The following is a 56595-nucleotide window of genomic DNA, read 5'->3' as shown; positions in this document are numbered from 1 at the left end:
AAAGAGTTCTCAAACGCCTTTAAAAAGAGTTGTGAATGGACTAAAAAACTCCCCTTCTCTTCCTCCAAAAGTGCTCCGTTTTCCATGATACTACCATCCATGACGATTTTAGTTTCATTATATCACGTTTTATAAAGAAGATACGCAATGTCTAAAATCACTTTCGTACCACGCCCTTTTTGAGAATCTATCCGCAATTTAATCTTACATTCATCGCAATACGCTTTTACTAAACTAAGCCCTATTCCATACCCCTCATGTGCGGTATCGGCTTGATAATAACGATTAAAAACTAAAAAAAGTTCAGACTCGCTCATTCCAATTCCCTGATCTTCGATGCAAAGCCTTGTATCTTGATAGGTTATGTGAATGGGATGGGTATCCACATTGTACTTAATCGCATTGTGCAGTAAATTTGAAATCACTTTAGCAAAACCATGTTTATCCGCAAAAAGGTTTACATGTAACCCCTGCGTGTATATCTCAACACCTTCATAAAGCTCTTTTTGCTTCTCAATCACCTGCATAACCACTTCATCTAGAAAAAACGATTCACGCACATCTCTTCGAATCTCTTTTTTAATATAATAATCTACTTCTTGATAGAGCTCATACAAATCATGACTTGCCTGTTCAATGCGCAAAAGACGTTTGATTTTTTTACTATCTTCTTCACTGCTTTGTAACATTTGTAAATTGGCTTTGATAACAGAGAGGGGAATGTTCAACTCATGTAGCGTATCTTTCAGTAAAATATCTAAAAAATGGTTGGTTTTAAACAAGGATGATAATGTATAAGAGACAAAAAAATAACCAATAATAACCGCAATAAATCCAAGAAGCGCAAACGAGAGGTATTTGTTTTGAACGTGTTCACACACCCATACACTCAAAAAAGTAAAACACCACATCACGATACTAAAAATCACAATGGTGCGAATAAAAAAGACTCTATCGCTACTTCTCAAAGCGATACCCAATACTTCGAATATTAACAATCGTCTCTTTTCCAAAAATTTTCTTGAGATTGTTAATATAGACTCGAACAGAACCCTCATTAATCTCTTCACAACTGTTCCACAAGTGATTATGAATCATCTCTTTCGTAATCACATGCCCTCTTTCTTTCACTAGCAGATATAACAGCTCAAAATCTTTCAAATTTAAATCAAGTTCAACATTACCTTTAAACAGACGCTTGCGCGCAAGATTGAGTTTATACTCATCATCAATGATTAACCAATCATCCACAAACCCTTTGGTACGTGTTAAAATCGCCTTCATACGTAACAATAATTCTTGTAAATCAAACGGTTTCTTAATATAATCATCCCCACCCAAAAGAAACCCTTTGGTGAGACTCTCTTGATCATTTAATGAAGTAATAAAAATAGCAGGGGTTCTATCTCCTGAGTGGCGTAAGGCGTTTAAAACTTCAAACCCATTAATATCAGGAACTTTCACATCCACCAAGTAAAGATCAAAACTGTTCTGATAACACGCTTCTAACGCCTCTTTACCACTTTTAACCAATGTACAAATAAACGCATGTTCCAATAAAAAATCTTCTAATGTTTGAAGCAATAATGTATTGTCTTCTAAAATCAATACCCGATAAGACACACAACACTCCTCTTTTTTCGTGGATGCTGACTCTTCATCTTTTATAAACCTACTTTATTGTGACGTATCCATGCTTGTACCAAGCTAATAGAGTCTCAAAAAATTTACATGTAAAAAGCCTATTTTAGCTCAATACTCTTAGTCTTTAAGTCTTGATTGAGTAAAATCATCGTATGTTCGCATCAGGCTTTTTATCTTCAGCTCTCTTTTTATTGCAGTGTAATTGCCTGTAAAATAATGACATATTAGTGTTAATTTAATATTAAAACAATAAAGGTTTTAAATGGAATACCGGTACATTGGAAAAAGTGGCTTACGGGTAACACCTATTTGTATGGGCACAATGAGTTTTGGTAGTTGGAGCGATAAAAAAGAGTCTTTTAAAATTTTAGATACTGCGTATGAGAGAGGCATTAACTTTTTTGATACCGCAGAACTCTATCCTGTACCACCCAAAAGTGATTATGCGGGATTAACCGAAGAGATGATAGGCGAATGGCTTCAAAGCAAACCTAGAGAGAGCATTATCTTAGCCTCTAAAATCGCAGGTGCAGCCAATGGCTGGTTTGTTCCACCGATTCGCCACGGATTAACAGCCATTGATGCATTTCATATTCAAAGAGCCGTTGAGGGAAGTTTAAAACGTTTAAAAACGGATTACATTGACCTCTATCAAGTGCATTGGCCAGATACCATTATTCCCAAAGAGGAGTCTATGAGAGCCCTCGATGCTCTTGTTCAAAGCGGGAAAGTACGCTATCTTGGAACATCCAACGACACTGCTTATGGACTTTGCAAATCCAATACCATCGCACATTACGAAAAACTCGCACGTTTTGAGTCCATCCAAAATAACTTTTCACTCCTCAATCCTCGTTTTTTAGATGAACTTTCAACCCTCTGCCGTACAGAAAAAGTTTCACTTTTGCCCTACTCTCCAATGGCAGGAGGGGTGCTCAGTGGTAAATATAATCATTCTTTCATTGACCCCCACACACGCTTTGGCGAATACATGAGCCATCCTGACGCACGACAACGCTTGATGGCCAAACGCTTTGTCAATGAAAAAACCCTCGCTGCGACCACACGCTATCTTGAAATTGCCAAAACGTATGATTTAAGTCCCATCACCCTTGCGGTTGCATGGAGTATGCATTTTGATTTTGTTGCTTCAACGATTATTGGCGCACGCTATGCCTCTCAGCTTGAAGAGAGTTTTAAAGCTTTGGAGATAAGTTTAAGTCCTGAAATTTTAAAAGCATGTGAAACGGTACAAAAAGAGATTTTGTATCCTATGGGTTAAAAACGCATTGAAAAAGTTTTGGTACAATAGCCAAGTAAAGCCGTGGAAAAGGATTGTGTGAATGGATAGGAACCGTCGAATTGTGAACTACTCGCTCATCGCTTTGGCGGGGAGCGGTGTGTACTTTAGTGTGAAAACCATGTTTACCTCTTTAGAACCACCCAAAAAGGCCCGTTTGGATGCGGCTACGTTTATTGATACCACCACCCTTCCCCTCAATGAAGTCTCCTTTTTCACATGGCAGAAAAAACCGCTTTTTATTCTTAAAAAAGATGCCTCTTTACCTTTAGATGAAAAGCGTGATATTCAGATTGGTGACTACTTTTACACAGTGATGATAGGCATTTGCACCCATCTAGGCTGTGTTCCAAAGTATGAAAGTCAAGCAAAAAAATTTATTTGCCCTTGTCACAATGGACAGTTTGATCAAAATGGCATTGCCATTGCTGGACCTGTCAGCAAACCCCTCGTCATTCCTCCCTTTAAAATCGAAGGTGAAACGTTAATTGTCGGGGAAGTGAGTGAAGCCTACCTTCAACTGATGGAGAAAGCAAACGCATGAATCTCAAACTCAGTAATTTCAACATCTTACTCTACACAGGCACCATTATGGTCATTGTGTGCCTTTTGCTTTTGATTTCAGGTATTTTTCTTGCCATGCACTATATCCCTGATGCCAATCAAGCTTTTGAGAGTGTCCACACGACGATTATGCATGAGGTAGACTACGGTTGGCTTTGGCGAAGTATTCACGCTGTGGGTTCGACTTTTTTCTTTTTACTGCTCTACATTCATCTGTTGGGTATGCTCTATTTTGGTTTTTATAAACACGGTAAAACGAAGTATTGGTATAACGGTATGGTGCTCTACTTTTGCTGTATGGTGATAGGTTTTACAGGCTACGTGCTTCCGATGGGGCAGATGAGCTACTGGGCGGCGCAGGTGATTACGAGCTTATTGGAGTATATTCCAGGCGCTGGAGAGGACATTGTGCTCTGGGTGCGAGGTGATTTTAGTGTGAGTGGCATCACCCTACTTCGTTTTTACACGCTGCATATTGTGGTGATGCCCTTTGCCATTGCCTTGATGATTCTTGTGCATACGGACTTTATAAAATGGTACGCTACGACCAAACTTTCATGGAATCGTAAAGGTTTACATGTAAGCAAAGAGGAGCGTTTTAGCAAACATGTTTTACCCGCAAAAGAGCCAAAACCTTTTTTCTCCAATGCCGTTTTAAAACCACTTTTAGCATCTACCCTCTTTTTAGCGTTCTTTTTTTATTGCGTCTTTTTTCAAAGCTCCATTGCCTTTGACGCCCTCAATCTCACCCCCGCCAATCCAGCCGACACACCCTCTCATATCTATCCTGAGTGGTATTTTTTATGGATGCTACAACTGCTAAAGAGCTTCTTCTTTGACATTGGGATGATTAAAGGTTCGTACATTGGCATGATCTCTTTGGTCGTGGTCAATGTGGGCTTGCTCTTGATGCCTCTTTTAGACAGAAACCCTAGACGCATTCCCGCACATCAGCGTCCTTACTTTTGTGCGTGGTTTTGGGCATTGGTACTCTCTTTGGTGGCACTGACGATTTTAGGAAAACTTCCCACAACAGAGCTTACGTTATGGTTGGGATTTATTTTTTCAACCTTAATAATGACCCTTTTTATTTTGTTGCCGTTTTTATCCCAAAAGGAAGCACATGCCAAATCTTAAAATTTTTGCCATCATCCTCTTTTTTATGAGCGTTTTGTATGTGGGTTTAGAGTTCTTACCTTACCATTCTTCCTTTGTGCAAACCACACATGTTGAAGTTCAAGAGGTCATTGAAACAGTTGAACAACAAAAGCGAAATACGATGGGATATACCATCATAGGTTATTTTTTAGTGGTTTCTCTTTTGCTTTACATTAAAATCATTCTGCAACGCACGCATCACAAAGAAGGATAAAGTAGTCTTTACATGTAAAGACTACTTTTTCTCTTTCCCATCCAAAATCATATCCATAATCATCGCTAAAATACCCAACGTAATCAGTGTAAATGCCCATGAAAAGCTTTTAGTGATAACATAGCCTACAATTAAAACGGCTAAAGCAGTTGGAACTTCGTTGTAGGCTCGAAAGAATTTTCCACTTTTCATGCAGGTGCCATTAGCAAGTTCTAAGCGGTATTTCTCGAGCGAAAAAGAGTAGAGAGTAAGAGCGAGTACAACTGCAAATTTGGCGTAAATCCATCCGCCACTGCTAAGCAGTTGGGTATCGAGGATAATCATCAAAAGTCCACTCGCCAGTGTCGCCCAAAAGGCAGGAAGCCCGATATATTTATACATTTTATACTCTTGGATTTTTACCACATCAACAAAGCTTTTTTTTTCAGCATGCTCCACATGATAAACAAAAAGACGAGGCAAATAAAAAAGCATTGCCATCCACGAAAGAAATGCCATCACATGGAAGGCTAAAACCCATTTGTAGTATTCCAAATGCTATCCTTCTTCAATTCTTTTAAGCATTATAACACCCCAAAACTTTGCCTACAATGGCACTGCATCAAAGTAGCATGAAGGAGAGACAATCTCTTCTTGGGCAAAAATAAGTAAAATTTCTCGTGAAGAAGCACATTCAGTTTTTTTCAGCAATCCATAAATAGAAGAAGTGGCATTGCACAGAGCGGTTTTGATACACCGTGTTCGTAAATAGTGAACAAAAAAGAGAGCGGTAATGGTATCGCCCGTGCCACTAAGGGTAATATTGAGTTTTGGGGTACGCACTCTCCAACATTGTCCTTTTTCAGAAACAACCAAATCTAAGGCATCATGAGGGGTATCGTCTAAATGTACTGAGGTAACCAGCACAATGCGAGGACCTTTGGCATGTAAAGCTTCTATGGCACTTTTAAGGCTTTCTTTGGTGTGAACGCTCTGGTGTGTGAGGTACTCAAGCTCAAAATGATTGGGCGTCATAATATCCGCAACACGACACGCATGTTCTGCCATAAATTCAGGAATACCCTGCCTGACAAAAATACCACGTCCCACATCCCCAATAACAGGGTCACAACAATACAGCGCCTTAGGATTGGCTTTTTTCACCTCTCCCACCGCTCCTAAAATGGCATAACCCAAATCAGGAGAGCCCATGTAGCCAGAGACCACGCCATCGCAGGTGTGCAGTATCTCTCGTTGTGCCAGTCCCTCTAGCAGTTCATCAACAAAGAAACCATCAAACACCCGCCCTTTCCATGAACCATAGCCTGTGTGGTTGGAAAATTGTACGGTATGAAGTGGCCAGACTTCAACCCCTAAACGCTGCATAGGAAAAACCGCCGCCGCATTGCCAACATGACCAAAAACAACGTGCGATTGGATGGAGAGAATATTCATTGCAAAAACCTTTTTCACGAATCAATTTTGAGAAACTCAGGGTGTAATGGTCAATCCCATTTTGTATCAAAATTTTAGTGCGAAAGCACTTCACACTTTCTTACATGTAAAGCAAAAAAGTGTGAAGTAAAGTCCTGTTTGGATGGAGGATTTAGCCTTTGCTAAATCCTTTTTACATGTAAAGGTATCAGGTTCTAAATTCGGAGAGTTTGAGGTTGAGCATTTCGGTCATTTTGCTGAGGTGTTCCGCTGCTCCAGCTATCTCTTCCACACTTCTAGCGTTTTGACTGGAGATGTCGTTAATCTGTGCTACGTCATTAATCATCAATTCAATATCTGCACCCGTTTTCAAGTAATTTTCTGCGGTTTTATCGGAGACCTGAGTTGCGTTATTCATCACATTTAACATATGGTTAATTTTACTCTCAACCCCATTGGCGGTTGTAGCTAAAGACTCCACTTTTTGAGAGTTCGCACTCATCTGTTCCGAACTATCCATAATGGCTTGAACAATGACATTGATGGTGGCATTGATTTCTTGAAGACTCTTTTGCGTACGTTCGGCGAGTTTTCGTACCTCATCCGCAACAACGGCAAAACCACGTCCGTGTTCACCCGCCCTTGCGGCTTCGATAGCCGCATTAAGCGCTAAAAGATTGGTTTGGTCTGCAATGTCACCAATGACCACCAAAATATCTTTGACTTGAGAAGCGTCCAAACTTAATTGTTGAATTTTATGAGCAAGTTCAATTTCGGTTGCCGCACTCGTTTGTATCTCTTGTGTCAGCTCTAAGATGGCTCCGTTGGCTTCACTAAGAAACGCATTGGCTTTTAGAAGCTCTTCTTTTCCTACTTTAGCTTCGGTGATACCTGTATTCATCTCTTGTTTTAGAATCTGTGCTCTTGTGGTTGTGTTCCCTACAATGTTCATGGAGGTTTCAACCGCACGCCCTACTTCAAGTGAAGTTGAAGAGAGTTGATGTGAGATAGAGGAGTTTTCATTGGAAAGATTTTTAGCCTCGCTAATGAGCAGACGCACTTTCTCAATAAAACGGTTAATACTCGCACTCGCTTGTGCAATCTCATCACTACCAATCACGTCAAGTTTACGGGTCAAATCACCATCACCGCTGGAGAGATTGTTCGCACGCTCTATAAGGTCATTGAGTGGTCTTGAGATGGTGCGCTGAACGATAAAGAGCGTTGCGCCAAGGCTTAAAAACAGTAAAATAATAGAAATAGCCAAAAACGATTGGATTTCTTCGGTGGTATTTGCATGAATTTGATCTTGAAGTTTTCCTATCTCTGCATCAACATTATCAACATACACTCCTGTGCCAATCATCCAATTATAAGGTTCAAAAGAGATGGCATAGGAAAATTTTGGAAGGGGTTTGCCGTCTTTTATTTTTGGAAAGTGGTATTTGACTAATCCTCCACCCTTTTTTGCTGCTTCAATCAACTCTTTAATCAGTAAAACACCGTTACTGTCTTTAAGTCCGATTAGGTTTTGACCTTGAAGCGCTCTATTGGTGGGGGTTAAAATATTGGTGCCTTCATGGGTATACACGAAGATGTAACCACTTTTATCGTTAAAAAATTGTAACATGTCCAGTTTTGCTAGAATTGCTTTTTTAATCTGCTCATCACTCGAGCCTTTTGCTTTTTGGTCTTTATAAATGGCGTGAACAGTTTGTTGCACAATCTCCATAATGGTTTTTAGTTCATTCTCGTAAAACGTATAGGAACTTTTTTCATAATCAGCAAGAAATGCTTTTGCATTCGATTTTGTATTGTAATAAGAAATACCAATAATACTTAATCCCAAAATGAGCAACGATAACACCAGTAACAGTAGAATTCTTGTCGAGATTTTCATCTTCTTTTACACCTCTATGAAGTAATTTTTATGGCAAGGCGGCTTATTTTATCATAAAAAAATTATTCTTGAAAAAGAAGAAGTACTGCAATGAGAGGTACATTATAAAGGAGAAGAAATGACTCATTATGGTGCATAACGTTGTCACGTAAGTAATATTGTAAAAAGGATTTAGCCTTTGCTAAATCCTTTTACATGTAAACATATCAGGTTCTAAATTCGGAGAGTTTGAGGTTGAGCATTTCGGTCATTTTGCTGAGGTGTTCAGCCGCTCCAGCTATCTCTTCCACACTTCTAGCATTTTGGCTGGAGATATCATTAATTTGAGCGACATTGCCTATCATCACTTCTATATCTGTGCCTGTTTTGAGGTAGTTTTCAGCGGTTTTATCGGAGACGTTGGTAGCGTTATTCATAACAGTAAACATGTTGTTAATCTTACTTTCAACCCCACTGGCGGTAGTGGCTAAAGACTCCACTTTTTTAGAGTTGGCACTCATCTGCTCAGAACTATCGGTAATAGCTTGAACAATGACATTAATGGTGGCATTAATCTCTTGAAGGCTTTTTTGCGTACGCTCGGCGAGTTTTCGTACTTCATCCGCAACGACAGCAAAACCACGCCCATGCTCCCCAGCCCGTGCGGCTTCAATGGCAGCATTCAGAGCTAAAAGGTTCGTTTGATCCGCAATATCCCCAATGACCACCAAAATATCTTTGACTTGAGAAGCATCCAAGCTTAACTGCTGTACTTTATGGGCTAGTTCAATTTCCGTTGCCGCACTGGTTTGAATTTGGTGCGTAAGTTCTAAAATCGCCCTATTCGCCTCATTTAAAAAGGTGTTGGCTTTAAGAAGCTCCTCTTTACCTGCTTTAGCTTCCAACATACCTGAACTCATCTCTGTTTTAAGGGTATTGGCTTTTGCAGTGGTGCTTCCTACAATGTTCATCGAGGTTTCAACCGCACGCCCTACTTCCAAAGAAGTCGAAGAGAGCTCATGAGAGATAGAGGAGTTTTCATTGGAAAGATTTTTGGCTTCGCTAATGAGCAGACGCACTTTCTCAATAAAACGGTTAATACTCGCACTCGCTTGTGCAATCTCATCACTTCCAATCACGTCAAGTTTACGGGTTAAATCACCATCACCGCTGGAGAGATTGTTCGCACGCTCAATGAGGTCATTAAGTGGTTGTGAAATGGTACGCTTAATGATAAAAAGCGTTATGCCAAGACTTAGTAACAGTAAAATGATAGAAATAACCAAAAACGATTGGATTTGTGACGCACTGTTTTCATCAATCACCGCTTGAAGTTTTTGTATCTCTTTTTCGACACTATCCACATAAAGACCCGTACCCAACATCCATTTATACGGCTCAAAAGGAACCGCATACGCATATTTTAAAAGCGGTTCACCATCTTTAACTTTTGGAAAAAAGTACTGCACCAAACCGCCTCCTTTTTTCGCCGCTTCAATCATCTCTTTAACAAAAAAGACACCATTGGAATCTTTAAGATTTCCAAGATTTTTTCCTTCGAGGGATTTATTGGTAGGAAGTAAAACATTGGTAGCATCGTATTCGTACACAAAAATATACCCACTTTTATCATCAAAAAAACGCATCGTGTCAAATTTTGCCAAAATCGCCTTTTTAATCTGCTCATCACTTGAGCCTTTAGCTTTTTGGTCTCTATAAATACCACTTGCCGTTTGTTGCATAACATCCATCAGCGTTTTGAGTTCATTTTGATGAAACGCTAAAGCGCTACGTTCATACTCCTGAATAAACATCCGTGCATTTTGTTTGGTGTTGTAGTACGAAACACCTATGATAGAGCCACCCAAAAGAGCAAGGGAAAGTATTAACGAGATAAGAATACGGGTTGAGATTTTCATGCTAACTCCTCATAAAATTGCTTATTCATTGTAGCACAAAGATTAATGTGCTTTTATAAAAAAAGGGTACAATCTTTTTTTTAAATTTTGGACGGAGCAGATATGAAGCACTATATAGCGCTTTTACAAAATAATGAAACACTCAGACGTTTAAGCGTCATTCAACTGATTTGTTATTTTGGGGCATGGTTTAGCCACATGGGTATTTATACGCTTTTAATTCAACTAGGCGCACCCATCTGGGCACTTAGTACCGCTGCTGCCTTTACCTTTTTACCGTCCATGCTTTTAGCTCCTTTTAGTGGAGCCATCATCGACAAAGTCAATACCAAACGCTTTATGCTCTTTTTAACCGCCATAGAGATTGTCACTGTTTTTTGGCTTATTTTTATCGACTCGTTGGATGCGCTATGGATTTTGTTGGGACTTATTTTTGTGCGTATGGGAACGGGGAGCATTTACTTTCAAACAGAGATGTCTCTTTTGCCAAAACTCCTCAACAATGCTGAGCTCAAACTCGCCAATGAAATTCACTCCATCATTTGGTCAATTTCCTATGCTTTCGGTATGGCAGTGGCGGGATTTTATATTCACTACTTTGGAACAACAAGCGCATTTGTGGCGGATATGATTTTATATTGTATTGGTTTTGCCCTGCTTTTAAGACTCAATATTCCCTCTTTAGCACAAAAACACGCTTTACATGTAAAAGCGATTATGCTCGAGGGATTTACGTATCTCAAGGAGCATCCTAAAATTGTTCATCTTATCTTTTTACATGCGTGTGTGGGACTCACAGCTTATGATGCGCTCATCGCACTCTTAGCGGATCAGCAGTATAAACACCTGCTTTCCGTTCCTCTCATCATAGGGTTTATCAATGCCTCACGTGCCGTCTCTTTGGTACTTGGACAGTTTTTCCTCAGTCGCCACATTAACCCCCAAAGCCTTTTTTATCTTTTTATCGCACAGGGTTTAAGCATTATTTTATGGGGTGTATTGCAGTTTGATTTTTATTTTAGTTTTATAGGTATTCTCTTATGCGGTCTCTTTACCACCACCCTATGGTCATACACCTATACCCTTTTACAGTATGAAACCGATGAAGCCTTTTATGGTAGAGTCATTGCCTATAACGATATGATTTTTATGGGTGTAAGCACCTTTGTCTCTTTTGCCATTGGCGCACTTTTTGAGTGGGGGATGGGATTGTGGTTGATTACTTGTTTATTGGGTAGTGCATTTTTAGGGTTTGCGTTTTACTGGAGATGGATACAAAGACTTCACAACTGATTCACAATTTTCGTTTAGAATGCCACTATTATTTTTAAGGAGTCCCAGATGAAAATCTTAAAAACTGTTTTACTCTTTGTGGCGTTACTTCTCAGTAGCATCACGAGCGCTCATGCAATGGGTGATAGAGAAAAGGGTGCTCTCATAGGTGCAGGAGCTGTTCTCTTGTTGCCATCCTTGCTTGAAGGTGCTGGAAATCTCTTTGGTGGAACGCCACAGCGAAGTTATACGACAACCCATTATGTAGAACAACCTCGTTATATCGAACGACCACACACAACAGTGGTTTACTCAGAACCGTATGTAAGAGAGCGGGTGATTATTATTGACAATGCGCCACGTCATCGTTACGCACCACCACGTCATCATCATCCACATCACTCTTACTACCGTGAGTATGAAAGAGATCGTTACTACCGTTAACCTCCGCACCTTTACCCAGAAGGTAGCATTTTAGGATGCTACCTTCTTAAAAACAATCATTCGTTTTTCATCCGTTTTAATACATCTCAATCCACATTTTTGCGCCATCATTTCGAGTGTTTTAGGCGTATAAAATACAATATGTGTCGGGTCTCTTCGGTACCACCACTGTAAAAAATGAGCGGCATCGTTTGTGTGAAAAAGAGTCATCAGGGCTAAAATTCCATTGGGTTTTAAGTGTTGGCTTAAAAGAGACAAAGTACCCAAAGGGTCATCTAAATGTTCAAACACTTCTGTGGACGTTATGAAATCATACATTTTATTTTCATAGCATTTTTTGGGTTGGTAAAATTTATCATAACACTCTACCCTAACACCTCGTCTTTCAATCAAACTGCTTAAAACAGGGGTAGGACCTGAACCAAAATCAAGCGATAGTGCTTTACATGTAAGCGTATCCCAAAAAAAATCTAAAAAATTCTCAAACATCGCCACATACCCCTCATTTTCTAAAGAGTTTTGATGATGCCCATAAAGGGTATGCTCCTCGTTTGAACTAAGATAATGGTCTGGATCTAAGAAAATAGCTTCACACGAAGGGCAAAAATGGTACAGTTTTTTTAAACTAAAATCGTCAATTTCCTTCGTTAAAGACCCACAAATTTTACAAATCATTATTTTATTCACTTTCTTTTTATTTTAGTCAATATTTTTTTACTAAATTAAGTTTTTTTATAAAAAAATATGGCTATTATAGCTTTAAACTTCAAAAGAGAGTGCATAAAAGATGCGTTACATAGCGGGGGTGCTTTTTTTTCTCTTAACATTACTACTCCTTGATTACTCTATTTCTCACCGAAAATTCGAAGGTGATGTGATTCGGCTGGGGATGAGCGGACCGTTTAGTGGTGGGCTCAACAGTGTTGGAAATCAATTTTTACTCGGAAGTCAAATTTATTTAAAAAATCTCAATGAAGAGGGCGGTATTCACGGTAGAAAAATCGAAATCATTGCCAAAGATGACCGATACGAACCCAAACTTGCCATTGAAAATGCCTATCACCTCATCGAAAATGAAAAAATATTTGCCTTTTTAGGTGTTATTGGAACCCCTTCTGCTGAAGCAATTTTTCCCATTGCGATTGAAAAAAATATCCCCTTTATCGGAGCATATTCGGGCGCTGAATTTTTACGAAAACCCCAAAATCCTATTGTGCTGAATGCTAGAGCCAGTGATTTGGATGAGATTGAAAAACTCGTACATTACTATACGCATATGTTTAATTACAAACGATTTGCCCTTTTTTACCAAAACGATGCCTATGGCATGGCAGCCCTACATGGTGCACAAAGTGCCCTTGCGAGAGAAAATCTTATCTTAATTGGCGAGGGGAGCTACAAACGTAATACCCTCTCTGTTGGCAATGCCCTCTATGAAATCGAACAAACCAACCCTGAAGTTATCTTAATGGCAGGTTCTACCCACGCCGTTGCTGAATTTATTAAACGGGCACGTAAAAGTGGCAAAATACGACACGATGTCAAATTTGGACTTTCCTCCTTTGTAGAACCCAAACCGCTGATCGAACTGCTGCATGGGAAAGGTGAGGGCATCGTCTTTGCGCAAGTTGTTCCTTCCCCCTGGACATCAGAAGTCACTGAAGTGCAAGAGTACCGAAGACTGATGCAAAAATACTATCCCAAAGAAGCACTGAGCCATGTCTCTTTAGAAGGCTATTTTGCGGCACGTATGGTGAGTGAAGTCTTCAAAAGCTTAGGAAAAACTTTTACAAAAAATGACTTTATTGAGGCATTGGGTACTTTTTCAAAAACGTTAGATGAAAATGTCATCTCTAAAAACAGAGATGAACGGTGTAAATGTTTACACAATGTACATCTAAGTGAATATGTTGATGAGGATTTTTATCTGGTAAGAAGCACCAATGAAGAGTAATCCACTGCATGATTTTATGAACAACATTGATGAAATGACCATCGCACGTAAAACCACTCTTTTATTTTTTATTATGCTAAGTGGTATGCTTTTTATTGGTGGTTTTGCCCACATGAGTATCAATCGTATCAAAAATAATTTTGATATTTTATACACCAAACAGATGCTTCCTACGATTCGTTTGGAAAATCTCAAAGATATTTACACCGTCAATATTTTGGACACGATTCGAGATATTGAAAAAGGTTCTATCAATGCGACGGAGGGAAAGGTTGTTATCTCTTTGGCGCAAGAACTCATCCAAATGGAGCTTAACGAATACAAAAAAAGTTTAGGAATTGATGAAAGTGATTGGCTTATTAAACTTGCACGTTCATGGGGCATTTTAAAAGAGACACAAAGCCATTATATCCCGATGGAAAACCGCAGTTTTATCGCTAAAATTGAGCAAAAAAGCTATATGATTGATAGTATTTTATTTAAGATGTTTCGCTACTTTGAATCCAATCAATCCACCAAAGCCTTAGAAATTTTACAAACAGAACTCTACCCAAGCGTTTACTCGATTAATAGCGATTTAACAGGTTTGGTCACCGTCAATTTGCAAAGTGCCAAAGAGGGATTTATGCAAACTACCGTGGTCTATGATAATACCTTTGAATGGATTGTGTTTGCGACGATTGGGACAACCATGTTTGCGGGGTTGTTAGCGATTATCTTGCTGCGCAATATCCGTCTGCTTCATGCACGTCTTGCCACACGCATTGCCGAAAAGACCAAAGAGTTACAACAGCTTAACACGGTTTTGGAAGAAAAAGTGCAACATGAGGTGGAGCAAAGCCGTCAAAAAGACCAGATTATGTTTCGGCAATCACGCCTTGCCGCCATGGGTGAGATGATTGGCAACATTGCCCATCAATGGCGACAACCTCTGAATGCTTTGGTTTTGATTATTCAAAGTTTTCAGATGAAACGCCTTGCGGGGATGGAACTGACGGATGCTTTTATTGATAAACAGGTGAACGAAGGTATTGCCCTTGCTTCTTTGATGTCTCAAACCATTGATGATTTTCGTCACTTTTTCAAACCCAACCAAAGTGAAGAACACTTTAGTCTTAAAGAGACGGTTTTATATAGCATCAAGCTGATTAAGGCGTATTATGCCAAAGCGGGTATCAAAATTTTTCTTACATGTAAAAACGATTCAATGATTTCTGGCTATCCCAATGAGTTCTCACAAGTCATTATGAACCTGCTCTCTAACGCTAAAGATGCCTTTGAAGAGCGAAACATTGAAGAGAAGTACATCGAAATTGTCATCTCCCAAGAGGCTCATCATGCGGTTATTCTCGTGATAGACAACGCTGGAGGCATCAGTGAAGAGGTACAAGATAGAATGTTTGAACCTTATTTTACCACCAAACACAAATCAACAGGAACGGGTATTGGGCTTTATATGTCAAAACAAATTATTGAAAAACAGATGAAAGGGAGTATTTGTGGCACTAACAGTGCCTATACATTTAGTCATGGGAAGTATTATGAAAAATGTACCATGATAACACTTTTGATGCCACTGGATAAAGAGGAGGAACAGGAAAATGGATTTTAACAGTTTAAAAGATTGTGTGGTGTTATACGTTGAGGATGAAAAGGCGGTTCGAGATCAGACCTGTATCATTTTAAAAGATTTTGTCAAAGAGGTTTATCTTGCGAGTAATGGGGAAGAGGGCTTAAATATAGCACTCCAAAAAGATGTGGATATTATTGTCACGGATATTTTAATGCCACATATGAACGGTATTGAGATGCTTAAAAAACTCAAAACAGATTATAATCGTTCTATCCCCGCTATTATTACAACGGCTTTTACAGAGACGAATTATTTGCTTGAGGCGATTACGCTTAAAGTGGATGGGTTTATTATGAAGCCTATCAATATGAAAGATTTAATCAGTGCCATTTACACCGCCATGTTACCCAAACTTCACAACAAAGAGATACAAGGGTGTGCATTTATCATTGAAGGACTTGCCGCACTCATTGGGGGTAAAAAAATTGAGATTTTAAAATATATCATCAACCATTTGGATGAAGATAAAATTTTTAATGGTTCCTATCAGGATATTATTGATAACATTGGCGTGAGTAAACCTACGGTCGTACATATGTTTCAACAACTCATTAAAGTAGGGATTTTAGAAAAAGTCAAAAACAAAGTGTATCGCTTCCGCAATACGAAATTAGTAGGAGATTAGTCGTTATGAAAAAAGTGTTAGCCTTATGTGTGTTGGGATTTTGGAGTGCGTTGTGTTCAGCAGAGGTGGTTTTTGAGACCACTCAGGGAAACATCGTCTTTGCACTTAAGCCAGAGATTGCGCCTAAGGCGTGTGAAAATTTTGAAGGGCTTGTCAAAAAAGGGTACTACAATGGCGTCTCATTTCACCGAGTCATTAAGAATTTTATGATTCAAGGCGGTGATCCAACGGGCACGGGAAGAGGGGGCGAGTCCATTTTTGGAGGGGCGTTTGAAGATGAGTTTAAACCTTTTGTCATGTTTAATAAAGCGGGTATTCTTGCCATGGCAAACGCTGGACGCAATACCAATCGCAGCCAGTTTTTCATTACCACCACGCCTACACCGCACCTAAACGGCAGACATACTATTTTTGGTGAAGTCATTGAGGGAATGGATGTCGTACGCAAACTTGAAAATGTTCCAACGGATAGCAGAGATAAACCACGTGAGCCACAGCTGATTCTCAAAGCGTATTTAAAATAATTTAAGATAAAATGATTCTTATTAAAGTTAAAGCGATAAACATGAGGAGAAAGTCATGAAAAAAATTGAGGCGATTATTAAGCCATTTAAACTTGAAGATGTCAAAGATGCACTCTCAAACATTGAGGTAACAGGTATGACTGTCCATGAAGTCAAAGGATATGGACGTCAGCAAGGACACTCTGAACTTTACAGAGGCGCTGAGTATGTCGTGGATTTTCTCCCTAAAATCAAACTGGATATCGTTGTGGCAGATGAAAATGTCGATAAAGTCATTGCGACCATTATGGAAGCTGCTAAAACAGGAAAAATTGGCGATGGCAAAATTTTTGTCAGTGAAATTGAACGGGTGATTCGTATTCGAACGGGTGAGCAGAACGAAGACGCTATCTAACCTAAAAGGAGACTTCTAGCACACCTCCTTGACTAGAAGTCTTTTTCTCCCCTCTTTCTAAACTTCTTTCATAGACTCCATAAAAATAGTCTCATCCTATGTTACAATCCGAAAAATATTTTTACATGTAAAGGTTTTTGTGAAGGTTTCAGCAGAAGTAAAAAATTACAGTTTTATTGTTTTAGGTTCTTTGTTTTTAGCGTATGGCGTGGTCGCGCTCTTCATCCCAAACGCCCTTGTCACAGGGGGAACAAGCGGTATGGCACTTTTAATGCACTACATTTTTCACTACCCCGTGGGCTTAATGATGATTGCCATCAACGCTCCATTGCTTCTTTTGGGAACCAAATTTTTTGGCAAACATTTTACCTTTCGTAGCATCATCGCCATTGGTTTTACCTCCGTGTGCATTGATAGTATGCGTGCGTGGATGCATATAACCCCACTGAGTCAAGATGTCATCTTAGCCTCCATTTTTGGTGGCATTAGCGTGGGCATCGGGCTAGGATTTATCTTAAGTGGACACGCATCCGCAGGAGGTTCGACCATTATCGCTAAAATTATTGCCTCCAAAAGTAGCATCAAAGCTTCAACGGTCATGCTCGTCATTGATATGCTGATTGTCATAACCATTGCGTTTATTTCTAAGAATGTGGATTTGGCACTGTGGAGTTTAGTGAGCATTTACATCTCCGCTAAAAGTATCGATGTCTTCCTCACCCGTGGACCTTCCAAAAAAGTCGTGCACATTGTCTCAAGCCAAATTGAGAGACTCTGCGAGACCATTGTGCACCATTTAGGACCCTATGGAACCATCGTACAAGGCAGTGGCATTTTTGAACACGAAGAAAAACGCATGATCTTTTTAGTGGTGGAAAACAGCAAAATCCCCAGACTCAAAGAGCTCATTCAAAGCGTGGATGATGAAGCGTTTATGGTGGTCATGGAAGCCTCAGAACTTTTGGGACGTGGGCATTGAGTAGTGGTGTGTTTTCATCTTTACATGTAACGCTTTTTCTCCCACAAAAACTACAAAATTTCACCCTTACTCACCTTATGTTATAATAAAAATCTAACAAATAAAAAACAGGTTGCAAGCGATGAAAAAACAGCCTCCGCTTCTTGTCTCACAAAACTCTGAAGGGTTTAGTGTCATAGTACGGGGCAAGTGGGTCAAAGAGTCAGTTCCGCTGCTTCAAAGCGCTTTTACGAGCCTTACATGTAAACCTCACGCTTCTTATACGTTTGACTTTAGTAGTATTGAAACATTTGATACACATGGCATTATGCTGCTACTGCATCACATTAAAAAACTCGAAAAAGAATACTGCATTGTACAGACTACAGGTGCAAGTGACGCATTTAAAACTCTTTTTTCTATCTGCCAAACACACTATCCCCACGAAGTGCCTCGTCCTAAAAAAGAGAGAATGGTGCTCTCTTTTCTTGAAAATGTGGGCAGAACAATGATGGAAGGCTACAAAACCCTTGCCTCTTTTTTCTCTTTCACAGGAGAGCTTTCACACGCCATCGGTGCTCTTTTTTTCAAACCTGCAAATATCCGTCTTAAAGCCACGCTCTATCACATTGAGCAAAGTGGAGCTGGTGCGATTCCTATTATTTTGCTGACCTCATTTTTAATTGGTGTGGTCATTGCCTATCAAGGTGCATCGCAGTTAGAAAAATTTGGTGCTAATATTTTCATTGTTGAGATGATTACCATCTCAGCGGTGCGAGAACTTGCCCCTTTGCTCACCGCCATTGTTGTTGCGGGGCGTAGTGCTTCTTCGTACACAGCACAAATTGGGGTGATGAAACTGACCGATGAGATTGATGCGATGAGCTCTATGGGCTTTTCACCTTGGAATTTTTTGGTGCTTCCTCGCTTATTTGCGCTGATTATTTCACTGCCTCTCTTAGTCTTTTTTGCTGATGTTGTCTCTACGTTTGGAGGCATGGTTATCGCTTCTACTCGATTAGATGTCAGCTTTGTAGAGTTTATCGACCGTATTAAGGAGACTGTTGCGTTAAAGCACCTTGTTATTGGATTGGTTAAAGCGCCTATTTTTGGGTGTATTATTGCAACCATTGGCTGTTTTCGTGGTTTTCAAATCACGAGCAATACTGAGAGTGTGGGAAAATACACCACCATCAGCGTGGTCAATGCCATCTTTTGGGTGATTGCGATGGATGCGCTTATCTCCGTCTTTTTAACGGAGCTAAAATTATGAAAAATGGTACACTCATTGAAGCCAAAGATGTCATTACACGTTTTGGCAGACACACCATTCACGAAGGAGTGAGTTTTAAAATCTCAAAAGGGGAAATTTTTGGGCTTTTAGGGGGTAGTGGCAGTGGTAAAACGACCCTGCTTCGAGAGATGATTTTGCTTCAAAAAATCAGCGAAGGTTCCATCACTATTTTAGGAACCAATGTTACCACCACTTCTTTTAAAATGGCGGAGCGTTTGCGTAGGCAATGGGGTGTATTGTTTCAGTTTGGTGCACTTTTTACCTCTTTAACCATTTTGGAAAATGTGAGCATTGCCATGAAAGAGTACACGAACCTGCCCGATTGGCTGATTGAAAAATCAGCCCTTATGAAACTCTCTATGGTTGGGCTTCCTTCAAAAGTAGCCACTATGTATCCCTCAGAACTCAGTGGCGGAATGAAAAAAAGAGCCGCCCTTGCACGGGCACTCGCCCTTGATCCGAAGCTTCTTTTTTTAGATGAGCCTACCTCAGGGCTGGATCCACAAAGTGCAAGAGCCTTTGATGAGCTGATTGTTACATTAAGAGATACGTTAGGCATTACGGTGGTGATGGTTACTCACGATAAAGAGACCATTGCCAATGTGTTGGATCGTTTTATTATTTTAGGGGATAAAAAAGTGTTATTTGAAGGTACAATGGCATCATTGAAAGAGACCCACAATGAAGCATTGAAAAATTTTTTAAGTTGAGGCAGAGATGGAAAATCGTTTAAGTTACATTTTAGTTGGAGCCTTTGTTTTTGTTTTGCTCATTGGCAGTGTTGTCTCAATTGTCTGGTTGGGGCGTTACTCGGATGAGGGAAGTTTTAAATTTTACCAAGTGGCAACCAAAGAGTCTGTCTCAGGGCTGAATGAAAAAGCTCCTGTAAAATTGCATGGTGTGCAAATTGGTGAGGTTAGGGATATTAATATCAACCCTAAAAACGCTGAAGAAGTTTTAGTCACCATTCGTGTGCAAGAAGACGCACCCATTAAAGAGAGTACCTATGCTATTATTGAAGCACAGGGCATTACAGGACTCAGCTACATTCAACTTCAAGGAAGCATCAATCACTCCAAAGAGCTTAAAACGGGAGATACAAAAGAGGAGTATGGCATTATCTACTCTCGCCCTTCTACCTTTTCACGTCTGGATAAGACCATCACCTCATTGAGTACCAAAGCTGAACAAATTTTTGAGCGTGCAGAGAATATTATGAGTGATAAAAACCTCAAAAATTTTGAAGCTATTTTAGAAAACAGCGCTAAAGTTTCTGAATCAACCAGCAAAACCATGGCAAATCTTGAAGCACAAAACAAAGAGATTAACCAACTCCTCAAAGAGTCTATTGAAGCAGCAAAAGGCATTCAAGCTATGTCGCACTCTTTTACCTCCGCGATTGATAATACAGGTATTGATACAATGGATAATGTGCGAGAAGCCGCTAAAAGTGTCAATACCGTTATGAATGGGCTCAATCAAAAATTAGAAAAAGGCTCCTTTGACATGGATCTTTTGGTCAAAGAAAACCTCTTACCCCTTCAACAAACGCTTGAAGAGTTACATCTCGTTCTTAATGAAACCAAAGACTTAGTCCGTAACCTCAAAGAGAGTCCTAGTGATCTTCTCTTTAAAGCAGAAACCATAGAACCCGCACCTCATGAATAGACTTTCTTGCAAAATTCATTGTGTAAGAAAGAAAAGCACCAAGGGTGCGTGGGCTTTTAGCCTAAGAAGCCCCCGTTTTAACGTAGCCTTTAGAGCTTTTTGCTTTAAGGCATATCAAGAGTTCTGTAAGAACTCTTATAATAAAAAAGGATGGATAATGAAAAAAGAACTTTTAGGACTCTGTGCGCTTTTTCTTTTAAGTGGATGTAGCTTCAAAGAGACAACACTCAAGCCTTATAACTACTCCCTTGAGCCCATGGTTCAACTCAAACGTTTTACCACACACACCAATGATGTCCTTAAAATCGCACGTATTGATACACCCAGTGGACTCAATTCACGTGCCATTCAGTACAAAAAGGGTGGGGCGATTTTGCCGTACAAATACGGAACATGGAGCGAAACACCTAGCCTAAAACTCCAACACCTCATCACCGAAGCACTGCAAGACCAAAACCATTTTGAATCAGTTATCTCAGGCACATCTATGGCATCGAATAACCTTGTTTTGGAGTCTGTCCTTCAAAATTTTGAAGAAGTGTTTGATGAAAATGAAAAATCGCACGTATATGTGAGCCTTCGAGTACGTCTGGTGGAGCTTAAAAGTGGAGAGGTATTAGGAAGTGTTCGTCTCTCTTCTAAACAACCCGTTACAAATACCAATGGCGCAGCAGGAACCGTAGAAGCATTTAATCTCGCCACGGCTGAGGTCATTCAAGAATTGGCCGTATGGATCAATGAGGTACGCAAGTAACGATGAAAAAAGTGCTCTTCTTCATACTATGTACACTGACACTGATGGCAAAAACAGACTTTAGTGAAATGAGTACCGAAGAGCTCATCGCCCTTTTGGGATACGTTGAACCACAAAAAGAGGAGCGTTTTTTAAAAGAGCTTACCCGTCGTGAAGAGAGCATGAGTGAAGAGCAAAAAGCACTCTATGAAGCATGGAAAAGGCAAAAAAGTGAAGAATAGACTTTTACTTTTAGAGGATGATACAAACCTTAGCGAAACGGTGTGTGAATTTTTAGAATCCAAAGGCTTTGAAGTCACACCGGTGTATGATGGTGAAGAAGCAGAAGAAAAAATCTATGAAAAACATTTTGACCTCTTTTTACTCGATGTCAATGTCCCCACCCAAAATGGCTTTGAACTCTTAAAAAAATGCCGCCTTCAAGGAAACACAACCCCTGCTATTTTTCTCACCTCACTCAATGCCATTGAAGATTTGGAGCATGGGTATGAGAGCGGTTGTGATGATTATTTGCGTAAACCTTTTGCCCTTAAAGAGCTTCTTTTTCGCATTGACACACTTTTAAAACGGGAATTTTTTCACGCACATACACGCCATATTATTCTCAATGATACTTGTACCTACGACCCGCAAAACCATCAGCTTTTTATCAACCATTCGCCTATTCAACTTCAAAACAAAGAGTCTAAACTGCTCAAACTCTTTTTGCAAAAGAAAAATGAAATTATCAGTCATGAGACCTTAATAGCGCATTTATGGGAATATAACGAACAAGGCAGTGACGAAGCACTTCGCACCTACATTAAAAATCTTCGCAAACTCATAGGGAAAGAACAGATTGTTAGCATTAAAAAATTGGGATATAAATTTACGCTCTAGCGAGAAAAAAACGCTCTGGTCGTTTTTAGGGCTTTATGCCTTTTTAACCTTGCTTATTTTGGCGTTTGTAGCATTTTTATACTATGGATTTGAGCGTGATTTGATGCTACAAAACCAAAAAGAGAGTCTCTCAAACTTAACCAATGAGCAAATTGCACGGCTTAAATCTTTACATGTAAACTTTGAAAAAGAGCAAACTTATCCAAGAGATGAACGTTTTAACTCTGCTATTTACGATAGTTCCCTCAGGGAAATTTTCTCGACTCTGCATGCTAAAAAAGTCAATCTTTATGAGGATATTTATCTCAAAGAGGGATTTATTTATTTTATTAAAGAGCTTGAGTCTTACTATTTAGGTGCACGTTATATTGCTCTTGAAGTTCCTGAACCAAAGGGATGGAACCACAAACTTTACCGTAAGCTTTTACTCTATGGTTTACTTTTATTTGCCATTTTAAGCGTTATTGGTTATTTTTTGCTGCATTTACTGTTACGACCTATGCGAGAAACGATTGGCTTGCTGGATCGCTTTATCAAAGATACCACCCATGAACTCAATACCCCTATCAATGCCATTCTCTCAAACATAGAGATGATCGAACTTGAAACACTTGATAGCGCCTTATCGAAAAAAATAAAACGTATGAGCATTGCGGCAAAAACCATCTCTAACCTGTATGATGATTTAACCTATTTAGTCCTTTCGCACCATCTTCTCTCTCATGATGAACCTGTGGAGCTTAAAAGCCTTATTGAAGAACGGCTGGAATACTTTTCACTCCTGTTTGAATCTAAAAAAATCACCCTTAGCACCACACTTCAAGAGGGGATTTTCCTTAGCATTGACCGAAAAAAAATGGCAAAACTACTGGATAATATTCTCTCCAATGCTATCAAATACAATCTTCCAAAAGGCACCATTCATATCAGTTTAAGCGAAGAGGGTATTGGGGTAAGTGATAGTGGCAGAGGCATAGAAGAGGGTAAACTTACTCAAGTGTTTGAGCGTTACAGTCGTTTTGATAAAAGTGTCGGAGGCTTTGGAATAGGGCTGAACATTGTCGCTTCCATCGCCAAAGAGTATGCGTTACATGTAAAGATTGAATCCAAACCCAATGAGGGAACAAAAGTGAGCATATCATGGTAAAAAAGAGTCTATTTTTTTTAGTTCTTGGTACAATTTTATGGGCAAAACCAACAATTTATGAGCGTAACTGTATCCCTTGCCATGAAGATTTAGCTGTTAAAATTGATAAATTTTTCTTCCGTTATCTCTTAAAATACAGTTCAGAAGCCGAAGTAAAAAAAGCCATGATCGCCTATCTTAAAAATCCAAAGGCAGAACATTCTATTTTGCAAGATGGGCTCATTCACCGCTTTGGTGTGAAGAAAAAAAGTACCTTAAAAGAGGATGAACTTAACCTTGCGATTGATGAGTATTGGAAGCGCTATAACGTATTTGAGCGTTTAAAATAGCATTACATGTAAGCTTTTAAAAGCGAAAAAAACCATACCACTACAAAAACAACAATGCTTAAAAAAACCACCGCACTGCCTGCATCTTTAGCACGCCCTGCCATTTCATGGTATTCAAGCGTTACCAAATCGGTCACCCGCTCAATCGCACTGTTCATTGCTTCAGCAATGGGCATTCCCATTAAAGCGATAAACATCAACAGTTTATAACTAAGCTCCAAAGGGATGAAAAAAAGAACAGGGGTTAAAAAAAGCACCAAAATGAGCTCCAAACGAAACGATGTCTCATGAGCAATAATATCTCTAAGCCCTTTAAGTGCATAAGTTGTATTTTTAAAAAAATGATATTTGGGTTGATTTCTCACAGAGTGCCTTTAGTCTAAACAGATATTTTTTGCCACATACCACTTGACAATCGCCATGGTCGAGTAGTTCATTTCACGTTGTTCAAAGGGAATGGAAGCAATGCGCATTTTAGAGCTAAACACACCGCTTACGAGTGTTAAAAAGAGAAAAAACGCAATGCCTGCCCATATATTGTACGCATATCCAATCCACAAACCCACACCCCACGGACTCAGCGCTAAGAGTCCATACAAAACATATTGCGCTACTTTGCACCAAAACCCTTTGATTTTTGGGACAACTTCAATACGTGGAGGAATGGGTTGCATGCGTTATTTTAAATTGGTAAAGTTTACAGGGAAGTCAAATTCACACCCACGAATCGCTGCAATGGCTTCTTGCAAATCATCAATGCTTTTGCCCTCAACTCTGACTACATCACCTCGAATAGAAGCTTGAACTTTCAGTTTCAAATCTTTAATCTCTTTGACGATTTTTTTAGCATCATCACTGGAAATCACATCGACAATACTCACCGTTACTTTTACCTTTGCGCCACCAGCAGGTTCACGTTTGAGCTCTTTGAGCGCTTTACCTGAAATGCCCCGTTTAATCGCCTCAGAGACCAACGCATCAACCATCGCATCGGCTTTTGAATCTGTCGTGGTAATCAAGGTAACAGTTTTGGCTTTCTCATTGTGATCAAACTCACACGTCACCCCTTTAAAATCCCAACGATTGGTAATGACTTTTTTAGCTTGTTCGTACGCATCTTTAAACTTTTGTTTGTCAATCTCCGCACTAATGTCAAAACTATGCTCTTTTGCCATCTTTTCTCCTTATTGTCTTAAAAAATCTTTGATATTTTCACCCACCAAACGAATCAGCTCACGCCTTGCTTCCACACTTGCCCACGCAACATGCGGTGTAATTATCAAGCGTTCAGGATGCTTTACATGTAAAAGCGGATGATTCGCTTCCATGGGCTCTTTTTCTAAAACATCAAGCCCTACAAAAAGCTCTTTGCTATCCATCGCTTCTGCCAAATCACCCTCATGCACAATGCCTCCACGCCCCACGTTAATCAGGATGGCACCTTTTTTCATCATAAGTAATTGCTCTTTGCTCACCAAATAGCGTGTTTTCTCATTCAAGGGGGCATGAATGGAGACAATCTCGCACGTTTGCATCATCTCATCTAAAGAAACCTGTCGATACGTGCCATTATGATTGGCGCCACTGGTCGAATAATAGAGCACTTCCGCCCCAAACGCTGTGGCAATGTTAGCGACTTCTTTACCAATATTTCCTAACCCAATGATGCCCCAACGTTTCCCTTTGATTTCAGAAAAAGGCTGAGCTAAATGGGTAAAAATAGGGCTTTTAACCCATTCGCCCGATTTTACATACGCATCGTAATAGGCAAGTTTTCCTAACAAATTAAGCGCTAACATCAGTGTTGTTTGTGCCACGGACGCCGTAGAATACCCCGCAACATTTTTAACCATAATTCCTTTATGCTTTGCATACTCCAAATCAACATTGTTCATGCCCGTAGCAGTAATGCAAATGAGTCCTAAATTGGGACATGCATCCATCACCTCTTTGTCAATCAACACTTTATTGGTGAGCACAATTTTTGCATCACCGATGTGTTCGATGCGCTCTTCAAGAGAAGTTGTATCAAAGGCTTCAAACACGCCAAACTGTGAGAAGAGCGTTAAATCCGCATCATCACCCAATGTTTTTGCATCCAAACAGACTATTTTCATCACTTAATCCTTTATGCGGTGTCCCACAAATTTTGAAAAATTCTCCATAATCAATCCGCCACGTCTAAACCCTAAGCCACACCCCTCATACGCAAAGAAAACACCCGCTTGGTAGCTTCGTCCTTGTTCATCTTTTGGCAACTCTGCATACGCTTGATAAATGGGTTTAAAATTACCATATTCGCCCTCTGTTTTTTCAATCACAGACATATCATGCTCATAAATAACCGTGTTAGCCCCTTCTCGTCCAAAGGCTCTCTTTTCCACCTGTTTTTGATTTTTAAGCGGTTCAAATGACGTCTCAAGCAGTAACGGATGATTGGGGAAAAGATCCCATAAAATTTTCATAAACGCTTTGCTTTGAAAAAGAAGCGTATAGGCAGGATTAAGAATAATCGCCTTTTGCTCTTGCACCATTTCATCCAATAAAAGGGCTAAATCACCCTCTTCAATCGCAATATTTTCCCATGGAATGAGTTTAAACCAGTACTCAAAATTCTCATCATCTTTAAAAATGCCCTCACTGCCGTTAAAACCCACTTCATCCACGTAGGCAAAATCGGTGTGAAAACCCGCTTCATTGGCGGCACTTTGAAGCAAACGGGTGGTGTTTTCATCTTCAATATTTCCACGAATAGAGGAGAATAAAATTTTCCATCCCTCATAGTACTGGGCAAACTCTTCCGTATCACCCTCTAAGACAACCAGACGTTTAAAGTTCTCTTTGAGCGCTTCAAAAACGGTATTGAACTGTTTGGCTTCATCCATGCCATTAGCTTTAAGCATCGCCCATTGGATAATCGCTGTTTCATAAAGTGATGTAGGTGTATCGGCATTAAATTCCATGAGTTTAATCGGCGCTCCATCCACGCCTCCCGCAAAATCAAAGCGACCGTACAAATGCCAATGCACATCATTTTCCCATGAATTTTTAATCAATTCAACCAAATTAAAAGGGATGTTGAGTTCATGAAAAAGATTGTTATCAATCACATATTGCCCTGCTTCTGCAAACATATCGTAAAGTTCATTGGCGGCTTCATAATACGCCTCTACCTCATCATGACTGACCAATACTAATTCATCTGCCACATACGATGTTTCATCGCTATCGGTATGCCAATAAAATCCAATCGACTCTAAAAAGTCTTTACTTAAGGGTTTAATTTTTTCTGTTGATACCATTTAAATTTATCCTCCAAAACTGCTAGGTGCTTTTGATGTTGAACTGGTCGATGAGGTTGTTGTGCCTGATTTTGAACCAAAAAAACCACTGCTTTTACTGGCACTGCTGGTGGTTGAACTTGACATCGGTTTGTTAAAACTGCTCGTACTTCTGCTATACGCTTGAGGACTTTTATAATTGGTAGCACGTTGATTTTGGTAATTTTGATTATTAAAGAGTTTATTACCAATCCAACTTCCAATCATTGCCCCAGCAATACTTGAGAGTAAAATACCCCCTAATCCCATTTGTCCAGAACTTAGACTAGGATTCGTTAGGGATGAGGTGTTATTATCGATTTTTACAGCTTCTTCTTTCACCAATGCGTCAATCTCTGTTTGTGATAAAATGCGCTCCGTTCCATCTTTACTTCGTACAATCACTCGTGTTGTAGAACTAGGATACTCTTCTGCAATTTTATACTCACCTGGCGCTATTTCATCTACAATCACTAACGCACCTTGTGTTTGTGCAGCTTCTGCTAGAGCATTTTTATCCTCTTTTTGTTCACACCCTTGCATTGATGCAATCACCATCACACCAATGCCTCCTGCGATCATATAATCTGAAATTTTACGAATATACTGCATTTTATGACTCTCCTAATATCTCTTTGAGTTTTTTGCCTTTTTTAATAAATAATTTTCCATCTCTATCCATAACACTATCAAAATGACCCACGCGTTTACTCACGGCATCATTGATATGATGTTTCTCCTTTTTAGAAAAACCTTTCTCTTTTAAATAACTTCGTAAATCTCGCCAATCACTGTAAACTTCAAAAAGAGATTCAACCTCTTTTTGCCCCTCCTCCTCTACGACATCAGCTTCTTCGAAACTTTCCATTGGCGGTGTTACAATAGACGTATTAACAGATTCCATATGAGTACTTTCAGGAACATGAACTTCTGTGTTAGTGTGTGTTATTTGACGGTTGGCTAATGTTAGTATTGCTTTGAGCTGTTCATCTCGTTCTTTATAAATCATCTCAATTTTTTCTTTTGACTCAATTAACATGCGTTCTTTATCCGCAATGAGGCGTTCTTTATCTTCTTCTAATTTTTGATTTTTTTGCTTCATCTCATCAAGTTGTGTTTTTAACAATTCGACATACGCACTGTAATCTGCACTCATATCTGCTTTACGTACAGAAGAATTCTCTTTCATTCCGCCCTTGCTAAGCACAATGTACTTCGTGCCATTTTCAACAACACTCTGAAGCGTTCCTCGTCTTAAACGATTGTAAATTGCCTCTTTACTAACACCTAAAAGTTTTGCTGCTTCCATAACCGTTAGTTTTTTGTCCATTGTATAACCTTTGCGCTAACAAAAAGATCTATTTGTAGTTAATGTTATCATAGCTTTGATTAGTTTATTTTTAGGAGAAGGGAAAACAAAGAAGCCAAGAAGCTAACTTCTTGGCTGTGTGTGTTAGAGTCTTGACTCGTAACGGCGAAGCATATAAAGTTTTTTCAACTGTTTTTTACGTGCACTAATTTTATCTTTTTTGCGTTTTTCTGTTGCTGTTTCATAGAAACGTCTCGCACGCACTTCCGTTACAACTAGGTTACGATCCACTTGTTTTTTAAACTTTCTATACGCTTCGTCAAACGATTCGTTAGGATGTAATTTAATTCCTGGCATACTCTATCCACCACCTTTCTGATGAATTTAGGGTTGCATTGTATCTAAAACTATTTACATGTAACCTTAATAGGAACATTTACATACTTTGATTTCCTTTTTATAGTATGCCTTTTTGACGATAAAAATAAAAATTCTATTGACTTCATACGTCAATATCTGTATACTTACATCTAAAATGACAAAAAGGTGACAATTTTATGTATATTGCGCTTTTAAAAAACCAAAATCGTATCACATCTGTGACAACGCAACAAAAACAAATTCTAAAATACACACATCATCATGGAATCACCCTTGATTCTACAGAAATTGAAAATTCTACATGTGATGCTACTTTAGAAGAGAGAAAAGAGTTTAGAGCCTTTTTACGCTCTTTAAATGAAGAAGATCATTTGATTATCTTTGATCTCCACACCCTCTCCAACACCATCGAAGAGCTGATTAAAATTTTTGAATGCCTTCTCAAACGCTCTATTTTTGTTCACATTGCAGACATTAATGAGTGTCTTCATTCAAAAAGTGAACCCGTTGCCCTGCTAGAGCTTTTCTTAAAGTACCAAACAGCCCAACAACATGACAACAAAAAGAAAAAAAATGGGCGTCCAAAAGGTCGTATCTCAAAATCAAAATTTGATATTCATCGTTCACTGATTATTGAACGTCTTGAAGCCAAAGAACCTATTACAAAAATCGCTGAATCTTTACATGTAAGTCGTACATCTCTAAAAGATTACGTGAATTCAAGAGGTCTAAAAGAACTTGTCAAAGCAAAAGTTGCCCTCTTTAAATCTAAAGATGAAAAACCTTTCATGCCTAAACATACACATCAGAAAGAGTGTTCTCTTAGTCACATATTATCCGAATAAAGGAATTCCTATGAGTCAAACAAACCTGTCTGTTTTTTATAGACAAAAACGTTATATTGTTTTTGCTTTGATTACAGCCGTAGCCTTAGTTTTGCCATTTATCACACTAGATGGAAATCACTTTTTTCTCTTAAGTTTTGATAAAAAGCAGTTACATCTTCTTTTTACCACCTTTGATATGCAAGAACTCTATTTGATGCCTTTTGTTCTAATGCTTTTTTTTCTTACCATCTTTTTTGTCACAACCCTAGGGGGTCGTGTCTGGTGCGGATGGTCGTGTCCTCAAACCATTTTTAGAGTGATTTTTCGTGATTTTATCCAAACTAAACTTTTAGGGATTCGAAAAAGTATTCAAAACAAACAAAAAGAGCCTCAAGAAGGGTATCTTCTAAAACGTATCCTTGCTATTTTACTGTGGACGATGCTTGCGAGCCTTGCTGCGTCAAACTTCTTGTGGTACTTTATCCCACCAGAAGACTTTTTTCAGTACTTAACCAATCCTCTTGAACATACGATCATGTACGGGTTTCTTCTTGGAATTACAGCCTTTTTAGTTTATGATGTTGTAGCGCTTAAAGAAAATTTCTGTGTCTACATATGCCCTTATTCACGTATTCAGTCTGCTCTTTTTGACGAACATACACTTCAAACTATTTACAATGAAAAACGTGGTGGTCAAATTTACAATCCACAAGGCATTAAGCTAGGAAGCAAACCTCCTTTAGTAACAGATGATTGTACTGGCTGTGAGGCATGTGTGAGAGTATGCCCTACCCATATAGATATCAGAAAAGGTATGCAACTAGAGTGTATTAACTGTCTTGAATGTGCAGATGCCTGTACATCCGTTATGGCAAAATTAGGAAAACCTTCTTTAATTACGTGGACAAGTTCTATGGCAATTGAAAAAGATAAAAAAACAAATTACCTTCGTTTCCGAACTCTTGCATATATGGTTGCGCTAAGTTTAGTACTGGTTGGGCTCTTCGTCATGGGAAGTCAAAAAGAGTATATGTTACTTAATATCAATCGAACAAGCCAACTGTATAAAATTGCTGATGATAGTAAACGTATAGAAAATGTTTACACATTTTTATTTCAAAATACAGATGCCAAAGATCACTCTTACTATTTTGAACTCTCAAATTCAGAGCTTAAAATTGAAAAACCAACAGAACCATTTGTACTAAAGGCAGGACAAAAAGTCAATAAAATTGTCATTCTCTCTTCATCTTCTGATGAACTCAGTGATGAAACTAAAAATTTACCTGTGAACATTAAAGCGTTTGCGGTAGATGAAAAAGAGAAGATTTGGGTAGAAAGAAAAACAATCTTTATCTATCCAAAGAAGAGTGAAGTAAAGCCTTAAAAAGGGAAGAGGGTGATGGTTTTATAAACCATCACCTTATAGCATTAACTGAATTATAACGCTGCTTTTGCTTGCTTTACAACGGTTGCAAACGCTTCAGGGTCATTCATCGCCATATCTGCAAGAATTTTTCTATCTAAATCAATATTTGCTTTGTTTAGAGCATTGATGAAGCGTGAGTAACTAATGTCGTTAAGTCTACATGCTGCATTGATACGTGTGATCCAAAGTCTTCTAAAATCTCTTTTCTTTTGTCTTCTATCACGGAATGCGTAAACTAAACTTCTCTCTAATTGCTCTTTTGCTTTTCTAAAGTGTTTTCTTCTTCCACTAAAGAAGCCTCTAGCCATCTTTAAAATTTTCTTGTGACGTCTTCTTCTGACGATACCTGTTTTTACTCTTGCCATGGTGTCTCCTTGACCAAATAAATCAATGTCGGTGTCCCACTAGGGAACTTGCCCTCAAAGGAGGGGAACATTACATGTAGGGTGAATGACTCTTGTCAAAAACTCTTTTTAAATTACGCTTTACAAAGCATTAATTTAACGGACTTCTCATCGCGTGCATCAACCGTTTTAGCGACTTTCAAACCACGCATTCTTTTCGTTGGTTTTTTAGTAAGAATATGACTTCTAAAGGCTGCGCCTCTTTTAATCTTATTTTTACTCGTTCTAAAACGCTTAGCTGCGCCGCGTACCGTTTTCATTTTCGGCATGCTTACTCCTTGTATTTATTCTAAAATCTAAAGGGAATCCCCTCTAGCGTTAGAAAACGGCTATAATAGCTTAATTTTCCTTAGAGGGGATTAAAAAGAAAGAATTTTAAGTGCGCTTAATTTACTTTTTAGGAGTAACCAGCATATTGATGTATCGACCTTCGAGCTTTGGTGTTTTCTCACGCTCAGCAATATCTTCAAGCATTGGCCATAAACTCTCTAAAACTTGCTCTCCAGCTTCTGGATTAGCCATTTCTCTACCACGTAAAAAGACTCTAAAACGAACATGCTTTCCTTCTTCAAGGAATTCACGAGCATGTTTTATTTTATAATTAATGTCGTTTGACGCAATTTTAACAGAGAGTTTAATCTCTTTGACTTCAATAATCTTCTGATTTTTGCGTGCCTCTTTAAGCTTTTTCTCTTGTTGATATTTGAACTTACCGTAGTTCATAATCTTACATACAGGAGGTTTTGCATCAGGTGCAATAAGCACCAAATCTAAACCAAGCTCATCAGCCTTTGCAAGAGCCTCATTTCGAGTGATAATACCATACTGTGTGCCATCATCACCAATACACCTTACTTCTGCTGCTCTGATCTCTTCGTTCAGTATGACTTCTTTGTCTTTACTCAAAAGTGTACCTCACTAAGTTTCTCCTTTAGGGTTTTAATTAATTCAACTTTACTCAAATTATACTGTGTTCTTTCTCTTCTGTCACGTACAGCAACACTTTGATTTTCAACTTCTGCATCACCAATAACTAATATCATTGGAACACGCATGGTTTCTGCATTACGAATACGTTTATTGAGACTCTCATTTTTAGAAGAAACTTCAACATCAATCTCTTCAGCCATAAGAGCATTTGCGACTGATTTTGCATACTCTAAATGCGCATCTGAAATAGGGACAATCACCACTTGTGTTGGCGCAAGGAAAAATGGAAATTCCCCTGATGTATGCTCAATTAAAATACCAATAAATCGCTCAAAAGAACCTAAAATTGCACGGTGTAACATAACCGGTCGTGCATGTTCATTATTGGCATCGACATAACTAATATCAAAACGCTCTGGAAGATTGAAATCAACTTGAATGGTTCCACACTGCCATTTACGCTTTAATGCATCCGTAATCTTAATGTCAATTTTTGGACCATAAAATGCTCCGCCACCTTCATCAATACCATAAGTAATGCCATTTTCATCCAACGCATTTTTAAGACCTTGTGTTGCAGCTTCCCAATAACGCTCATCCCCAATTGATTTTTCAGGACGAGTTGAAATTTCCATCTCGTAATGAAATCCAAAAGTCTTCATGATAGAATCGACAAAACTCAAAATTTCTAAAACATTCTCTTTAATTTGATCGGGTGTACAAAAAATATGTGCATCATCTTGTGTAAATTCACGTACCCTAAAAAGTCCATGCAATACACCACTTTTTTCATGACGATGCACCACGCCGTATTCAAAAAATTTCAGTGGTAAATCTCGATAACTTCTTACTTCACTTTGAAACACTTTGATATGCCCTAAGCAGTTCATCGGCTTGATACCGTATTCAGCCTCATCAATCACTGTAAAATACATATTTTCACCGTAATTTTGATAGTGACCGCTTATTTTCCATGCGTCTGATTTTAAAATTTCGGGACCACGAACAGGTTGATAACCACGTTTTCGATGCGCTGTAAACAGTAACTTTTCAAGTTTAGCACGTAATTTTCCACCTTGTGGCAACCAAATAGGGAGTCCTGCGCCTACTTCATCATCAAACGTAAAAAGTTTTAATTCGTTACCAATTTTTCGATGATCTCTTTTTTTCGCCTCTTCAATCATGGTCACATAATCTTTAAGGCTCTCTTTGTCCGCAAATGCTATCCCATAAATACGTGTCAGCATTTCACGTTTTTCATCGCCACCTAGATAGGCACCGGCAACCTTAATTAATTTAAAAAATCGTAAATATTTAGTATTGGGGACGTGCGGTCCACGACATAAATCTTCAAAATCACCCTGTTTGTAAATCGAAACTTCACCATCAGGAATGCGTAACATAACTTCTTGTTTTAAATCATCATGTGCAAAGTGTTTCAGAGCTTCTGCTTTGGTTGTGTAGATTTTTTCAATAGGAAGTTTAGCATTGGCAAGTTCTGCCATTTTTTTCTCAATCTCTTTAAGATCAGCATCACCAATCTTTTCATTGACACGAAAATCGTAGTAAAAACCATCCTCAATAACAGGTCCAACAAAAAATTGTGCATCTTTATACAATGCCTTAATGGCCTGAGCCATCAAATGTGCGCATGAATGGCGAATCACTTCAAGGGCATCTTTTGAATTGTTGAATAAAATTTTGTCTTCGTAAGTCTTAGAGGAAGCTAATGCAGTTTGTGTATCAATGAGAGTGCTGCCTTCTTTATAGGCAATAACATCATTCATCATTATAAGTCCTTTACTTGTATGAACTCCCACACCAACGGGAGAACAAAAAAATGGTGGCCACGAGAGGATTCGAACCTCCGACCACTACCATGTCAAGGTAGTGCTCTACCAACTGAGCTACGCGACCGCAACCATTTAACACTATCAAATTTCCTTTATTGCGTACTTTTTATACGCATAAAGAGAACTAAAATAGAGCGGTATGCTACTGAATAAATACTTAAAAGCCTCTTTATTAAAAAATATTGACGTTCTCTCAACGCTCTATCCACAGATAATTTTCAATTCATCCTCTGTTCATCTTCATTTTTTACAATCCCCTTTTTCAATAAAATCATCCATAAACGTATAAAGAGGAATCATGCATCTTATTAAAGAGCTTTTAAAAACGTACACACTCCTTCTTCTCACTCTATTACTCGGTCGTTTTTTACTTTATATGATTTACTTTGAACGCTTTCAAGATATCTCTTTTTCAGAGTCCTTGCTCACGTTTATTTATGGTGCACGTATGGATAGTATGGTCATATCTATCGTGTTGGTTGTTCCAACACTTTTTTTAACATTAACACCTTTATCGTTTGCAAAAAATATGACGAAAATCATTCATGGGTATCTTCTCTTTTGGTTTCTACTTTTTATTTTCATTGAAAATGCAACCTTCCCATTTTTCGAACAATATGACGTAAGACCAAATTATCTCTTTTTTCAATACCTTGAATACCCTAAAGAGATTCTTTTGCTTCTTTGGAAAGATTATGCGTATGAATTAGGGTTTGCTTTTATCATGATGGGACTTTTTACAAGATGGTTCTTAAAATTGAAATTTCTTGATATGACCAATGCTTTTAAAACGCCTTACTTTTATCGTTTAATCCTTCTGATTCCGCTTCTACTTGTTCTATTTATTGGGATTCGTTCATCCTTTGGACATCGCCCCGCAAATATTTCTGATGCACTTTACAGCGCTAATAGAGTGCTCAATGACATCACTAAAAATTCTTTATACAGCATTGGATATGCCTATTATAGTCATCAGAAAAATGATACAGATGCCATCAAAGCCTATGGCAAAATCAATCGTGATAAAGCTTATGTCCTAACATCTGAACTTCTAGGGATTGATATAGATGATCAAAAACAACCTTTTTCCCGTCTTGAACCTACCCATTTCAAAAGAGCTACTCCTAAAAATCTTGTTATTTTTATTCAAGAAAGTATGGGCGCTCAATTTGTACAATTTAGCGGTGGCGAAGCCCATCTTACACCCAATATGAATCGTTTAGGAAAAACCCACATCGCCTTTACCAATCTTTATGCTAATGGCACACGAAGTATTCGAGGACTAGCAGCACTCAGTTCTGGTTTTTTACCCATTGTAGGAGAAGGTGTTCTCAAGCGTACAAAGTCACAAAATGATTTTTTTACCGTTGCATCATTACTGAAACCTTATGGATACAAATCAAGCTTCATTTATGGAGGAGAAGCTCGATTTGACAATATGCGAAGCTGGTATCTTGGCAATGGCTTTGATGAAGTGATAGAAGAAAAAGATTTTAAAAATCCAAGCTTTAGAAGTACCTGGGGTGTAAGCGATGAAGATTTGGTTATCAAAGCCAATGAAAAATTTAAAACATACGCTCAAAATAATGAAAAATTTGTCTCTGTTATGTTTAGCCAATCCAATCACGCACCGTTTGAACTGCCCGAAGGTAAAATAGACTTTGAGCCCAATAAACCTAAACAGAGTGTGAAAAATGCGATTAAATATGCTGATTATGCCATAGGAAAATTTTTCGAATTGGCGCAAAAAGAGAGTTACTATAAAGATACTGTTTTTGTTGTTGTTGCTGATCACAATGTGAGGGTTTATGGAGATGATCTTGTTCCTGTTTCAATGTTCAAAATACCAGCCATTATTGTTACGGAAGGAATTACACCTTTAATGTATCATCAACTAGCTAGTCAACCTGATGTTTTAGCAACAGCGCTTGACTTATTAGGATTGGACTTAACATACCCTATTTTAGGGCACACGATTTTCAAACCAAACAAACCACATGTCAACTTAATGAACTTTAATGATATATTTGCCTTGCGGGAGGAGAATGAGATTGCCGTTATTGGCCCAGAAATGAAACCTCAAACCTTTGAGTATCACAATGCAAAACTCATTCCAAAAGCTTCCAATACCCTCTTAGAAGAAAAAGCGCTCAGTCTCATCACAGTGCTTCAAGATTTATATGAAAAGAGACTGTACCGCTAAGTAGCTATCTGGATAGATGGTTACTTAGGACTCACGTTAGGTTTTCTCCATGAGCGCCACAAAATGATGACCACGCCTAAATCAATCATCACATCCGCAAAATTAAAGACTGCAAATTCAAAACCATAATGCCAAAAAAAATAATCAACCACGCCTTCATGTAAAAAACGGTCATAAATATTACTAAATGCCGCACCTGCGATGATACCAATAGGCAAGGCGTATTGGTATAACACCTCTTTTTGAAACAGAAGATAAACGCCCAATCCACCTACTAAACAGAGTTGAATGTATTTAAGATACGCATCTAAAAAAGAGAACATCGAAAAGGCAACCCCTTTATTGTAGGTCAATATTAAAGAGAAAAAATCTCCCTGCCAACGAAAGCCCTCTAAAAAAAGATTTTTAATCCCTTGATCAATCACAAAAATAGCGCAGAGGGATATAAAAAGCGTCAATATTTGTCTATTCATTTAAAGTACTTTTGAAAAATTTGACGCTCTTTTCCATAGCATTTTCAAGCACCTTTTCATCTTGCCCTTCCAGTAAAATACGCAGTAAATTTTCTGTACCTGAGTAACGAATTAAGACTCTTATTTTTTGAGCCTCCAATTCTGAAACCAAAGAGCTATAACCTTTTAACTCTAAGAGAGGAATTTTATTATCCACTTTTATGTTTTGCTGAAGTTGAGGATAGAGTTCAAAAGAATTAAATAATTGACTCACACTTTTTTTCTCTGTGAGTATACAATGCATCACAGCGAGAGCCGCCACTAACGCATCACCTGTTTTCGCAAAATCAGAGAGAATAATATGCCCACTCTGTTCCCCACCAAAGTTAATTTTTTCCTTATATAAGCACTCTAAAACGTTTTTGTCTCCCACATCACAACGATACGTTTTAATCCCTGCTTTGGCTAAATAATCTTCTAACGCTTGATTGCTCATAACAGTAACACAAACACCTTTGTTAGCTAACCTGTTTTGACTCTGTAAGAAGGTTGCAATTTTGCCCAATAGCTTATCCCCATGAATGGGATTGCCATTTTCATCCACCACAACCAATCTATCAGCATCGCCATCAAAAGCAAATCCCACATCAGCACGCAAACGTCTTACCTCTTCGCCTAACTCTTCAGGATGAAGCGCTCCACAGTTCAGATTGATGTTACTCCCATTTGGGTCATTATTAATCATCACAACATCAGCACCTAATTCGCTAAAAATGGTTGGGGCAACTTTGTACGCGGCTCCATTGGCGGTGTCTAAGACAATGCGCACTCCTTTGAGCGTCAAAAACTTTGGAAAAGAATTTTTAATTTGAACGATATACCGCCCAATAACATCATCGACTCGCTTTGAACGACCAATATCAAACTCTATTTTTTGATTAGCTTCAATGAGTGCTTCATCAAAATAGATTTTTTCAATCTCTGCTTCCTCTTTTTCCCCCAATTTATTGCCAAAACTATCGAAAAATTTAATGCCATTATCAAAATACGGATTGTGTGACGCACTAATCATAATACCCGCATCACAACGCATATCTTCCGTTAAAAAAGCAATAGCAGGAGTTGGCATCGGACCTATTTGTCTCACATCATATCCCACTGCGGTGAGTCCTGAGACAATCGCATTTTCAATCATATACCCGCTACGTCTGGTATCTTTTCCTACTAAAATTTTATTGGTAATAGAATTTTTACGAAAATAAATCCCCGCTGCCATCGCTAAACGCATTGCCATAAAGGCGTTCAGTTTTTTACCTGCTTTTCCTCGTACACCATCGGTTCCAAAAAGTTTCATTTCGTTTCCTCTTCTCTTTACATGTAAAGATCATTTGAGCAAATTGTAACAAAACTTTTTTAATCTTTACATGTAACACTGTATAATAGTGCTTCATCTCATGCACACAAGGGAAAACAATGAATCTCGATAAAGTCATCTCAGGATTTTTTATTATTTTAGCTATGACGCTCAATTTTGGTTTTTTTTACGGGGATTTAACAGATTTGGAAGTACACAGCAAATACGAACTTTTCGCCGCCGTTGTGGTTAACATTATCGCCACAACACTCAAAATTGGTGACAAGACCCAATTAGGCTCCGTTTTGTTAGCCAGTAGTTTTGTCGCAGATATCCAGCTCATTGCAGCTGCGTCTGTTTGGACGATTGCAAGTTATGCGTACACCATTGATAAAGAAATAACCTCTATGATTATTAGTCTCAGTGGAGGTGCTTTACTGGCAAATATTACTAGTGTATTACTCTATATTGGGGATACACTCAAATCCAAACGCTGAAAGAATCACAGTGAAAAATAGTTCGTTATGGCTCGTTCTCCAAAAATTACGTGCCCCTTTTTTGGTCATTATTGTCACCTATACCATTTCCATTGTCGGGCTATTGATCATTGATGGAGTAGATGCTCAGGGAAATCCTTATCACTTGAGCATTTTTGATGCTTTTTATTTTATTAGCTATACCGCAACTACGATTGGTTTTGGTGAAACACCTTTTGCATTTACTTATCCCCAACGTATTTGGGTTTCTATCTCTATCTTTATTACGGTAACAGGTTGGTTTTACAGTCTAGGCTCTTTAGTGGCACTCTTACAAGATAAGCTCTTTTTAGAGGAGTTTTCTCGTGCAAAATTTCGACGTAGTATCGCTTTTTTAAAAGAGCGCTATATCATTATTTTAGGTTACAACAGCATTACTAGTGAAATTATTAAAAAAGCGAATGAATCAGGTTTACGTGCGGTGGTTATTGAAAAAGAAGAGGAGAAACGAAACCATCTGCTCCTAGAAAATTTTACACCGCCCGTCTATTGCCTCAATGCAGATGCTTATAATCCAGAAGCCCTTGAAATGGCAGGTATAAAATCCCCTTATTGCCGTGCGATTGTGAGTCTTTTTGAAAATGATGCCCTTAACCTTCGTATTGCGCTTACCTCTAAAGTGCTCAATCCAAATATTACCATGGCCATTAAATCCACAACTAAAAATCAAACTGAAAATCTCATGGATATTGGTGTTCAAATTATTGAAAATCCGTTTGAAATTATTGCCGATCATATTCATATGGCTATCAACGCACCTCACACCCTTAAAATTGTTCGCTGGATTTATGGACTGTGCAATCTCTATGATACGCCTTTACACTTACCTCAGGGAAAATATATCGTTTGCGGTTATGGACGTATGGGGAAAAACATCTATGAAGTTCTCAAAGCAAACCATTTTGAAATTGCTTTTGCGGAAATCGACCCAAGCAAAAAAGAGCATCCACATCTCATGGAACAACCCAAAGTCCTTATTGGTGATGGAGATGATAAAGAGATGCTTAAAGCATTAGATATTGATACCTGTGTTGCTATTATTGCAGGAACCAATGATGACACAACCAATCTCTCTATTTTAGCAACTGCTAAAAAACTCAATCCCAACATCATGACCATCGCACGTGAAAATGAATTGGAAGATTTTTCTATTTTTGAGAGTTCCAATATTGACACAATTTTTATACCCGCTAAAGTACTCATCAATAAAACCATCAATGCCATTTTAAACCCAGCGCTTGATCTTTTCATTAAAAATGTTCACAACCTTGATGAAAGTGCGATTATTCAACTCACTAAAAAGCTTTTAGACATTGACCTTCATCCGCAACTTTTCACACTTAAACTGGATGAAAACCAAGCTTCCATTCTCTACCAAGAGTCCTTAAACAATCCACTTACCCTCTCTTTACTAAGAACATCTCTTAAAAACAGACACTTTACAAACAACCTTATTCCACTCATGCGGATCCGTCAAAAGAAAGTTGAACTACTTCCTGATTGGGAGACACCTTTAGAACGCAATGATATCTACCTTTTTGCAGGAGATGCCAATGCAAAAGATCATCTTGAGTACATCGCTAATAATGTTTATGAGTTTTATTATGCTTATTATGGCGAAGAAAAAAGTTCTTTTAAACGGTGGTTCTCTAAAAATTAAGCTATTCGCTTTATTCCCTTGCAAAATTTATTTTAAAACGCCCTTAAAATAAGTTAGCTTTAATATTAATTTTTATATAATCTACGCCTAAATTTAAACAATGAAAGGCTTATCTATGGCAAACCATAAGTCAGCAGAAAAGCGTATTAGACAAACTAAAAAACGCACAGAGAGAAATAGATTTTATAAAACTAGAATCAAAAATCTTACAAAAGCTGTAAAAGAGGCTGTTGAAGCAGGTGATCAAGCGGCGGCTGCTCTTGCGTTAAAAAATGTCAATAAAAGTTTCCACTCTTACTCAAGCAAAGGTGTTTTACCTAAAAATACTGCAGCGCGTCGTGTAAGTAGATTGGCACAACTTGTTAATACACTAGGTAATGTTGCTGCATAATTTGCGGCAACTCCCTCTTCTTTAGTCTCCATTATGTTAAAAGAAAAATTACTTCCCTTTTTAGATCGTTACAATGAATTAACAATGCTCTTAAGCGATCCAAATGTTTCCAATGATATCAAAAAAATGACAGCTCTTTCTAAAGAACAGTCCAATTTAGAGCCGATTAAAGAAAAAACGCTTGAGTATTTTTCAACACTGGAACAAATTGAAGAGAACAGATTTCTTTTAGAAGATGAAGAATTAGGTGAATTAGCCAAAGAGGAACTCAAACTCCTTGAACCGCACAAAGAGATTCTTGAAGATGAAATAAAACTTCTTTTACTTCCAAAAGACCCTAACGACGAACGCAATATCTTTCTTGAAATTCGAGCAGGAACGGGTGGTGATGAAGCGGCTATTTTTGCTGCTGATCTTTTTAAATCTTATTTGCGTTACGCTGAAAACAGAGGATGGAAAGTTGAAGTTGTCTCTTTAAGTGAGGGCGTTCTTAACGGTTATAAAGAGGTTATTGCACTTATTAAAGGGCAGGGTGCTTTTTCACGCCTCAAATACGAGGGTGGTGTTCACAGAGTTCAGCGTGTTCCACTCACAGAATCACAAGGAAGAGTACATACTTCAGCAGTGACGGTTGCCGTTATGCCAGAAGTAGACGATGTTGAAGTTGACATTCAAGAAAAAGATTTAAAAATTGATGTGATGCGCTCTTCTGGAAACGGTGGACAGTCAGTCAATACTACTGATAGTGCTGTGCGTATTACCCACTTGCCCACAGGTATTGTTGTCGTCAATCAAGATGGAAAATCACAGCATAAAAATAAAGATGCCGCAATGAAAATTCTCAAAGCAAAACTCTATGATATGCAAATGCAAGAACGCAATGCTAAAGAGAGTGAAGCGAGAAAACAACAAGTTGGTTCAGGAGATCGAAGTGCTCGTATTCGTACCTACAACTATCCACAAAACCGTATCACCGATCACCGAGTAGGATTAACCCTTTACCGTTTGGATGCGATTATGGAAGGTGGACTGTATGATGAGCTTATTGATCCTATCATCACCCACTACCAAGCAGAATTAATGAAAGAAGCCAATTTTTAATCTAAAAGCTTCTTTTTTTATCGATCAAAAACCAAAAGATTATTTTGGATTATCATCTCTTTTAACATTTTAATATACTCTTCTTTGAGTTCTGAATAATTAATCATCGTAGATGCGCCTTCCATCCCCCCAAATTTTTTATCATTTTCTCGTGCTTTGAGGCGTTTATCTCGAAAAGCTTTGTATGCCTCATTCGTATTGAGGTTAAGCATGTACGAATTCACTGATTTTTGAAGTGAAGCAAAGATACGAATCATATGCGTTTTACCAATATTTCTATTTTGTGGCAACAATCCAACTCCAGAATAGGTCCAGTGACCAAAAAGGTTATTGGCTTCCCTAGCAAACCGACTCTTTCCCCACCCACTTTCAAGCGCCGCTTGTGCTAGAGCTAAAGAGGTAGGAATGACATCAATACGCTTATAATAGGCATCTCTATCAAATAAATTTTCAACACCATATTTATTCCTCAGTGAAATGAGATAGCCTACATTTTTATGGTTCAGTCCCCGAAACGCATCAGGCATCGCTTTCGCAAAAAATTGCGTAATGAACGCCCTATCCTTCAAAATGTCCGCATTACCTCTATCCACCATGACTTTCATCTGGCGTATAAATTCCTCTTTTTGCTTAGCGCTATCTTCAATTTGATAATAATCTGCAGAAAACCCCCCTGCATATGCGTGGGTTGAAAAGAACAAGCAAGAGGCAATAAGTAATATCGAAAAAACCCTCACGAGGTTAGCGTTCCCAAACCGTTTCAAAGACCTTTTGCACCTCTCCTTTAAAGAAAAGTGTTTGATCTTCAATACGCATAAAAAGCTCTTCACCACTGGTTGGATACACCTTAGCGCTTTCTCCCACACGCTTTTGTCGGTATGCGCTGTAAAAACATGCTGCCATACCCGTTCCACACGCTAATGTTTCATCCTCAACGCCTCGTTCATAGGTTCTTACATGTAAAGTATTTTCTTTCAACATGGCGTAATTCACATTGGCATTGTATTTGTAACGCATTTGACGGGCTATGGTTTTATCAAACAAAGCAACATCTTCCACAAAGGTGACCAAATGAGGCACACCTGTATCACAAAAATGCCATGTTAAACCATTTTCTTCAAAGGACTCACTGAGCACTTTAGGTGTGGTTAATTCTGTCTCCACAACACACTCTATCACCTCTGAAGCAATCACCCCTGCGCCTGTTAAAAAGCACATCTTTTTTGGTGCTAAGCCCTGTGTATACGCATAATGCGCACACGCTCTGGTACCATTGCCACACATCGAAGCCTCTGAGCCATCGCTGTTATAAAATTGCCATTTAAAATCGTATTCGCCATGTGGAAGCAAAACAATCAGACCATCCGCACCCACACCTTTTTGTCTATGGCATAATACCTGTGCGAGTTGGCTTCTATCTGTTTCATGAAAGGTGTGAAAAATGACAAAATCGTTTCCACTGGCATTATATTTTGCAATCTGCATATCTTCCCCGTACATAGTGTATAAATTTTTCAATCTCGCTCTCTAAAAATTTTCTATCAAACGAGTTATTGATGAGAAAATCGGCTAAGATTTTCTTTTCTTCAATGCTAATCTGCGCATCAATACGCTTTTGTGCCTCTTCTTTGGTAAAATTTTCTCTTTGCATTAAACGCTTACGCTGCACTTCAACGGGCGCATAAACCACAACCACCAACTTACAATCATACCCCTCGCTCTCATAATAGAGCGGAATATCAATGATATAAGGCTTTCCTTTTTGCTCAAGTACTTCAGAGCGCTTTAAAATCTCTTCACGAATGAGAGGACGCATTAAAGCATTCAGCTTTTCACGTTCTTCTTTATCGTTAAAAATAATCGCACCTAACGCCTTTCTATCGATGGCCTCATTCACAACCACACCCTCGCCAAAAAGCGCTCTCACCTCTTTTACATGTAAAGGTAAAATCTCTTTTGAGATGGTATCGGCATCAATGAGCTCAAACCCACGTTCTTGCAACATTTTTGAAACGGTACTTTTACCTGTTCCAATGCTACCGGTAAGGACAATTGCGTGTTCATACGCCATAATAATCAGACTGCCTTGCGTTGTATTTTATAACGATTTTAACATACTTTTGTTAAAATCTATTAAACAATCACCCACTAAAGGCTTATGCATGAGTACAGTCAGCTACAAAGACGCTGGTGTCGATATAGACGCAGGAAACCAATTTGTCGAAAATATTAAACCCCTTGTAAAATCTACCTTTGATAAAAATGTCATTGGCGGCATTGGTTCATTTGCAGGTGCGTATGAGCTTCCAACAGGCTATCAAAAACCTGTTATTTTAGGTGCAACTGATGGCGTCGGCACGAAACTTAAACTTGCCATTGATTCGGGCATTTACGATACTGTTGGTATTGATTTGGTCGCGATGTGCGCGAATGATTTGATTTGTAACTTTGGAACACCGCTTTTCTTTTTGGATTATTATGCCATGAGTAAACTCGAGATTGATGCTTCGGTGAATATTGTCAAAGGCATTGCAGAGGGATGTAAAGAAGCAGAATGTTCATTGATTGGTGGCGAAACGGCTGAAATGCCAGGCATGTACCATGGTAAAGACTTTGACCTTGCGGGTTTTGCTGTAGGTATTGCAGAAAAAGATGAGATGAATCGTCTTCCTCACGTCAAAGCGGGTGATGTTCTCATTGCACTTCCAAGTTCAGGCGTTCACTCCAATGGTTTTTCACTGGTGCGTAAAATCTTTTTTGATAAATTAGGCTACACCTTTGAGACAGAATTTAACGGAAAACCTCTCATTAAAACCCTTTTAACACCGACACGCATCTATGTGAAACTCTTTAAAGCCCTTAAAGAAAAGATTAACGCTTTAGCGCACATCACAGGTGGTGGTATTGTCGAGAACTTACCTCGTGTCCTTCCTGAGGGCTTACAAGCACGTGTTTACACATCCAAAATCAAAACACTTCCTATTTTTGATTTTATGAGCCAATACGTCGAAGAGAGTGAAATGCACCGTACCTTTAACATGGGTGTAGGCATGATTTTAGTGGTGAGCCCTGAAAATGTGGACGCTGTTTTAAACAGTAGCGATGGCTATGTCATCGGTGAACTTACAGAGGGTGAGCGCAGCGCCATTATGCTCTAATGAGTACACTCTACATTCTCTCTAAACTTTTTACATATCTGGTGTTACCGCCAGGTATATTTATTCTTCTCTTCTTTTTTGCAGTTCTGTATGCCAAAAAATTTCGTCTTTTTTTCCTTGCGAATGCTGTTGTTTTTTACCTTTTAAGCAATGCTTACGTGGCGGATTGGCTTCTAAAACCACTAGAAGAGCCTTACAACCAACCTTTACATGTAACTGCCGTGGATGCGGTTATTGTCTTAGGAGGAGGGCACACCCAAGGGGTTGCTAACTTGCCACTGAGCAGTGATGCCTACAAACGTATGATGTGGGGGCTCATGGTTGCCAAATCACACAAATTACCGCTACTCTTCAGCGGTGGTGGTCTTTACAAAGAATACTTAGAGAGCGATGCCTTTTTAGATAGCCTTAAAGAGCTTAAGAGCTATCTTGACATTGCAACACCTAATTCTAAGAGTTTAGCCACTAAAGAGTTCTCTTTACATGTAGAGGATAAAAGCCTCGATACCTACCAAAATGCGCAGTTTAGCAAAACGGCTTTTGAAAAAGCAGGTGTCATGGGGCCAACGATTTATCTCGTAACATCAGCCTATCATATGAAACGCTCCATCATGCTCTATGAGCATTTTGGCTTTAACGTCATTCCTGCTGCGACGAACTTTAAAATCAATCATCGAGAAAAAGATGGTTGGGACTATCTGCCTAGTGCCCATGCATTGTATAAGAGCTATATCGCATTACATGAATACGCAGGACTTTTGAGTCTGAAATTACGAGGAATTTAATCGTTACATGTAACGATTATTGACGTTTATCGTTGGTAATTTTATAGATAAAACTAAAGACTTCCGCTACGGCTTTATAGAGCATTGGCGGGATTTCTTTATTGATTTCAATCTTTGAGAGAAGCTCCACCAAATCGGCATCTTTTTTAATAAAAATATCGTGTTCTTGCGCCAATTTAATAATATTATTTGCTACTTCACCCTTGCCCGAAGCGACCACTTTGGGCGCACCTTGTTTTTCTCTATCGTATTTCAGCGCAACGGCTTTTTGTGTTTTGGATGTGTGTGTGCTCATATGGTTATGTTAATCCCAAATTGAAGTTCTTCACCTTTAAAATAATCCTTTTTAACCCGCTCAACATCTTTGTATTCTAACATTTTCACATTTCCTGTGATGAGTCCTACTTCATTAAAAGCTCGTTTGAGTAAGCTCAGATGGTGTGTTAGCTTATCACTTAACTCTTTTTTTTGTGTTGCAATCGTCATATCAATGTATTTTTCATTGGAAAGGATGAGCATCATATTGAGTTTGCCATACGCTTCCAAATCCAAATCCAATTGGCAATGAAACTGCTCATCACTGTTTTTTTTCATCATCATCGACCCACCTTTTAAGCCGTCCCAGCTAAAAGGAATATACAAATGCGTGGAACTGCTCACATAAGAAACGAGCTGATGATACTCAATTTGCGTCAAAAGACGATTGGTAATCTCTAGTGCTTCTTTATTTTCACCCAAAAGTGTTAGTGTGTGGTTTAATTTCGTCAGAACCCCTTTCATATCACTCAAAAGTTCTACGTCAGTAGGATCTAAAGCCAATTTTTGCGCCATCGCTTTGCCCACAAATAACTCAGGCTTAATTAACGCATGAATCTCTTTTTCCAATACTTTTGCTTTATCTAAGAAATCAGAATGTTTGATAGTTGCGGGTTCTTGAAGCTCTATCTGTACTTTAAGACGATTGACCACCATTTGAAGCGCTTCTTCAACGCTTTGGGGCAGTGGCAATGCAGATGAAAGACTCGTGGATGGGACAAGTGTTTGTAAAGGAAGGTCTTTAGCCTCTAAGGCTATCTGCGCAAGAGTACCTTTTAAAAGAGTCTCTTGAGATAAAAGCTGGTCTATTTGGGGCTGAAGCTCTTTAAGATTCAAAGCGGGTAACTGCTCTTTAATGAGCTCTAAAAGCACTTTGACTTGGGTTGTAAAATTGTTTTCTACATTCATAGAAGCGGGATAATTTTGCACTTTTGAGCCGATTAAATCCATCTGCTTTAGAGCATAATCTAGTTTTTGAACATTAGTATAAACCTCTTTAAAATCACCCGCTGGAGCAACACTTTGTTCTTGCTTGATGGTTTGGCGAAAAAGCTCCAAAAGCCTTTTTAAACCCTCTTGAGACTCTTTGGTAGAGAGCGATGACGTATGGCTTAGTTGTTCCAAAAGAGGTGCCATATCACGAGTTGGTGTGCTCGGGCTTGGTTGTGTGGTCTCTTTTAAAAGCGTTTGAACATTGGCACTTAATTCCTTCAGAAGAGCCTCTACTCCTTTTTGTGTCACTTCTTGCGCCAATTTTGACTCAAAAAAGATACCAGAATGCGTTACTTGTTGTTGTAGCATTTTGGCATCAAGATTTTGAATATTTTTTGAAAAAAGCTCTAAAAGAGCTAAAGGTTTCATAGTTGATGCATCAGGTTTAACAAGAGAGAGAAGATGTTTCATATCTAAGGCAAAATTACCCATATTTTTAAAAAGGGGATGATTTTGGATAATCTCAAAAATAGCACTTTTAGATTTTGCTTCACTCACCGCAGCACCTAAAAGTGTTCCCATCACTTCGCCTGCGCTACTAGGAAGGGGTTGAGGTTGATTTTGTGGTGTGGAAAAAGGAAGTTCTGCGGTATGGTTTTGAATAATCTTCGTTGCACTCTCTTTTGCTAACGCCTTTGGATCAAGTGTTTGAAGTTGATTGGCAAGCAAAGAAGCCGTACTAATGTCCATTTATCCAACCTTTATGACACACATTATTTAAAATAGTTATTTTTTTATCTTGATTTTTACTAACCACTCTGCCATAGTTCTCTCAAATCCTATCGGCAAATTATCATAAAAATGAAGAGGTTTTTCCAAATAATCCTGTTCAACCCAACCACCAAAATCATGAGGATAGAGGTAACCTTTAGGGGAGGGGCTTTGCAGATGTTCAGGCACGTTGAGTACTTTTTCATTTTTGACATACGCTAACGCTTGATTAATTGCGTTATAAGCGCTGTTAGACTTTGGACTACATGCAAGGTAAATCAGGCATTGTGAGAGGATAATGCGTGCTTCGGGATAACCGATTTTACTCACAGACATTAGCGTACTTGAGGCAAGATTGAGTGCGTTTGGATTTGCGTTTCCAATATCTTCACTCGCCAAAATAACCAACCGCCTAGCGATAAAATCAGGACTCTCGCCTCCATCAATCAAACGCGCAAGATAGTAAAGTGCGGCGTCCACATCGGAGCCTCTCACACTTTTGATCATGGCGCTAATTAGATTATAATGGGTATTGTCCGAACTCACCCCATCTTTAAGGGCACTTGGGCGCAAGGCTTTAAGGGTTTGCATGTTTACATGTAAATCCACTTTGAGCGCAAATTCAAGAAGATTGAGAAAGGAACGGCTATCGCCTGCACTCGAACGTATCAAATATTCACGAGCCTCTTCGTCGATTTGAAACTCAATTTTCTCATGCACTCGCTCTAAAATGGCTTCCATATCTTTCATTTCTAAAGGATAAAACTCAAAGAGCATCATGCGTGAACGGATACCAGAACTGAGCACAAAATAGGGGTTTTCTGTGGATGCTCCAATAACAATCGCTTCATGATTTTCCATAGGGAGTAAAAGCACTTCTTGTTGTGTTTTAGAAAGACGGTGAATCTCATCAATAAAAATAAGTGGTTTTTGAAGAGCACCTCGGTGTTGTGAGAGAATTTTACGAATCTCTTCTACTTTTATGCTGGTGGCATCTAACTCGTAAAAGGGAAGTTGCAAAGTATTGGCAACAATGCGTGCTAGCGTTGTTTTGCCAACACCTGCTGGGCCAAAAAAGAGAGCATGGCTCATAGAGCCTGACTTTAAAAGTTTACGAAACGGGCTATTTTCACCACTCAAATGCTTTTGACCTGAAAGCTCTTCAATCACTTTGGGGCGAAAGAAGAGGGCAAAGTTATTGATCATTGCCTTGTTCTTTCTTCACATACTCAAGATAATCACGCAAAGCAGTATATTCACTTGCACTAAAAAAACGATGTTTGCCAGGTTTAAGCATTCCCAAATCAATTTTGCCATAGCTCACACGCTTTAAATCCACAACATCAACATCAAAATAACCGAAGAAACGTCTAAGCTCTCGATTTTTTCCTTCATTAATCGTTACTTTAATCGTTGAAAAAGTAGGGGAGTTTTTAATAATACGATAATTGACAAATGGTGCAAAATCCATTGCATGAATTTCACTTTTTGCATGTCCACCTCTACGGGCATCTTCTAAAGAGAGTCCTTCTTGCATCGCTTTTTCCATGGCAGGGCTAACCAAACCATTAATTTTTACATAGTAAACCCTCTCCAAATCCCCATGCATCAAAGCCGATACCACAGAGGGAGAATCACACAATAATAACAATCCTTCACTGGCAAAGTCTAGTCGTCCAACACTGAGGTAATGCGCAAATTTTGAAGGAAGCGTATCGTAAATCGTTTTACGACCACGGTCATCCTTCTTACTCACTAACTCACCTTTTTGTTTGTGATACACAATAACCGAATAACCATGCTTCTCAAACAAGGCTTTGCCATTGAGTTCAATTTTGTTTTTAAAACTCACTTGTGTCGAAAGGTCTTGCACAACGTTGCCATCAACTTTAACATGACCTGCTTTGATAAGCTCATCCGCCTCACGCCTTGAATAGTGCGTGTTATGCGAAATCATTTTATTTAATCTGGTTAATTCCATCTATTTTATTCCTGCTTCCACTAAATGGTGGATATGTAATACACCTTTGAGCATCCCTACGTTATCGGTAATCGCTAAAAGTTGTATTTTATGTTTTTCAATAAACGCTAAGGCATCACTGGCTAAAAGCGTCTCATCCTCTAACCTTTTTGGATTTTTACTTGCATATTCATAGGCACTAGCATCCATACTAAAATCATCCCGCATTAAAGCTCTACGTAAATCGCCATCACTTAATACTGCTAACAAAACGTTGTTTTTATCCGTAATAAGTACATTACCCAAACGTCCTTCACTCATTTTAAGAATAGCATCCTTAAGTTTTGTCTCTTTTTGGACAATAGGCAAGTTTTCTTTCAGCATCAAATCTTGCACTTTAACAAAAAGACGTTTTCCTAAGCTTCCACCTGGATGAAATGAAGCAAAATCCTCTTTTTGAAAATCTTTTTTCTTCATAAGACAAACAGCTAACGCATCACCAAGGGCTAATGTGAGCGTTGTAGACGAGGTTGGAGCAGCATCCAAAGGACACGCCTCTTTCTTTACATGTAAAGGGATAAAAATATCGCTGTAACGCCCCAATGAAGACTCTTTGGTACGTGCCATACCAATAAGAGGAATATTAAATCGCTTGATATGTGGCAAGATTTTAATCAACTCTTCACTCTCACCACTGTAACTAATCGCTAACACAGCGTCTTCTTTACCAATCATTCCCAAATCACCATGGAGTGCTTCAGTGGGGTGTAAAAAGAAACTGCTTGTTCCTGTACTGGCAAGTGTCGCAGCAATCTTCGCACCAATTAGCCCACTTTTGCCTACTCCTGTTACAATCAACTTGCCCTTAAGATTGGCAACCAAATGGGTTGCCTCGCTCATCTCTTCGCCAATACAGCGTGCAGCGTTTAATAGCTCCTGCGCCTCTAGTTCTAAAACCTCTCTAGCGATTGCTTTAAAATCTTCCATCTCTTCTCCACTACATCATAAAAATGGTAGGAACGATGGTTGGATACTTTTTCATTTGGCGGTAAATATGTTTACGCACCACTTGACGAAGTTCATTTTCTAACGCACGTGAGTTCTCTAGTAACTCAGCTTTAGCATTGACAATAAACTGATCAATTACCCCTTCCATCTCAACAGAAAAAGCTTTATCTTCCCTATCAGAAACCAATCCATAACTAATAATTTTTGGTTTTGCGATCAGTTTGTGCTCACTTTTATCTAACTGAATCACTAACATCACTAAGCCAGAATCAGCGAGTTTTTGACGGTCAATGACCACATCATCCGCAATTTGTTGATTGATTTGATTGTCAATAAAAATCTTACCTGTTTTAATGGTTTTAATTTTTTTCAAATATTTACCACACACTTCGACTTGATCTCCATCGCTCATCAAATAGATATTTCGCTCAGGAATTCCACACTGCATTGCCGTTTCTTTATGCTTTGTAATGTGATTGTACTCACCATGCACTGGAAGGAAAAATTTTGGTTTAGTCAATCGTAAAATAAGCTTTTGTTCTTCTTGAGCGGCATGACCACTTACGTGAATCTCACTAAAATCCTGATATGCCACATTTGCGCCACTTTTGAGTAAGAAGTTCAACACTTTAGAAACACTTCCCTCATTACCAGGAATCGCTTTTGCAGAGATAATAATCTGATCGGTGGGTTTGATTTTTACATGGCGATGCTCATCCGTTGCCATACGATACAGAGCACTCATCGTCTCGCCCTGACTGCCTGTGGTCACAATTAAGACATCTTTATCGTTGTGTTTATTGACTTCATGCGGATCAATGAAAATACTTTTATCGAGTTGAATGTAACCTAAATCAATCGCGGTAAAGAGGTTACGCTCCATAGAACGCCCAATCACACACACCCTTCTTCCATACTTCAAACCATAATCTATCGCCTGATAGACTCTGTGGATGTTTGAAGAGAACGTAGACATAATGACACGTCCTTTGGCTTTAGAAAAAATAGAGTCAAACGTCTTTCCAACCGTGCTCTCTGAACGAGTAATCCCCTCTTTATAAGAGTTGGTACTATCGCTCATTAAACATAAAACCCCTTTTTCACCATAATCTGAAAAACGATTTAAATCAGTCACATACCCATCAATAGGTGTATGGTCGATTTTGAAATCACCCGTGTGCATAATCGTTCCAGCCTCTGTGGTAATAGCTAAAGCAGATGCGTCAATAATTGAGTGCGTAATATGTATCCATTCGACTTCAAACTCACCAATCTTATACACTTTTCGTTTTTCAACAGGTCTAAAATACTTTTTATGCCCTTTCAATCCATGTTCATCAAATTTATTGGAAATCATTCCTAGAGGTAGAGGCGTCGCATAAAGTGGACATTGCATCTCTTTAAACAAATAAGGAATCGCTCCAATATGATCTTCATGCGCATGTGAAATAATAATTCCAGCTATTTTTTTCCTAATTTGTCGCAAATAGCTAAAATCAGGCACTAAAATATCAACACCATGCATATCTTCACTCGGGAAACTCATACCTACATCAAGGACAATCGCAGAATTTTCAGTTTCAAAAACACAAATATTTCCGCCAATTTCGCCCAATCCCCCTAAAGGTGTAATCTTGATTTTTCCTTTAGAACTTTGTTCAACAAGAGGCGCTTTATTGAGGCGTTCTTTATGCATTTTCTGATTGGCTTCAATGGCTTTTTTCATATCCCGTTGCCAGACTTCATTCCCCTCAATAGAAGCAGTTGGTGTTTTATTATTATTTTTACGTCTTCGATTATTTCGTTTTTTTGGAGCTTGTTCAGCGTTCTCTGGGGTAACGTCTAACGTATCGCCTTGACGGATATCCTTTTTAGGCTCTTCAGGATTTGAAGGGCGTTTATGTCGTGGCTTATTCTGAGCCTTCTCTTCAGGAGTAGTGTTACTACTGTTATGCTGTTGTTGTGTCACTTCGTTTTCTTGCATCATTCAACCTTAATGTTTTAAATAGTAGATGATGAGACAAGACGCCAATTTCGTGAGGACGAATCGTTTCTGGAAGATTTTGTTCGTGCATTACATGTAAAACACACGATTTATCAAACTCAGAAGAGATATTTCTCAACCAAGTTTTTCTAGGACTTTGAAAGGAACATCGCAAATACTTTTTAAATTTTTGCAACTGTTCATTATTTTCAAAAATACCAGAAAATTTTCCATCGACAAACTCTGTTTGTTTGTCAATTTTGAGAATAGACGACACCACTTTAGGTTGTGGTTCAAACGATTCTGGAGATACATCAAAAAGTATGGTAGCCGTCCCAATACTTTGTGCCAAAATCGCCAAAGAGGTAAACTCTTTTGTTTTTGGAAGTGCAGCAAATTTCTCTGCCACCTCTTTTTGAACCATTACAATCATCGATTTGCAATTCTGGTCTTCCAAAGCTTCCAAAATAATTGTCGTAGCAATGTAGTAGGGCAAATTAGCAACCAAATCGTAAGGCTCCTCACAGAGCGATCCTTTTTCAAATTGCTTTAAAACATCAGTTTGCACCAATATTAACTGCCCTTCTGCTAGCTTCGTCGTATATTTTTTTCTCAAATAAACGCACAAGTCCTCATCGACTTCATAGGCCGTTACAGGTTTTACCCTTAACAGCGCTTGCGTCAAATCACCTAATCCAGGCCCAATTTCAATCAGTTTTCTGTTATTCTGGGGCATCGATTGGATGATTTTACTTACAACGGTTGTATCTTTTAAAAAATTTTGGCCAAATTTCTTTTTTGCTTCTATCAATTTGCACCCTATATTTTCTAAGTTTGAGTGATTGTACTCAATCTTTACTTATAAAATCGTTAGATGGTTTTCTCTTTAAGATTTTCAGAAGTTTTTTTTAATTCTTTTGCTATCATTTTTTAACCTAATCTACTAAAAAAAGAGACGTGATGGAGCATTTTGCAAAACGTATTATCCCCTGTTTAGATGTGAAAAATGGACGTGTTGTCAAAGGCGTTAATTTCGTAGGACTTAAAGATGCGGGAGATCCTGTTGAAATTGCAAAACGCTACAACGATGAAGGTGCGGATGAACTGACATTTTTAGACATCACTGCAAGCCATGAGGGCAGGGGAACGATTGTTGATATTGTTGAGAAGGTAGCTCGTGAAGTTTTTATCCCTCTAACCGTTGGGGGAGGCATTCGAACCTTAGAAGATATTTATAAACTTTTACATGTAGGGTGTGATAAAGTCAGTATTAATTCTCCAGCTATTGCCAATCCTGATTTTATTAACGAAGCGGCAAAACGTTTTGGTTCTCAATGTATTGTCGTTGCAATAGATGCAAAACGCACAGGTGATTCGTGGCACGTTTATGTCAATGGTGGACGTATTGATACAGGATTAGATGCTTTGGCTTGGGCAAAAGAGGCTGCCCAGAGAGGTGCTGGAGAGATTCTTTTAACCTCTATGGATTGCGATGGTGCGAAGAATGGATATGATATTCCGCTCACCTCTCAAATGAGTTCTATGCTTAATATCCCTGTGATTGCGAGTGGTGGAGCGGGAAGTATGGAACATATTAAAGAAGCCTTTGTTAATGGGGCTGATGCAGCACTGGCTGCCTCCATTTTTCACTTTAAAGAGATTGATATTATGGATTTAAAACACTACCTCAAAGCTGAGGGAATTGCGGTGAGATTATGATTCTATGTGCTGGACGAAATGAAACATTTGACTTTGCAAAACCAGTTGGCGTAGGGTTAGTGGAAAGTGCAATAACGCTTACACAATACATTTTAGAGGAAAAACCTGCTTTTTTATTTTTTGTAGGAACGGCGGGAAGTTATGGAAAATTTGCCCCTCTTGATATTCTCTTAAGTCACAATGCCAGTAATATTGAATTGGCTTTTTTACAAGATGCGTGTTATACGCCTTTGCAAACGACAATAGAAGCAAAAATCCCCCATGTTTCACGTGGAACAACTCATCCTTTGGTCAATGTCAATTCAAGCAATTACATTACAACAAACGAAGCGTTAGCAAAAAAGATGTTAGAAAATGATAGAGACATTGAAAATATGGAGTTTTTCTCTATCTTAAGTGTTGCAAACCATTTCAATCTACCCTGTTCTGGTTTGTTTGTTGTTACCAATTATTGTAATGAAAATGCACACGATGATTTTCTAAAAAATCACGCAAAAGCAAAAGAATTAATCACATTACATGTAGAAAAAAATATGAAAATTTGAGGTATTATGGAAAAAGAAAATATATTTGACTTATCAAAAGAAGAGTTATCTGAAGTTATTAAACCTGCTTTTAGAGCCAAACAAATTTATCAATGGCTCTATCAAAAATATGTCACATCCTTTGATGAGATGAAAAATTTACCCAAAGAACTTAAAGAGCAACTCAATGAAACATATTATCTTGATCCTTTACGTATAGTAACGATTGAAGAGAGTTGCGATGGCAGTAAAAAATATCTTTTTGCACTCAAAGATAATCAAACCGTTGAAGCCGTCTTACTGCCTATGAAGCAAGAACAGGTGGATGAAGAAGGAAAATTAGTTCATCATGCACGCTATACGATTTGCATCTCTTCACAAGTGGGATGTAAAATAGGGTGTGCTTTTTGTTTAACAGGCAAAAGTGGTTTTAAACGAAACCTGACAGCGGGAGAGATAACCACACAAGTTTTAATGATCAAAAGAGATAACGCTATTGCCGAAAATAGACGTGTGAATATCGTTTATATGGGCATGGGAGAACCACTGGATAATTTAACTAACGTGAGTAAAGCTGTTCGTATTTTTAGCGATCTTGATGGACTCTCCATCTCTCCTCGCAGACAAACGATTTCTACAAGTGGGTTAAGCTCACAAATTGAAAAGCTAGGCAAAATGGACTTAGGTATTTTGCTTGCTATTTCACTTCATGCCGTGGATGATGACTTACGACAAAAATTAATGCCTATTAACAAAGCCTACAATATTGAATCTATTATGAATGCCGTTCGAGGATTCCCCATAGACGCTCGTAAACGGGTTATGTTTGAGTACTTGGTGATGAAGGGGGTCAATGACGACCAAAAGAGCGCTAAAAAGCTAGTAAAACTTCTACATGGCATAAAAGCCAAAGTCAATCTTATCTATTTTAATCCTCATGCAGGAAGTGATTTTGATCGCCCTAGTACCAAAGATATGATAGCGTTTCAGCAGTATCTTGTGGATCATGGTGTGCTTTGTACCATTCGCCAGTCAAAAGGTTTGGACATTAGCGCAGCGTGTGGTCAGCTCAAAGATAAGGAACAAAAAAATGACCTTGCTTGATTGGTCGCAAATTGGTTTTTTAATCATTGTTGTTATTATTGGAGTAGGGGGACTTATCAAAGTCCTTTTTACAAAAGAAAACTAGCATCTTTACATGTAAAATCTCTTTTACATGTAAAGATTAATGCGCTATCCATTCGTGTGAAATAATCTCTTCAGAAGCTCGAAAAATCTTCCCCACAAATCTATCACCACGCTCATAACTTCCAACGCCTTTA

At 38.6% G+C, this 56595-nt stretch carries 65 protein-coding genes and 1 tRNA gene (2 of these 66 running past the window's edge); 32 read left to right on the top strand and 34 right to left on the bottom strand.

The window, feature by feature from the left end:
• The 3 genes in view from SDEL_RS00640 to SDEL_RS00630 are tightly spaced (at most 36 nt apart) and all read right to left on the bottom strand, a layout consistent with a single transcriptional unit that may run on beyond the window.
• Positions 1-86: the 5' end (the start) of a PilZ domain-containing protein gene (locus tag SDEL_RS00640; protein WP_012855926.1), read on the bottom strand. The gene continues 1051 nt to the left of window position 1, outside the view; the window shows 86 of its 1137 coding nt (coding positions 1-86); the start codon lies at positions 84-86; the stop codon falls past the left edge of the window.
• Between the two features lie 36 nt (positions 87-122).
• Entirely contained in the window at positions 123-998 is an 876-nt protein-coding gene (locus SDEL_RS00635; RefSeq protein ID WP_148209235.1) for a sensor histidine kinase, read from the bottom strand.
• Positions 958-1623, bottom strand: a complete 666-nt coding sequence (locus SDEL_RS00630; protein WP_012855924.1) for a response regulator transcription factor — start codon at positions 1621-1623, stop codon at positions 958-960. The genes SDEL_RS00635 and SDEL_RS00630 overlap by 41 nt, the downstream gene beginning before the upstream one ends.
• 283 nt (positions 1624-1906) lie before the next feature.
• Here SDEL_RS00630 and SDEL_RS00625 point away from each other — a divergent pair, with 283 nt between their 5' ends.
• From SDEL_RS00625 to SDEL_RS00610, 4 genes are all read left to right on the top strand, one after another.
• Positions 1907-2926 carry an aldo/keto reductase gene (locus tag SDEL_RS00625; RefSeq protein WP_012855923.1) on the top strand — a complete coding sequence of 340 codons (1020 nt, stop codon included), beginning with the start codon at positions 1907-1909 and terminating at the stop codon, positions 2924-2926.
• Positions 2927-2987: 61 nt separating this feature from the next.
• The gene (locus SDEL_RS00620; RefSeq protein ID WP_012855922.1) at positions 2988-3488 is read left to right on the top strand and encodes a QcrA and Rieske domain-containing protein; all 501 of its coding nucleotides are present in this window, start codon (positions 2988-2990) and stop codon (positions 3486-3488) included.
• A complete protein-coding gene (locus SDEL_RS00615) occupies positions 3485-4645 on the top strand; it encodes a cytochrome b (protein WP_012855921.1) in 1161 nt (386 codons plus the stop codon). Before SDEL_RS00620 ends, SDEL_RS00615 begins: the two co-directional genes overlap by 4 nt.
• A complete protein-coding gene (locus SDEL_RS00610; RefSeq protein ID WP_012855920.1) occupies positions 4632-4880 on the top strand; it encodes a hypothetical protein in 249 nt (82 codons plus the stop codon). The genes SDEL_RS00615 and SDEL_RS00610 overlap by 14 nt, the downstream gene beginning before the upstream one ends.
• A 21-nt stretch (positions 4881-4901) precedes the next feature.
• On the opposite strand, the gene SDEL_RS00605 is transcribed toward SDEL_RS00610, so the two are convergent.
• From SDEL_RS00605 to SDEL_RS00590, 4 genes are all read right to left on the bottom strand, one after another.
• Complete coding sequence (locus SDEL_RS00605; RefSeq protein ID WP_012855919.1) at positions 4902-5414, bottom strand: CopD family protein; 513 nt, start codon at positions 5412-5414, stop codon at positions 4902-4904.
• Positions 5415-5465: 51 nt separating this feature from the next.
• Positions 5466-6314 (bottom strand): pyridoxal kinase PdxY, encoded by an 849-nt coding sequence (gene pdxY, locus SDEL_RS00600; protein WP_012855918.1) that lies wholly within the window; start codon positions 6312-6314, stop codon positions 5466-5468.
• Positions 6315-6501: 187 nt separating this feature from the next.
• Entirely contained in the window at positions 6502-8193 is a 1692-nt protein-coding gene (locus tag SDEL_RS00595; RefSeq protein ID WP_012855917.1) for a methyl-accepting chemotaxis protein, read from the bottom strand.
• 206 nt (positions 8194-8399) lie between these two features.
• Positions 8400-10091: a methyl-accepting chemotaxis protein gene (locus tag SDEL_RS00590; protein WP_012855916.1), complete on the bottom strand. Its 1692-nt coding sequence runs from the start codon at positions 10089-10091 to the stop codon at positions 8400-8402.
• Positions 10092-10193: 102 nt separating this feature from the next.
• On the opposite strand from SDEL_RS00590, the gene SDEL_RS00585 reads away from it, so the two are divergent.
• Positions 10194-11384: an MFS transporter gene (locus tag SDEL_RS00585; RefSeq protein ID WP_012855915.1), complete on the top strand. Its 1191-nt coding sequence runs from the start codon at positions 10194-10196 to the stop codon at positions 11382-11384.
• Positions 11385-11432: 48 nt separating this feature from the next.
• Positions 11433-11807 (top strand): hypothetical protein, encoded by a 375-nt coding sequence (locus SDEL_RS00580; RefSeq protein ID WP_012855914.1) that lies wholly within the window; start codon positions 11433-11435, stop codon positions 11805-11807.
• A 30-nt stretch (positions 11808-11837) separates the two neighbouring features.
• On the opposite strand, the gene SDEL_RS00575 is transcribed toward SDEL_RS00580, so the two are convergent.
• Positions 11838-12482, bottom strand: coding sequence for a class I SAM-dependent methyltransferase (locus SDEL_RS00575; RefSeq protein WP_012855913.1), 645 nt, complete (start codon positions 12480-12482; stop codon positions 11838-11840).
• Positions 12483-12594: 112 nt separating this feature from the next.
• Between SDEL_RS00575 and SDEL_RS00570 the strand changes: the two genes are divergently transcribed.
• From SDEL_RS00570 to SDEL_RS00505, 14 genes are all read left to right on the top strand, one after another.
• Positions 12595-13761, top strand: a complete 1167-nt coding sequence (locus SDEL_RS00570) for an ABC transporter substrate-binding protein (RefSeq protein WP_012855912.1) — start codon at positions 12595-12597, stop codon at positions 13759-13761.
• A complete protein-coding gene (locus tag SDEL_RS00565) occupies positions 13751-15373 on the top strand; it encodes a sensor histidine kinase (protein ID WP_012855911.1) in 1623 nt (540 codons plus the stop codon). The genes SDEL_RS00570 and SDEL_RS00565 overlap by 11 nt, the downstream gene beginning before the upstream one ends.
• A complete protein-coding gene (locus SDEL_RS00560) occupies positions 15363-16019 on the top strand; it encodes a response regulator (protein ID WP_012855910.1) in 657 nt (218 codons plus the stop codon). Before SDEL_RS00565 ends, SDEL_RS00560 begins: the two co-directional genes overlap by 11 nt.
• Before the next feature lie 5 nt (positions 16020-16024).
• Positions 16025-16543, top strand: coding sequence for a peptidylprolyl isomerase (locus SDEL_RS00555; protein WP_012855909.1), 519 nt, complete (start codon positions 16025-16027; stop codon positions 16541-16543).
• A gap of 55 nt (positions 16544-16598) precedes the next feature.
• Positions 16599-16937, top strand: a complete 339-nt coding sequence (locus SDEL_RS00550; RefSeq protein ID WP_012855908.1) for a P-II family nitrogen regulator — start codon at positions 16599-16601, stop codon at positions 16935-16937.
• A gap of 139 nt (positions 16938-17076) precedes the next feature.
• On the top strand, positions 17077-17916 hold the full coding sequence (locus SDEL_RS00545) for a YitT family protein (RefSeq protein ID WP_012855907.1): 840 nt from the start codon (positions 17077-17079) through the stop codon (positions 17914-17916).
• A 121-nt stretch (positions 17917-18037) separates the two neighbouring features.
• Positions 18038-19168 carry an ABC transporter permease gene (locus tag SDEL_RS00540; RefSeq protein WP_012855906.1) on the top strand — a complete coding sequence of 377 codons (1131 nt, stop codon included), beginning with the start codon at positions 18038-18040 and terminating at the stop codon, positions 19166-19168.
• Entirely contained in the window at positions 19165-19899 is a 735-nt protein-coding gene (locus tag SDEL_RS00535; protein WP_012855905.1) for an ABC transporter ATP-binding protein, read from the top strand. The genes SDEL_RS00540 and SDEL_RS00535 overlap by 4 nt, the downstream gene beginning before the upstream one ends.
• Before the next feature lie 7 nt (positions 19900-19906).
• A complete protein-coding gene (locus SDEL_RS00530) occupies positions 19907-20857 on the top strand; it encodes an MlaD family protein (protein ID WP_012855904.1) in 951 nt (316 codons plus the stop codon).
• 157 nt (positions 20858-21014) lie between these two features.
• Positions 21015-21611 (top strand): ABC-type transport auxiliary lipoprotein family protein, encoded by a 597-nt coding sequence (locus SDEL_RS00525; protein ID WP_012855903.1) that lies wholly within the window; start codon positions 21015-21017, stop codon positions 21609-21611.
• 2 nt (positions 21612-21613) lie between these two features.
• Positions 21614-21832, top strand: a complete 219-nt coding sequence (locus SDEL_RS00520; RefSeq protein WP_012855902.1) for a DUF1104 domain-containing protein — start codon at positions 21614-21616, stop codon at positions 21830-21832.
• Positions 21822-22490: a response regulator transcription factor gene (locus SDEL_RS00515; RefSeq protein ID WP_012855901.1), complete on the top strand. Its 669-nt coding sequence runs from the start codon at positions 21822-21824 to the stop codon at positions 22488-22490. The genes SDEL_RS00520 and SDEL_RS00515 overlap by 11 nt, the downstream gene beginning before the upstream one ends.
• Complete coding sequence (locus SDEL_RS00510) at positions 22450-23637, top strand: sensor histidine kinase (RefSeq protein ID WP_012855900.1); 1188 nt, start codon at positions 22450-22452, stop codon at positions 23635-23637. The genes SDEL_RS00515 and SDEL_RS00510 overlap by 41 nt, the downstream gene beginning before the upstream one ends.
• Positions 23631-23966: a hypothetical protein gene (locus SDEL_RS00505; RefSeq protein WP_012855899.1), complete on the top strand. Its 336-nt coding sequence runs from the start codon at positions 23631-23633 to the stop codon at positions 23964-23966. The genes SDEL_RS00510 and SDEL_RS00505 overlap by 7 nt, the downstream gene beginning before the upstream one ends.
• A 2-nt stretch (positions 23967-23968) precedes the next feature.
• Here the strand turns inward: SDEL_RS00505 and SDEL_RS00500 are convergent, their stop codons facing one another.
• The 8 genes from SDEL_RS00500 to rpsU form a co-directional block, all read right to left on the bottom strand.
• Positions 23969-24331: a diacylglycerol kinase gene (locus tag SDEL_RS00500; RefSeq protein WP_012855898.1), complete on the bottom strand. Its 363-nt coding sequence runs from the start codon at positions 24329-24331 to the stop codon at positions 23969-23971.
• Between the two features lie 9 nt (positions 24332-24340).
• Complete coding sequence (locus SDEL_RS00495) at positions 24341-24640, bottom strand: hypothetical protein (protein WP_012855897.1); 300 nt, start codon at positions 24638-24640, stop codon at positions 24341-24343.
• A 3-nt stretch (positions 24641-24643) separates the two neighbouring features.
• Positions 24644-25141: a YajQ family cyclic di-GMP-binding protein gene (locus tag SDEL_RS00490; RefSeq protein ID WP_012855896.1), complete on the bottom strand. Its 498-nt coding sequence runs from the start codon at positions 25139-25141 to the stop codon at positions 24644-24646.
• Between the two features lie 9 nt (positions 25142-25150).
• Entirely contained in the window at positions 25151-26083 is a 933-nt protein-coding gene (locus SDEL_RS00485; RefSeq protein ID WP_012855895.1) for a D-2-hydroxyacid dehydrogenase, read from the bottom strand.
• Positions 26084-26086: 3 nt separating this feature from the next.
• Positions 26087-27268, bottom strand: coding sequence for a glutathionylspermidine synthase family protein (locus SDEL_RS00480; protein ID WP_012855894.1), 1182 nt, complete (start codon positions 27266-27268; stop codon positions 26087-26089).
• A 6-nt stretch (positions 27269-27274) separates the two neighbouring features.
• Entirely contained in the window at positions 27275-27898 is a 624-nt protein-coding gene (locus tag SDEL_RS00475; protein WP_012855893.1) for a UPF0323 family lipoprotein, read from the bottom strand.
• Between the two features lies 1 nt (position 27899).
• Entirely contained in the window at positions 27900-28616 is a 717-nt protein-coding gene (locus SDEL_RS00470) for a MerR family transcriptional regulator (RefSeq protein WP_012855892.1), read from the bottom strand.
• A 123-nt stretch (positions 28617-28739) separates the two neighbouring features.
• A complete protein-coding gene (gene rpsU / locus SDEL_RS00465; RefSeq protein ID WP_012855891.1) occupies positions 28740-28952 on the bottom strand; it encodes a 30S ribosomal protein S21 in 213 nt (70 codons plus the stop codon).
• A 200-nt stretch (positions 28953-29152) separates the two neighbouring features.
• Between rpsU and SDEL_RS00460 the strand changes: the two genes are divergently transcribed.
• Entirely contained in the window at positions 29153-29821 is a 669-nt protein-coding gene (locus tag SDEL_RS00460; protein ID WP_012855890.1) for a recombinase family protein, read from the top strand.
• A 10-nt stretch (positions 29822-29831) separates the two neighbouring features.
• Positions 29832-31190 (top strand): cytochrome c oxidase accessory protein CcoG, encoded by a 1359-nt coding sequence (ccoG, locus tag SDEL_RS00455; protein ID WP_012855889.1) that lies wholly within the window; start codon positions 29832-29834, stop codon positions 31188-31190.
• Between the two features lie 53 nt (positions 31191-31243).
• Here ccoG and rplT read toward each other — a convergent pair whose 3' ends face one another.
• The 5 genes from rplT to SDEL_RS00430 all read right to left on the bottom strand — a co-directional run bounded on the left by rplT (position 31244) and on the right by SDEL_RS00430 (position 34483).
• Positions 31244-31597 (bottom strand): 50S ribosomal protein L20, encoded by a 354-nt coding sequence (gene rplT / locus SDEL_RS00450; protein WP_012855888.1) that lies wholly within the window; start codon positions 31595-31597, stop codon positions 31244-31246.
• Positions 31598-31710: 113 nt separating this feature from the next.
• Positions 31711-31905, bottom strand: coding sequence for a 50S ribosomal protein L35 (gene rpmI, locus SDEL_RS00445; protein ID WP_012855887.1), 195 nt, complete (start codon positions 31903-31905; stop codon positions 31711-31713).
• A 121-nt stretch (positions 31906-32026) separates the two neighbouring features.
• Positions 32027-32542 carry a translation initiation factor IF-3 gene (infC, locus tag SDEL_RS00440; protein WP_012855886.1) on the bottom strand — a complete coding sequence of 172 codons (516 nt, stop codon included), beginning with the start codon at positions 32540-32542 and terminating at the stop codon, positions 32027-32029.
• Positions 32539-34353 carry a threonine--tRNA ligase gene (thrS, locus tag SDEL_RS00435; RefSeq protein WP_041666390.1) on the bottom strand — a complete coding sequence of 605 codons (1815 nt, stop codon included), beginning with the start codon at positions 34351-34353 and terminating at the stop codon, positions 32539-32541. Before thrS ends, infC begins: the two co-directional genes overlap by 4 nt.
• Before the next feature lie 54 nt (positions 34354-34407).
• Positions 34408-34483: transfer RNA gene (locus SDEL_RS00430), tRNA-Val, on the bottom strand.
• 234 nt (positions 34484-34717) lie between these two features.
• Between SDEL_RS00430 and SDEL_RS00425 the strand changes: the two genes are divergently transcribed.
• A complete protein-coding gene (locus tag SDEL_RS00425) occupies positions 34718-36622 on the top strand; it encodes an LTA synthase family protein (RefSeq protein WP_012855884.1) in 1905 nt (634 codons plus the stop codon).
• 20 nt (positions 36623-36642) lie between these two features.
• Here the strand turns inward: SDEL_RS00425 and lspA are convergent, their stop codons facing one another.
• Positions 36643-37095, bottom strand: a complete 453-nt coding sequence (gene lspA, locus SDEL_RS00420) for a signal peptidase II (RefSeq protein ID WP_012855883.1) — start codon at positions 37093-37095, stop codon at positions 36643-36645.
• Entirely contained in the window at positions 37088-38428 is a 1341-nt protein-coding gene (gene glmM / locus SDEL_RS00415) for a phosphoglucosamine mutase (RefSeq protein ID WP_012855882.1), read from the bottom strand. Before glmM ends, lspA begins: the two co-directional genes overlap by 8 nt.
• 119 nt (positions 38429-38547) lie before the next feature.
• Here glmM and SDEL_RS00410 point away from each other — a divergent pair, with 119 nt between their 5' ends.
• From SDEL_RS00410 to prfA, 4 genes are all read left to right on the top strand, one after another.
• The gene (locus SDEL_RS00410; protein WP_012855881.1) at positions 38548-38925 is read left to right on the top strand and encodes a DUF6394 family protein; all 378 of its coding nucleotides are present in this window, start codon (positions 38548-38550) and stop codon (positions 38923-38925) included.
• Between the two features lie 10 nt (positions 38926-38935).
• Positions 38936-40624 (top strand): potassium channel family protein, encoded by a 1689-nt coding sequence (locus tag SDEL_RS00405; protein WP_012855880.1) that lies wholly within the window; start codon positions 38936-38938, stop codon positions 40622-40624.
• 115 nt (positions 40625-40739) lie between these two features.
• Positions 40740-41015, top strand: coding sequence for a 30S ribosomal protein S20 (rpsT, locus tag SDEL_RS00400; protein WP_012855879.1), 276 nt, complete (start codon positions 40740-40742; stop codon positions 41013-41015).
• A gap of 33 nt (positions 41016-41048) precedes the next feature.
• Complete coding sequence (prfA, locus tag SDEL_RS00395) at positions 41049-42116, top strand: peptide chain release factor 1 (protein WP_012855878.1); 1068 nt, start codon at positions 41049-41051, stop codon at positions 42114-42116.
• Positions 42117-42133: 17 nt separating this feature from the next.
• Here prfA and SDEL_RS00390 read toward each other — a convergent pair whose 3' ends face one another.
• From SDEL_RS00390 to coaE, 3 genes are all read right to left on the bottom strand, one after another.
• Entirely contained in the window at positions 42134-42721 is a 588-nt protein-coding gene (locus SDEL_RS00390; protein WP_223295822.1) for a glucosaminidase domain-containing protein, read from the bottom strand.
• A 136-nt stretch (positions 42722-42857) separates the two neighbouring features.
• A complete protein-coding gene (gene dapF, locus SDEL_RS00385) occupies positions 42858-43601 on the bottom strand; it encodes a diaminopimelate epimerase (protein WP_012855876.1) in 744 nt (247 codons plus the stop codon).
• Positions 43582-44187 carry a dephospho-CoA kinase gene (gene coaE / locus SDEL_RS00380; protein ID WP_012855875.1) on the bottom strand — a complete coding sequence of 202 codons (606 nt, stop codon included), beginning with the start codon at positions 44185-44187 and terminating at the stop codon, positions 43582-43584. The genes dapF and coaE overlap by 20 nt, the downstream gene beginning before the upstream one ends.
• 91 nt (positions 44188-44278) lie before the next feature.
• Here coaE and purM point away from each other — a divergent pair, with 91 nt between their 5' ends.
• Together purM and SDEL_RS00370 are read left to right on the top strand one after the other, a co-directional pair.
• A complete protein-coding gene (purM, locus tag SDEL_RS00375) occupies positions 44279-45274 on the top strand; it encodes a phosphoribosylformylglycinamidine cyclo-ligase (protein WP_012855874.1) in 996 nt (331 codons plus the stop codon).
• Positions 45274-46059 carry a YdcF family protein gene (locus tag SDEL_RS00370; protein WP_012855873.1) on the top strand — a complete coding sequence of 262 codons (786 nt, stop codon included), beginning with the start codon at positions 45274-45276 and terminating at the stop codon, positions 46057-46059. Before purM ends, SDEL_RS00370 begins: the two co-directional genes overlap by 1 nt.
• Before the next feature lie 16 nt (positions 46060-46075).
• Here the strand turns inward: SDEL_RS00370 and SDEL_RS00365 are convergent, their stop codons facing one another.
• From SDEL_RS00365 to rsmA, 7 genes are read right to left on the bottom strand one after another with little or no spacing between them, the layout of a single operon-like run.
• Positions 46076-46354 (bottom strand): EscU/YscU/HrcU family type III secretion system export apparatus switch protein, encoded by a 279-nt coding sequence (locus SDEL_RS00365; protein WP_012855872.1) that lies wholly within the window; start codon positions 46352-46354, stop codon positions 46076-46078.
• Positions 46351-48057: a flagellar hook-length control protein FliK gene (locus SDEL_RS00360; protein WP_012855871.1), complete on the bottom strand. Its 1707-nt coding sequence runs from the start codon at positions 48055-48057 to the stop codon at positions 46351-46353. The genes SDEL_RS00365 and SDEL_RS00360 overlap by 4 nt, the downstream gene beginning before the upstream one ends.
• Positions 48058-48093: 36 nt before the next feature.
• Positions 48094-49284, bottom strand: coding sequence for a replication-associated recombination protein A (locus SDEL_RS00355; protein ID WP_012855870.1), 1191 nt, complete (start codon positions 49282-49284; stop codon positions 48094-48096).
• Positions 49274-50059 (bottom strand): pseudouridine synthase, encoded by a 786-nt coding sequence (locus SDEL_RS00350; protein WP_012855869.1) that lies wholly within the window; start codon positions 50057-50059, stop codon positions 49274-49276. Before SDEL_RS00350 ends, SDEL_RS00355 begins: the two co-directional genes overlap by 11 nt.
• Positions 50060-51025, bottom strand: coding sequence for a KpsF/GutQ family sugar-phosphate isomerase (locus SDEL_RS00345; protein ID WP_012855868.1), 966 nt, complete (start codon positions 51023-51025; stop codon positions 50060-50062).
• A 10-nt stretch (positions 51026-51035) separates the two neighbouring features.
• The gene (locus tag SDEL_RS00340) at positions 51036-53030 is read right to left on the bottom strand and encodes a ribonuclease J (protein WP_012855867.1); all 1995 of its coding nucleotides are present in this window, start codon (positions 53028-53030) and stop codon (positions 51036-51038) included.
• Entirely contained in the window at positions 52996-53841 is an 846-nt protein-coding gene (gene rsmA / locus SDEL_RS00335) for a 16S rRNA (adenine(1518)-N(6)/adenine(1519)-N(6))-dimethyltransferase RsmA (protein WP_012855866.1), read from the bottom strand. The genes SDEL_RS00340 and rsmA overlap by 35 nt, the downstream gene beginning before the upstream one ends.
• Positions 53842-53990: 149 nt before the next feature.
• Here rsmA and hisF point away from each other — a divergent pair, with 149 nt between their 5' ends.
• Genes hisF through rlmN form a run of 3 tightly spaced genes read left to right on the top strand, consistent with a single transcriptional unit; the run spans position 53991 to position 56377 of the window.
• Positions 53991-54749: an imidazole glycerol phosphate synthase subunit HisF gene (hisF, locus tag SDEL_RS00330; protein WP_012855865.1), complete on the top strand. Its 759-nt coding sequence runs from the start codon at positions 53991-53993 to the stop codon at positions 54747-54749.
• Positions 54746-55294 (top strand): phosphorylase family protein, encoded by a 549-nt coding sequence (locus tag SDEL_RS00325; RefSeq protein WP_012855864.1) that lies wholly within the window; start codon positions 54746-54748, stop codon positions 55292-55294. Before hisF ends, SDEL_RS00325 begins: the two co-directional genes overlap by 4 nt.
• 6 nt (positions 55295-55300) lie before the next feature.
• Entirely contained in the window at positions 55301-56377 is a 1077-nt protein-coding gene (rlmN, locus tag SDEL_RS00320; RefSeq protein ID WP_012855863.1) for a dual-specificity RNA methyltransferase RlmN, read from the top strand.
• Positions 56378-56498: 121 nt separating this feature from the next.
• Here the strand turns inward: rlmN and SDEL_RS00315 are convergent, their stop codons facing one another.
• Positions 56499-56595 carry the final stretch of a fumarylacetoacetate hydrolase family protein gene (locus SDEL_RS00315; RefSeq protein ID WP_012855861.1) on the bottom strand. Its footprint extends 518 nt past the window's final position, so 97 of the gene's 615 nt are visible here — the last part of the coding sequence; its start codon lies off the right edge, out of view — the gene reads right to left on this strand; it ends in the stop codon at positions 56499-56501.

Source organism: Sulfurospirillum deleyianum DSM 6946, assembly GCF_000024885.1.
GTDB lineage: Bacteria > Campylobacterota > Campylobacteria > Campylobacterales > Sulfurospirillaceae > Sulfurospirillum > Sulfurospirillum deleyianum.
This window is presented reverse-complemented; position numbering and strand designations above follow the sequence as displayed.

Bases quoted from the DNA above. Each gene is read 5' to 3' on its own strand.
- SDEL_RS00625 (WP_012855923.1), top strand. From the start codon at position 1,907: ATGGAATACCGGTACATTGGAAAAAGTGGCTTACGGGTAACACCTATT.
- SDEL_RS00620 (WP_012855922.1), top strand. From the start codon at position 2,988: ATGGATAGGAACCGTCGAATTGTGAACTACTCGCTCATCGCTTTGGCG.
- SDEL_RS00615 (WP_012855921.1), top strand. From the start codon at position 3,485: ATGAATCTCAAACTCAGTAATTTCAACATCTTACTCTACACAGGCACC.
- SDEL_RS00610 (WP_012855920.1), top strand. From the start codon at position 4,632: ATGCCAAATCTTAAAATTTTTGCCATCATCCTCTTTTTTATGAGCGTT.
- pdxY (WP_012855918.1), bottom strand. From the start codon at position 6,314: ATGAATATTCTCTCCATCCAATCGCACGTTGTTTTTGGTCATGTTGGC.
- SDEL_RS00595 (WP_012855917.1), bottom strand. From the start codon at position 8,193: ATGAAAATCTCGACAAGAATTCTACTGTTACTGGTGTTATCGTTGCTC.
- SDEL_RS00590 (WP_012855916.1), bottom strand. From the start codon at position 10,091: ATGAAAATCTCAACCCGTATTCTTATCTCGTTAATACTTTCCCTTGCT.
- SDEL_RS00585 (WP_012855915.1), top strand. From the start codon at position 10,194: ATGAAGCACTATATAGCGCTTTTACAAAATAATGAAACACTCAGACGT.
- SDEL_RS00580 (WP_012855914.1), top strand. From the start codon at position 11,433: ATGAAAATCTTAAAAACTGTTTTACTCTTTGTGGCGTTACTTCTCAGT.
- SDEL_RS00575 (WP_012855913.1), bottom strand. From the start codon at position 12,482: ATGATTTGTAAAATTTGTGGGTCTTTAACGAAGGAAATTGACGATTTT.
- SDEL_RS00570 (WP_012855912.1), top strand. From the start codon at position 12,595: ATGCGTTACATAGCGGGGGTGCTTTTTTTTCTCTTAACATTACTACTC.
- SDEL_RS00565 (WP_012855911.1), top strand. From the start codon at position 13,751: ATGAAGAGTAATCCACTGCATGATTTTATGAACAACATTGATGAAATG.
- SDEL_RS00560 (WP_012855910.1), top strand. From the start codon at position 15,363: ATGGATTTTAACAGTTTAAAAGATTGTGTGGTGTTATACGTTGAGGAT.
- SDEL_RS00555 (WP_012855909.1), top strand. From the start codon at position 16,025: ATGAAAAAAGTGTTAGCCTTATGTGTGTTGGGATTTTGGAGTGCGTTG.
- SDEL_RS00550 (WP_012855908.1), top strand. From the start codon at position 16,599: ATGAAAAAAATTGAGGCGATTATTAAGCCATTTAAACTTGAAGATGTC.
- SDEL_RS00540 (WP_012855906.1), top strand. From the start codon at position 18,038: ATGAAAAAACAGCCTCCGCTTCTTGTCTCACAAAACTCTGAAGGGTTT.
- SDEL_RS00535 (WP_012855905.1), top strand. From the start codon at position 19,165: ATGAAAAATGGTACACTCATTGAAGCCAAAGATGTCATTACACGTTTT.
- SDEL_RS00530 (WP_012855904.1), top strand. From the start codon at position 19,907: ATGGAAAATCGTTTAAGTTACATTTTAGTTGGAGCCTTTGTTTTTGTT.
- SDEL_RS00525 (WP_012855903.1), top strand. From the start codon at position 21,015: ATGAAAAAAGAACTTTTAGGACTCTGTGCGCTTTTTCTTTTAAGTGGA.
- SDEL_RS00520 (WP_012855902.1), top strand. From the start codon at position 21,614: ATGAAAAAAGTGCTCTTCTTCATACTATGTACACTGACACTGATGGCA.
- SDEL_RS00505 (WP_012855899.1), top strand. From the start codon at position 23,631: ATGGTAAAAAAGAGTCTATTTTTTTTAGTTCTTGGTACAATTTTATGG.
- SDEL_RS00495 (WP_012855897.1), bottom strand. From the start codon at position 24,640: ATGCAACCCATTCCTCCACGTATTGAAGTTGTCCCAAAAATCAAAGGG.
- SDEL_RS00490 (WP_012855896.1), bottom strand. From the start codon at position 25,141: ATGGCAAAAGAGCATAGTTTTGACATTAGTGCGGAGATTGACAAACAA.
- SDEL_RS00485 (WP_012855895.1), bottom strand. From the start codon at position 26,083: ATGAAAATAGTCTGTTTGGATGCAAAAACATTGGGTGATGATGCGGAT.
- SDEL_RS00480 (WP_012855894.1), bottom strand. From the start codon at position 27,268: ATGGTATCAACAGAAAAAATTAAACCCTTAAGTAAAGACTTTTTAGAG.
- SDEL_RS00475 (WP_012855893.1), bottom strand. From the start codon at position 27,898: ATGCAGTATATTCGTAAAATTTCAGATTATATGATCGCAGGAGGCATT.
- SDEL_RS00470 (WP_012855892.1), bottom strand. From the start codon at position 28,616: ATGGACAAAAAACTAACGGTTATGGAAGCAGCAAAACTTTTAGGTGTT.
- rpsU (WP_012855891.1), bottom strand. From the start codon at position 28,952: ATGCCAGGAATTAAATTACATCCTAACGAATCGTTTGACGAAGCGTAT.
- SDEL_RS00460 (WP_012855890.1), top strand. From the start codon at position 29,153: ATGTATATTGCGCTTTTAAAAAACCAAAATCGTATCACATCTGTGACA.
- ccoG (WP_012855889.1), top strand. From the start codon at position 29,832: ATGAGTCAAACAAACCTGTCTGTTTTTTATAGACAAAAACGTTATATT.
- rplT (WP_012855888.1), bottom strand. From the start codon at position 31,597: ATGGCAAGAGTAAAAACAGGTATCGTCAGAAGAAGACGTCACAAGAAA.
- rpmI (WP_012855887.1), bottom strand. From the start codon at position 31,905: ATGCCGAAAATGAAAACGGTACGCGGCGCAGCTAAGCGTTTTAGAACG.
- thrS (WP_041666390.1), bottom strand. From the start codon at position 34,353: ATGAATGATGTTATTGCCTATAAAGAAGGCAGCACTCTCATTGATACA.
- SDEL_RS00425 (WP_012855884.1), top strand. From the start codon at position 34,718: ATGCATCTTATTAAAGAGCTTTTAAAAACGTACACACTCCTTCTTCTC.
- lspA (WP_012855883.1), bottom strand. From the start codon at position 37,095: ATGAATAGACAAATATTGACGCTTTTTATATCCCTCTGCGCTATTTTT.
- glmM (WP_012855882.1), bottom strand. From the start codon at position 38,428: ATGAAACTTTTTGGAACCGATGGTGTACGAGGAAAAGCAGGTAAAAAA.
- SDEL_RS00410 (WP_012855881.1), top strand. From the start codon at position 38,548: ATGAATCTCGATAAAGTCATCTCAGGATTTTTTATTATTTTAGCTATG.
- rpsT (WP_012855879.1), top strand. From the start codon at position 40,740: ATGGCAAACCATAAGTCAGCAGAAAAGCGTATTAGACAAACTAAAAAA.
- prfA (WP_012855878.1), top strand. From the start codon at position 41,049: ATGTTAAAAGAAAAATTACTTCCCTTTTTAGATCGTTACAATGAATTA.
- SDEL_RS00390 (WP_223295822.1), bottom strand. From the start codon at position 42,721: ATGAAAGTCATGGTGGATAGAGGTAATGCGGACATTTTGAAGGATAGG.
- dapF (WP_012855876.1), bottom strand. From the start codon at position 43,601: ATGCAGATTGCAAAATATAATGCCAGTGGAAACGATTTTGTCATTTTT.
- coaE (WP_012855875.1), bottom strand. From the start codon at position 44,187: ATGGCGTATGAACACGCAATTGTCCTTACCGGTAGCATTGGAACAGGT.
- purM (WP_012855874.1), top strand. From the start codon at position 44,279: ATGAGTACAGTCAGCTACAAAGACGCTGGTGTCGATATAGACGCAGGA.
- SDEL_RS00370 (WP_012855873.1), top strand. From the start codon at position 45,274: ATGAGTACACTCTACATTCTCTCTAAACTTTTTACATATCTGGTGTTA.
- SDEL_RS00365 (WP_012855872.1), bottom strand. From the start codon at position 46,354: ATGAGCACACACACATCCAAAACACAAAAAGCCGTTGCGCTGAAATAC.
- SDEL_RS00360 (WP_012855871.1), bottom strand. From the start codon at position 48,057: ATGGACATTAGTACGGCTTCTTTGCTTGCCAATCAACTTCAAACACTT.
- SDEL_RS00355 (WP_012855870.1), bottom strand. From the start codon at position 49,284: ATGATCAATAACTTTGCCCTCTTCTTTCGCCCCAAAGTGATTGAAGAG.
- SDEL_RS00350 (WP_012855869.1), bottom strand. From the start codon at position 50,059: ATGGAATTAACCAGATTAAATAAAATGATTTCGCATAACACGCACTAT.
- SDEL_RS00345 (WP_012855868.1), bottom strand. From the start codon at position 51,025: ATGGAAGATTTTAAAGCAATCGCTAGAGAGGTTTTAGAACTAGAGGCG.
- SDEL_RS00340 (WP_012855867.1), bottom strand. From the start codon at position 53,030: ATGCAAGAAAACGAAGTGACACAACAACAGCATAACAGTAGTAACACT.
- hisF (WP_012855865.1), top strand. From the start codon at position 53,991: ATGGAGCATTTTGCAAAACGTATTATCCCCTGTTTAGATGTGAAAAAT.
- SDEL_RS00325 (WP_012855864.1), top strand. From the start codon at position 54,746: ATGATTCTATGTGCTGGACGAAATGAAACATTTGACTTTGCAAAACCA.
- rlmN (WP_012855863.1), top strand. From the start codon at position 55,301: ATGGAAAAAGAAAATATATTTGACTTATCAAAAGAAGAGTTATCTGAA.